Below are 56,313 nucleotides of genomic sequence, written 5' to 3'. Positions count from 1 at the left end.
AATCTTACCTTCACAGCCGTGCTGTCGGAGGCGCATTCGGCACGATACCGGCACGGCTTCGTGACCCGCGCCGTCGCCGAGGACTTTTCCAACCTTGATGGCTGGAAGACCTATGTCGCAGGCCCGCCGCCGATGGTCGATGCCGCAATGGCGGTGGCGTTTGCCCGCGGACTGCGCCGCGAAGATATGCATGCCGACGTATTCTTTACGCCGGAAGCGCAGATGGACGCGGTGCTCCAGCCGGGAAAATGAGATAAACCGCCGTCACATGTCATTCATGACACGTGACGGCGGTTCGACGATGTTCCGATCACTTGCCGCGCGCGGCAAGCCATGCCTTCATCATGGCGATTTCGCCTTCCTGGGCCTTGATGACCTCCTCGGCGAGTTTGCGGACCTCGGGATCCTTGCCGTATTCGAGCGCGACCTTCGCCATATCGATCGCACCCTGGTGGTGCGGGATCATGCCGCGCATGAAGTCAACATCGGCATCACCGGTGTAGTCCGCCATCATACCCTTCATCATGGCGTCCATGGCCATCGTATAGGCCTTCGTCGACGGACTGTCCGCGGCCGGCATCTCCATGCCGGACATATCGTGCCCCTGCATGGCATCGCCCGTCTTCATCTGGCTCTGGGCGATCGCAAGGCCTGCACTGATGGCAAGGGCGCCTGCGATGAAGATCGGCGTGAGCTTGTTCATGATACTGCTCCTGTTCAGCCCGCAGTTGCCGGATATCCGGCCTCTTCGAGAACCTGCTGAAGGGTCGCGAGGTTTGCACTCGTCTGGATCTTGACGCTGCGCGCAGCAGGGTCGGTCTCGACCCTGGCATTCGGATCGACGGACTGGATTGCCCGGGTGACGGATTTGGCGCAACCGCCGCAGGTCATGCTCTCGATCTTGAGTTCCATGAGAAATCTCCTTTGTTGGGTCTCATGCCACTCAAGGTGGGGCTTCCAACGATAGGAAGGTCAAGGGCGTCGATCTGAAAAATCTGCTATTGACCTTCCCATCGCTGGAAGCCCCATCTTCCATCCGAACCTGATTTTCGGAACGAGAAAGGAGGCGGCTATGAATGCCCCCGTTCGAACAACAGATCTGTCCGGGACGCTATCGATACCGATCGAGGGGATGACCTGCGCGTCCTGCGTCGGCCGGGTCGAAAAGGCCCTCAAGGCGGTCCCCGGGGTTGCCGACGCGGTTGTCAATCTGGCGACCGAAAAGGCGAGCGTCACCACCAGCCTGCCGGTCGATCATGCCAGGCTGGTCGGCGCAGTCGAGAAAGCCGGCTATACGGTTCCGGCGAGCTTCTCCACGCCGGCCACAGCATCACTTGAGGTGGCGATCGAGGGCATGACCTGCGCATCCTGCGTGGGGCGGGTCGAAAAGGCAATCAAGGCCATTCCCGGCGTCACCAATGCCGTCGTCAACCTTGCGACCGAGAAGGCGACCGTTCAGGGAACAGCCGCTGCAACGGCCATCGTGGCAGCAATTGAAAACGCCGGCTACGACGCCAAACTGATCGCGGCGGCAACCGAGGCCGAAACGGAGGACCGTGCCGAAAAAAAAGAAGCGGAACGCCGTGAGCTGGCGCGCGACTTCACCATCGCGGCAATTCTGACGGCACCGGTCTTCATCCTGGAAATGGGGTCGCACCTCATACCGGGCGCCCATGAGCTGATTGCCGCAACGATCGGCATGCAGAACAGCTGGTATCTCCAGTTCGTCCTCACCACACTGGTGCTGTTCGTGCCGGGTATCCGCTTCTATGACAAGGGATTGCCTGCCCTCTGGCGCCTTGCGCCCGACATGAACTCGCTGGTCGCCGTCGGCTCGCTTGCCGCCTATGGCTATTCGCTGGTCGCGACCTTCGCCCCGGCCTTCCTGCCGGCAGAAACGGTCAACGTCTATTTCGAGGCGGCCGCGGTCATCGTGACCCTGATCCTGCTCGGAAGGCTGCTTGAAGCCCGGGCCAAGGGGCGCACATCCGAGGCGATCAAGCGCCTTGTCGGCCTCCAGGCGAAGATGGCGCGCGTGCGCAGGAACGGCAAGACGGTGGAGCTGCCGATCGACACGGTCGCATCCGGCGATATCGTCGAGGTTCGCCCCGGCGAGCGCGTGCCAGTCGATGGCGAGGTCGTCGAGGGGGAAAGCTATGTCGATGAATCGATGATCACCGGCGAACCGATCCCGGTTTTCAAGACGAACGGCAGTCCGGTCGTGGCGGGAACCGTGAACCAGAAGGGCGCCTTCGCAATCCGCGCCACGGCGGTTGGCGGCAACACGGTGCTTTCGCAGATCATCCGCATGGTCGAAGAGGCACAGGGCTCCAAGCTGCCGATCCAGGCGATCGTCGACAAGGTGACCATGTGGTTCGTGCCGGCGGTCTTCGCTGTCGCCGCCCTCACCTTCGCCGCGTGGTTCTATTTCGGCCCGTCGCCCGCCCTCACCTTCGCGCTGGTCAATGCCGTCGCCGTCCTGATCATCGCCTGCCCCTGCGCGATGGGCCTGGCGACGCCGACCTCGATCATGGTGGGGACCGGCCGCGGAGCCGAGCTCGGCGTGCTTTTCCGCAAGGGCGAGGCGCTTCAGTTGCTGAAGGACGCAACCGTTGTCGCCGTCGACAAGACTGGCACGCTGACCGAGGGAAAGCCGGCTCTCACCGATCTGGAACTGGCCGTCGGATTCGAGCGGGCGGATGTTCTCGGACTGGTCGCCGCCGTGGAAGCAAAATCGGAGCATCCGATCGCCCGTGCGATCGTGGATGCAGCTGCGGCGGAAAATATCGTTCTCCCCGTCATGACGGGCTTTGAATCCGTAACGGGTTTCGGCGTGAGGGCCACGGTCGACGGCAGGCCCGTCGAGGTCGGCGCCGACCGGTACATGGTCGAGCTCGGTCATGATGTTGCGGCGTTCTCCGGCATTGCCGAACGTCTCGGCAATGAGGGCAAATCGCCACTCTATGCCGCAATCGACGGCAGGCTTGCGGCAATCATTGCTGTCGCCGACCCGATCAAGGAGACGACACCCGCTGCCATCAAGGCCCTGCACGATCTCGGCCTCAAGGTCGCGATGATCACCGGCGACAACGCGCGCACCGCCAAGGCCATCGCGGCGCGTCTGGGGATCGACGAGGTCGTGGCCGAAGTGCTGCCCGACGGCAAGGTCACCGCGGTTCGCCGTCTCAAGGCCGCGCATGGGAAGGTCGCCTTCGTCGGAGACGGCATCAACGATGCTCCGGCCCTGGCCGAAGCGGATGTCGGCCTTGCCATCGGCACGGGCACGGACATTGCCATCGAGGCGGCCGACGTGGTGCTCATGTCGGGCAGCCTGCAGGGTGTGCCGAACGCCATCGCCCTTTCCAAGGCGACAATCGGCAACATCCGGCAGAACCTGTTCTGGGCTTTCGCCTACAACACGGCCCTGATCCCGGTTGCCGCCGGCCTGCTCTATCCGGCCTACGGCATTCTGCTGTCGCCTGTCTTCGCTGCCGGCGCCATGGCCCTGTCGAGCGTCTTCGTGCTTGGCAACGCCCTCCGGCTCAAGACCTTCACGGCCCCACGCTGACGAAAACCGGCGACCGGTCCCATGTGAAGGATCGGTCGTCGTCGTTTACGGGAGAAAATGCATGAACATTGGACAGGTTTCCAAGGCATCGGGTGTCTCGGCCAAGATGATCCGCTACTACGAGCAGACCGGCCTCATCCCTGCGGCCGGCCGCCGGGCTTCCGGCTACCGCGATTACTCGGACAATGACGTACATATGCTGCGCTTCATCCGACGTTCGCGCGACCTCGGTTTCTCGGTGGCCGAGATCGGCGATCTTCTCGGCCTGTGGCGAGACGAGACACGGCAGAGCGCCGAGGTGAAACGCCTCGCACAAGGCCATATCGACGAATTGGAGAAGAAGATCGCGGACCTGCAGGACATGGCCCAGACGCTCAAGGTGCTGGTCAACGCCTGCCACGGCGACCACCGCCCGCACTGCCCGATCCTCCAGCGCCTCGAAACAGACCGGGAAGGCGAGGACTTTTCCGTTCGCCGGCGTTCGGGCGCCATTGCACGCAACACGCAGTAGGGGCGACAAGGGCCGCTTGCGGAGACCATCTCGAAGCGGCCCTCCTTATGCGAACAAAGTGTTCTCATCCGGATGAAGCGTGGTTGCCGAACCGCTCGATCAGCTGCGCAGCATTCGAGCGACCCGACACGATTGCTTTCGGTAACCGCCGGATGCCAAATCCTGTGATCACTATCGAGACAGGATATCCAATGCCGCCCGGTGGATTTCCTCATTGGCCGCCATCAACACAGTGCTGTATCGAGACGCGTCGGCAAGTGGCCGCCCCTCCCAATCGGTCACGACCCCGCCCGCCGCCTCTATGATGGGCAGCTGCGGAAGGATGTCATAGTCGAAGACGTTGCTTTCGACGAGAAGGTCGATCCCGCCGAGGGCCAGGAGGCCGGCGGCGTAACAATCATGCGAAAAGCGACTGAAGCGGACCCTTGCCGCAAGGGCTTCGAAACGCTCGCGACCCGCACAACCGAACTGCTCGGGGGCAGACGTGTAGAGGATCGCTTCCTCGAGCCGCATTCTGTCGAGGGTGCGGATCGGCTCGCCGTTGAGTGTGGCCACGGCGTCCACACCAAGCCAGCGTTCGCCGGTGATCGGTTGGTTGATCAGGCCGAGAACGGGCTTGCCCCGGTGAAGCAGTGCAATCTGCGTGCCGAAGGCGAACGAGCCGGAGAGGAAAGATTTCGTGCCGTCGATCGGGTCGAGCACCCAAACCCAATCCGCATCGGCCCGGCAGATACCGAATTCCTCGCCTCTTATGCCGTGCTCGGGGCATTCCGCCTCGATCATCCGACGCATGACCGTTTCCGCATCGCGGTCGGCGATGGTGACGGGGCTGGCGTCGGCCTTCGCATCGACGGCGATCCACCTGCGGAACCAGGGACGGATCGCTTCTGCAGCGGCGTCCGCCATCGCATGGGCAAGCGCCAGGAAGGCTGGCGGGCAGGTGGTCTGGGCGTTCATCCCTCGGTCCTTTCGGCTTCCTGCGCGATATCGTCGAGCATGGTACGGATCGTCTTTATCTGCCGATGGGCGGCGGCTGTCTCGCGGACGAGACGCGCCGCAAGATCCCCGGGCCCAAGATCGGTGAAGCTCGCCGTCCGGGCGGGAATGAAGGGGTCCGGCCCATCGGAAGGCCGGCGCAGTGCCGGGGCGAAATACCCCTCCTCCTCCTCCAGGCCGAAGGCGAGGACCTGCGGGCGGTCCTTGCCGAGCAGGAGCAGATCCACGAACATCGCCTGCATCGGCAGATGCCCCGCGCCCGACACGCAGGCCAGATGCGCCCAGCCACCGCGGTCAGGCTTGACCAGGCAATCCTTGACATGAACCTCGGTGATCTCTGGCGCCTGGATTGCGAGCGCCGCCATCGGCAGCTCGAAGGCATTGATCATGTTGCCGAAATCGAAGAGCAGGCTGAGGCGCGGATTGGCGACAGCGCCAATGATTTGGACGAGTTCTTCCGATTTCAGATCCTCATGCTGCTCCAGCGTATAACGCAGCCGGCTTGCCGGATCGAACGCCGCGAGACGCCGGAGATCGGCAATCGTCCAGGCAATGATCTGCGACACCCGTCCCTCGTAGCGCGGATAGCAGCGCAGGGAAGTCGCACCCGTGGCAAGCGCGATACGCACAGCATCGGCAAGGCCGCTCTCCTCTGTCGTGCTGGTCTCGACATGGAGTTCCAGCGCGCGGGCCTTCAGGTGCCTGGCGAAGGCGGCGAGCGCGTCGTCATCCATGCGGGCGAGGCTGGCCTGTTCCCCATCATCGACATGCAGCTTGAGACCAGGAAGGCGATGCGCCGCGGCAAAGTCCGCAAGGTGCAGCGGCGTCATGCCGCCGAAGCGCATGTTGAGGTGAAAGGCATAGGCATGGGCAAAGAGCGGAGCAGAGCGCGCCCGCACGGCAAGCCGGGCGCGACATGCCGATGGCATCGCGGCCACCTTTTTCCGCCAGTCCGGACGTGTTTCGTCGCCCCATGGCATTTCCGTCACGATGACGTTCCCTCCGCAAGGATCGTTGTGCTCCATACCTCAGGCCGCCAGCACCAGAAGATCGCGATCCGAGATGCTGACCTTAACGAGCGCACCCACGGCCGGCGGCGGCCGGTCCGGCTGGTTGAACATATCAAGGGAGACCAGCTGGCCCCCGACGTCCACGCGGACGCGGATCACCGAACCGAGGAAATGCACCTCGGCAATACAGCCGGAAAGCAAGATACCGTGTCCCTCGGCGTGCCCGAGCGCCACTGTCTCCGGCCGCAGCGCCAGACGGATGCGCTCACCGTTACGGGCGGACAACGACCGGTTCAGCACGACGGGCACGTCGCCAATGCGCACCCTGCCGCTCGCAGCCTCGACCACATCGGCATCGACGAGATTGAGCGTGCCGACGAACTCCGCCACGAACCGCGTCGTCGGGCGGCTGTAGATGTCGAAAGGCGTGCCGACCTGATCGGCAATGCCCTGATGCATGACGACGATGCGGTCGGATATGGAGAGCGCTTCCTCCTGGTCATGCGTGACGAAGATGGTGGTGATGCCGAGATCCTGCTGGATACGGCGGATTTCTTCTCGCAGGCTGACACGGATCTTTGCATCAAGCGCCGAGAGCGGCTCGTCGAGCAGCAGCACCTGCGGGCTCGGTGCCAGCGCACGGGCAAGCGCCACGCGTTGCTGCTGGCCACCGGAGAGTTGGTAGGGGTAGCGGTCGCCGAGCCGCGGCAATCCGATCAACTCCAGCATTTCGCCGACGCGCCGTGCGGTCGCCGCCTTGTCTTCTCCCGCCACCTTGAGGCCGAAGCCGATATTGTCGGCAACGGTCAGGTTGGGAAAGAGGGCATAGGCCTGGAAGACCATGCCGATCTTGCGCCGGTTGGCCGGAAGGCCCGTAATGTCGCGCCCGTCGATGCGGATTGCGCCCGATGTCGGCGTCTCGAAGCCGGCGACCATGCGCAGCACCGTCGTCTTGCCGCAGCCGGAAGGGCCGAGGAAGGAGACGAATTCGCCCTTTTCGATGCCGAGGGTGAAGTCTTTCACGACGTGCAGTGCGCCGAAAGACTTTTTCAGGTGGTGAATGTCGAGAAAGGCCATGGTCAGCGCCTCGCGGTGGAAAATTTGGAAAAGCGGGTAACGAGTTGGATCAGCCCCATACAGGCCCAGGTGATGGCGAAGGCGACGACGGCGAGCGCGGAAGGCTCGTAGGCCCGGTTGCCGCCCATCCAGACCATGTAGGGGCCGAAGGTGCTGACGTTCAGCAGCGCCGCGAAGACGTATTCGCCGATGACGATCGCGAAGGTCAGGAAGGCGCCCGACAGCACCGAGACGAAAACGTTCGGCAGGATGACGACGGCAAGGATGCGCGCCCAGCCGGATCCGAGCGACTGCGCCGCCTCGGTGAGGCTGGCGATGTCGATGGTGCGTAGGCCCGTGTCGACCGAGCGGTACATGTAGGGCAGCGCCAGCGTCGCATAGCCGAAGAGCAACAGCAGGTTGGTGCCCCACCAAGTTCCCGTCAACGGCAGGATCGAGGAGGTGTTGTAGATGCGGATGTAGCCAAAGACGATGACGATGGGCGGAATGACCAGCGGCAGGAGCGTGATGAACTCGATGACGGGCCGAAGGCCGGGAAGCCTGAGCCGTACGAAATAGGCCGTTGGCACAACCAGCAGAATGCCGAGCACGATGGTCAGCAGGGCCAGCACGACCGAATAGAGGAAGGTCTGCTGGAACTGTGGGTCGGAAAGCACGATCCGATAGGCTTCCAAGCTGTATTCGCCGCGCTTCATGCGCATCGAGAAATCGACCATGCCGGCGAGCGGCAGCAGGAAATAGACGCCGCCAAGTACAACGGCAATCAAAGACCAGAAGCGTTTTCCCGTCATTTGACCCACCGTTCGGCACGCATGCGCAAGAGGATGTAGATGCCGTTGGCGATCGCGGTGAGCAGGATCATCCCGAAGGCAATGGCATAGCCGAGATGCGGATCGTTGAGCACGTCGCCACGGATCTGCGCAAAGAGCACGATGGGCGCGATGGACAACGAGGAACCGGTGAGCGCGATGGCGGTGGCGACCGCACCGAAGGCATTGGCGAAGAGCAGCGCGAGCGTGCCGAGCAGCGACGGCCACAGCACCGGCAGCGCCACCATCCGCCAGTACTGCGCACCGGTCGCCCCGAGGCTTTCGGCCGCCTCGCGCCATTCGCGGCGCAGGCCCTCCAGCGCGGGCGTGATGATCAGCACCATCAGTGGGATCTGGAAATAGAGATACGTCAGTGCCAGCCCGAGGAACGAAACGATGTTGAAGCCGGAGCCGTAGAGATTGATGCCGAACCAGTTGCGCAGCAGCATCGTCACGAAACCGAGGCGGCCGAGCGTGGCGATGAAGGCGAAGGCAAGCGGCACGCCGGCGAAGTTCGAAGCGACGCCCGAAAAGGTGAGAATGCCGTTGCGAAGCCAGCGCGGCAGGTCACCGAGCGTGATGGCAGCGGCAACAAGGAAGCCGAAAAGGCAACCCAGCGCCGCCGTCAGCAGGCTGAGTTCGATGGAGATCCAGAAGGCTGACCGGATGGAAGGCGACAGGAGCTTGCCGAGATTGTCCAGCGTCACGTGCCCTTCAGGATTGCGGAAGGCGCCGATGACGATGTTGAGCGTCGGCAGGATCAGGAACAGCGTGGCGAAGAGGAAGAACGGGGCAACCCCGAGCCAGTTGAGAAGCTGCCGCGGCCGCAAGGCCGCCGGCAGAGAAGCGGCGCTTGTCGTCATCGGATTGTTTCCTGGGAACAGTGGGTCCGAAGGCTCTGCGGGAAGCCTTCGGACAGGCACGGACTTACTTCACGTTGGCGCCGACCACCTTGTCCCAGCCTTCGACAATGGCGCTCTTGTTGGCATCGAGCGCCTCGACGGTCGGGAAGATCGCCTTTTCATAGGCTTCTGCCGGCGGCAGCTTGTCGAGCAGGTCCTGCGGGAATTTTCCGGCCTTCAGCATGGCGTTGAAGCGTGCCGGGTGGCAATAGCCTTTCAGCCAACCGGTCTGGCCCTCGTCGGAATAAAGATATTCCATCCAGAGCTTTGCCGCATTCGGATGCGGTGCATAGGCCGAGATCGCCTGTACGTAGACACCGGCGACCACACCGGTGGCCGGCACGATGACATCCATCGGCGGATTGCCGTTCAGCGCGTCCCGCCAGGAGAGCAGGTTGTAGTCCCAGGCGGCGATGATCGGCGTCTGGCCCTGGGCGATGGTGCCGGCCTTGCCGAGAACCGGCACGAAATTGCCGGCCTTGTTCAGCTCCGCGAAGAGTTCCAGACCTTTGGCTCCGGAATCGGCGCCCGGCTGCGCACCGCGCGAAATGCCCGCCGACATCAGCGCCAGGATCGCCTGCGCCGAGGAGCGTGGGTCGCCGGTGAGGGCGACGGAGCCGGAATATTCCGGCTTGGTGAGGTCGGCCCAGTCAGCCGGCGGGGTCTGGATCAGGTCCTTGTTGATGCCGAAGGCCATGACGCCGTAGTAGTCGCCATACCAATACCCATCCGCATCCTTGATGTTGTCGGGGATCTCCTCCCAGGTCGCCACCTTGTAGGGCTGCAGCAGGCCTTCCTTCGTAGCGGCGGGCGCAAAGGCAAGGCCGAGATCGACGACATCCGGCGCCTGCGAGCCCGTATTGCCCTTGTTGGAACGGATCGCCTCCAGCTCGTCGGCCGTGCCGGCATCGGGGTTCAGTTCGTTGACGGTGATACCGGGATATTTCGCCTTGAAGCCTTCAATAACCTCGCCGTAGTTGCACCAGTCGTGCGGTAGGGCAATGACCGTCAACATGCCTTCCTTCGTGGCAGCATCGATAAGATCCTGCGGCGCCTCTGCACGGGCAAGGCCCGGCAGCGCGGCGGCAATGGCAAGCGTGGAAACGAAAGCCGAGCGGGCGGCATGGGATAGGCGCGTCGTCATGGAGTCCTCCTGTTTGCCGTCTGCGACGGCTGGTGAGCATTGGCTGCCGGTGGGCATCTGCATCCGGCCGCGATCACGGTCCGGGCATTCCGGTTCCCCCGCACTCTGTCTGCGTCCTTCGGGGCTGCATCGGTGCGTTTCGTGTAGGCAGAGCATGTAACAATTGGATAACAATCAAACGTCCATTATTGTGCATTCAACTGTACCAATTTGGAGGCTAGCCTTGGCCAAGCAGCTCGAAGGTCCGCTCCTGCCCTTCCTTCGTCTGGACACGGGCATCGCCCTGCCGAAATTCCGGCAGGTACAGGACCAGCTGCGCACGGCCATCCTGCAGGGGCACCTGCGTGCCGGCACGCGCCTGCCGGCAAGCCGCATCCTTGCCGAGGAGCTTGGCCTGTCGCGTCAGACCCTCGTGCGGGTGCTGGAGAACCTGAAGGCCGAGGGATATCTGGAGGCGCGACAAGGGGCCGGCACCTTTGTCTCAGCCGCCCTGCCGCACCGACCGGCGAAAGCGCGGTTTGCCGAGACCGGGGACGATGTACCGCCGAGGCTGTCGCGGATCGGCGTCCTGTCGCGCGGGGTTTCAGCAGAGATCGGCCGCGTTGAACCAAAACCGTTCCTGCCCAACCAGCCGGCGCTCGACCGGTTTCCTTTCGCCATCTGGCGTAAATGCTGGAATACGGTTGTCCGCGGCGGCAGGGCGGGCATGGGCTATGGCGATGTCGCGGGAGAACTGGTCCTGCGTCAGCGGATCGCTGAGTATCTCGCCTTGCACCGGCGCGATCCATGTGACCCGGAGCAGATCGTCATCACGCCCGGCGGGCACGCCGCCTTCACGCTCGCCGTACTGGCATTGGCCGATCCCGGCGACGGTATCTGGTTCGAAGACCCCGGCCCCGTCATCACCTCAAACCTGTTGCGCACACTTGGCCTCAACCTCTGCCTTGCCGATGTCGATGCCGACGGCATGGATGTCGCGGACGCCATGGTGCGTTATCCCGACGCACGGCTCGCCTTCGTCATGCCCTCGCGCCATCACCCGCTCGGCGTTACGCTTTCCCTGCCCCGCCGCCTCGCTCTTCTTGAATGGGCACGGGCAAACGAAGCCTGGATCATCGAAGACGATTACGACAGCGAGTTCCGCTACGATGGCGCACCGCTGCCTTCGATGCGCTCCATAGACAGCCACGGAAGGGTGATCTACGCGGGCAGTTTCAGCAAGGCGCTCTATCCCGGTATCCGTGTCGGCTATCTCGTCTTGCCGCCGGCGCTGGTTGGAACCTTCCGCAATCTTTCGGGCCTGATCCATCGCAGCGTGCCTGTCGAGACACAGCTCGCTCTCGCAGAGTTCATCGGTGGCGGCCATTTCGCGAGCCACCTGCGCCGTATGCGCAGCCTCTATGCCGAGCGCCGCAACGCGTTTTTCGATGCCGGACGAACAGCCCTTGCCGGGCTTGCCGCTATCGATTGTTCCGACAGCGGACTGAATGCTCTGGTTTGGCTCGCGAACGGGCGCGAAGACCGGGCCGCGCAGCGCGCCGTACTGGAGGCCGGCCTGCAATGCTACCCGCTTTCAGACTACACTATCGCGACCACGCGCCCCGGCGCCCTGATCCTTGGCTACGCCAACGTGCCGGCGGAACGGATGAAAACCTATTCCCACGTTCTTGCTGAGGCCCTGTCCCGGCCGTGATACCGTGCGATGCTACGAGCGAGTACTATGACGTCGAAGAAGCAAAGGTGGAGGGCATATCGTCTTCGGCCGCTATTGCCGGCCCACTATACGTTGTCTTCGGCCGCATCGAACCCCGGACAGCTCCACCTTGCAAAGGCGAGGCGCACCACGCGCTGAAAGGGGGCATGAGAGATCGGACATGAAGTGAGACTTGCGAATATCGTCAATGGGTTATCCTTCGCAAGGAGGTCGCAGCAAAGCGTGCCTGCTCCCGTATTGCTCTCGACGAGCGACACAAGATCGTACCCTTCGAATGGCCTCCAGCGTGTCAGGCGACACGCGTGTCCCCGCGATATCAGGATGCACCACGAGGCTCGCCTTGCGCTATCAGATCCCTCACCGGAGTTGGAGGCCCGCTCTTCTTGCAAAAAAGAACCGGTGCCAGAGGCACCGGTCAAACCACAGAGGAAGGATCACTCTGCAGGGGAACTTATGCCGAGTTCAGGATATCCAGCCCTGCAGCGTGCAGCCCGGCCGAGGCGGCGGCGATGATGGCGCCACCCTTTTCTGCCGGTCCACCCGTCCAATCGCTCACCACGCCACCGGCCTGCTCGATGATCGGGATGAGGGCGACGATGTCGTAGGGTTGCAGGCCCGCCTCCACCACAAGGTCGATCCCTCCGACGGCGAGCATGCAATAGGCATAACAATCCGTGCCGTAGCGCGACAGGCAGACCTGCCGTTCCAGCCGTTCGAAGGCGGCCCTCTGCCGAGGTTCGAAGATCGCGGGCGTGGTGGTGCAGAGCGTCGCCTCAGCGAGGCTTTTGGTAGCACGCGTGGAAAGCCGGGCCTTGCCGTGCGGTCCCTCATAGTGCGCGCCTTGCCCAGTGGCGTAAAACAGTTCGCCGATGAAGGGTTGCACCATCACGCCGGCGATGGCGTCGCCATGGTCCGTCAGGCCGACAAGCGTGCCCCAGAGCGGGATGCCGGAAATGAAGGAGCGCGTCCCGTCGATCGGATCGATCACCCAGACATGCCGGTTGTCCGCACCCTCCGCGCCAAATTCCTCGCCGAGAATGCCGTGGTCCGGAAATTCGGCACGGATCAGCGCGCGGATCGCCTTTTCCGTTTCGCGGTCAGCCTCCGTCACGGGGTCGAAACCGCCCGCCAGCTTGTTGGCGACGAGGCCCGGCTGGCGGAAGCGCGGCAGGGTTTCCCGCGCGGCGACCGCGGCGATCCGGTGCATGAAATCGGCGGAAATCATCGTGTCCCCTTCCTCAGACGGCCTTCAGCCATTCCGGCCAGCGTGGATCGCTCATCACGAAACGCGCCCGCATATGCTTCCAGGAACCGTATTTGAAGAAATCGAAATCGAGGCGGGAGATCCGGTTCTGCACCATGGCCCAGGTCGACCACTTGAGATCGACCAGCGCCTTGAACAGCGAGACCCGCGCGAAAAGCGCCGGATCGAGGCGACCGTAATAGGCCTCGATCATCTCCGCCTCCACCTCGGGCGAAAAACACATTTCGCCGAACCACAGGGCCAGTTCGGCGGCCCGGTCGTTGGTCGAGGCATATTCGAAATCGACCAGCAGGACGCGCTGGTCGGCATGCAGCAAAAAGTTGCCGGCGAGCGTGTCGTTCATGCAAGGGGCAAGATCGAGGCCGGAAGCCTCCAAAGCCTGCCGCGCCTCGCGATAGCGCGCATTGAGCCAGCCGAAATCGCCGGGGAATTCGCCGCCGAGCGCAAGGGCCTGCTCGAAATGCTCGTCAATCATGTCGAAGGTCGTCTTGCGCTGGGCGAGCGGCGCGCTGTCGTTGAAGGCCTTCAGCGCACGAAGGCCATTCGAGCGCACGACCGGATCGAGGAAATCGGCATTGGTGGAGGTGCGCAGCCCCTCGACGAATTCGCTGACCTCGACGCCGGTTTCCGGAAAGAAATCGATGATGCGCGCGCCGACGCCGGCGGCATGCGCCTTGCGGCCCGCCTCGTTCGCCGTCCGGCGGTCGATGAACATTTCCGTGCCTTCGCCGGGAATCTTGACGAAGAAACTGTGCGGTGCGCCGCTGACAAACACCTGCCAGTTCGGATTGCTGATGCCGCCCGGCACCGGCTCGTAGGAAACCGTCCGGTCCCGCCAGTCCGCGACGGCGAGGATCGCCGTTTCGATCGCCCGTTCCGCCGACGATGTGCCTTCACCCAAGCTGCGCCGCATCGGCTCCCCCCGTCAAACCTGTTTCAGCCATGTTTCGAAGCGCGGTCCCTCGATCACGGTGCGCGCCCGCAAAAGCCGCCATTCGGCATATTTGAAGAACTCCACCTGTTTCCGCGGCGAGCGAGCGGCGCTGATGAAACCCCAGAGCGCCCACATCAGGTCATCCGCCGCGCCATAGAGGCGGGCGCGGGCGAGCACCTGCGCATCCGGCCTTCCGGTCGCGATCTCGATCGCCAGCAGCGCCTCGCCGTCGAAGGGCAGCAGTTCGGCGAGCACGGTGCCAAGATCGTGCGCGGGATCGGCCTGGCGCGCCCATTCGAAATCGACCAGCCGGATGGTATTTCCAGGCCCCACCATGACATTCGACGACACGCCGTCGGCATGGCAGGGCACGGTATCGACACCGGCAGCGGCGATCGCGGCGGCGACACGCTCGACCGCCGCCAAGACGGTGCGGACCGGCGCGGGCAGGATGACACCGCCTGCCAGTTCTCGATAGGCGGCGACGAGATCGAAAACGCTGCGCGTCTCCTCAAGCGGCGCTGCCTTCTGAAAGGCACGTTTTGCGGCGAGCAGGTTTTCGAGAACCGCGGGACGGCGCAGCACATCCATATGCCCCCAGGCCCATTCCTCGCCGAGCGCCTCGAAGACGAGAACGCCGCGAGCGGGATCGGCCTGCAGCAGCCGGGGCGCGATGCCGAGGTCGCCAGCTTTGCGGCTCGCCTCCGCAACATGCTCCAGCGCGATGAAATCGGCCATGTCCGCGTGCCGGTGCTTGACGAAGACCGGCGGCCGGCCCGGCGCCGTGGCAAAGGTGCAGATATTCTCGACCGCCCGGTGAATGGGCGAGACGACGCCGCCGATCGGCGGGGAAAACGTTGCGCCGGAAAGGCCGGCAGCGGCGAGCGCCTCATCGTTCAGCATGAAAATCCCCCTCGGCAAGGCGGCGCAGGACGGCGGTCAGCACAGCGAGGCCGGCCTCGACATCCTCAGGATGGGTCAACTCTTCCGGATGGTGCGCGATACCGTCGACGCTTGGAACGAAGATCAGAGCGGACGGAACGCCGCTGTTTTGCAGCGCCACGGCGTCGTGCCCCGCCACCGAACGCAGGGTCAGCGGCTCGAAACCGCAGGCGCGCGCCGCCTCCCGGGTGATCGCCATCAGCCCGATGTCCATGCCGGCCGGTTCCCGCAGCGTATCGGCAATGATTTCCAGCCGTGTGCCCGTCTCGGCCGCGGCCTTTTCGAAGGCCGCGAGGGCCGCCTGCCCGGCCCTATCAAGTTCGGCGACATCGAGACCGCGCAACTCGAACCAGACGGTGGCGCGCTCCACCACCACGTTCGGCGAGTTCGGCTCGATGACGAGGCGCGCGGCGGAACGGTGGAGATGGGGATGGCTTGCGGCGATGAGCGCTTCGAAGGCGGCAATGCCCTGCGCGGCGGCGAGAAGCGCATCGCGCCGGTCCGCCATCGGCGTCGGGCCGGTATGGGCGGCGCGGCCGATCCAGCGGACCGTCATCTTGCGGGCGGCCCAGGTGCCCTCGATAACACCGATGCGGCGGCCGGCCGCCGTCAGGATGCGGCCCTGTTCGACATGCAGTTCGACATAGGCTTTTGGACGGGGCGGAACGCCTCCCGTTTCGCCGTCGATGCCGATCGCGGCGAGCGCATCGCTGAGCGTGATGCCGACACCATCTGTGAGGGCAAGCGCTTCACGCAGCGGCAGAGCACCGGAGAAGACGCCGCTGCCGGTGAGGCTCGGCTGGTAGCGCGCGCCCTCCTCGTTCGTCCAGTTGACGACGGCGAGGTTGTGGCGCGGGCGGAAACGGTCGGCCTGCACTTCGGTATGGAGATCAAGTGCTGCGCTACCGGCAGCGAGCACGCCGAGCGTGCCGTCGAAGCGGCCACCGCGCGGCTGCGTGTCGAGGTGCGAGCCGGCAAAAATCCACGCGGCGTTTTCGCCCGCCCAGTCGAAACAGGCAAACTGGTTGCCCACCGCATCCTGCGCCAGGCGCGCGCCGCCGCGGGCCATCCAGTCGGCAAAGATCGCGCGGGCCGCGCCATCCTCGGCGCTCGCCGCAAGCCGCGTCACGCCTTCACCCGCGCGTGCACCGACGGCGGATATGTGATCGAAGATCGCCGTCAGGCTGGCGGCGGTTTTTTGCGCGGCGCTATCCATGGATGACCTCCAGCTCTTCCGCCTCCAAAGCGCGGGCAATCGTGTCCGGCGGGCGTCGGTCGGTGACGAGCGTTTGGACACGGGCGAAGGGGGCGGTGATGACGTTGCCGACCTTGCCGAACTTCGAATGGTCCGACAGCATGACGCTGTGCGAGGTTTGCTTCAGCAGCACCTGGCGGATGCGCGCCTCGTCCTCCTCGTAATCCATGAAACCGTAATCCGCATTGATGGCGCCGGCGCCCATGAAGACCATGTCGAAATGGAACTGCTGGATGTAGGAGATGGTGTCGTAGCCGACGAGATCCTGCTCCACCGGGCGCATGCTGCCCGGCGTCATCTGCACATGCACGCCAAAATGCTCGCAGGCCGCCTGCGCGATGCGCAGCGAATTGGTGTAGAGCCGGAGCTTCTTGAAGCCGACGAGGCGGCGGGCGAGCGCCAACGTCGTCGTGCCCGTGTCGAGGAAGATGACGCAATCGTCGTTGATGAGGCTGCGCGCCAGACCCGCCACCTCGTCCTTTTCGAGGGCGTTGAGCTTGATCCGCTCGGTGATCGGCGTATCGGCGGTGCGGCCCGCGGGAATGGCGCCGCCATGCACCCGCCGCACGGCGCCCTCGGCCTCCAGATCCTTCAGGTCGCGCCGGATGGTTTCACCGGAAACGCCAAATTCCGCCGAAAGCTCGAGCACGCTGACGCGCTGGTCGCGGTCCAGGCGCTCCAGGATGACTTCCTTGCGGATCTCACTCGACATGCACGGTTTCCTCCTCATGCAGCGCCTCGTGCCGGTGCAGGCAGGCGGCGTAGTTTTCGCCAGCAAGCGCGAGCAGCGGCGGATCGGTTTTCTGGCAGTCGTTTTGCGCGCGCGGGCAGCGCGAGCGGAACGAACAGCCGAGCGGCAGGTCGATGGGGCTCGGCGGCTCGCCGTCGAGCAGGTAGCGGGGACGCGGGAAACGGTTGTGCTCCAGCGTCGGCATGGCGCTCAGGAGCGCCCGCGTATAGGGGTGGTGCGGGTGTTCGAAGAGGGTCGTATTGTCAGCCAATTCCACGATGCGCCCGAGATACATGACGGCGATACGGTGGCACATCCGGCGTACGAGCGCGAGGTCGTGCGAGATGAACACATAGGAAAATCCGTGGCTCGCCTGGAGCCGGTTGAAGAGGTCGAGAAGCTCGGCCTGCTCCACCTGGTCGAGCGCCGAGAGCGTCTCGTCGAGGATGAGGAGGCGCGGCTTCAAGACCAGCGCGCGGGCGATGTTGATGCGCTGGCGCTGGCCGGCGCTGAGGCCGACCGGCAGCCGCTCGGCAAGCTCGAGGTCGAGCCCCACCTCGGCCATCGCCTCCTGTGCCCGCCGCGCCGCCTCCACCCGGCCGACGCCGTGGATCAGCAGCGGCTCCTCGATCATGCGCTGGAGCGGCATGCCCGATGGCAGCGAGCCATAGGGGTCCTGCAACAGGAGCTGGAAGGAGCGCCGCATCTCCGTCAGCGAGCGGGCGGAGAGATGCGAAAGGTCCTTGCCCAGGAAGGCGATGCGGCCGCTGTCCGGCTGTTCCAGCCAGGCGAGAAGCCGCGTCAGGGTGGATTTGCCGCAGCCGCTTTCGCCGACGATGCCAAAGTTCTCGCCGGCCTTCACGGTGAAGGAGACGTCGCGCACCGCCTTCACCTCGTTATAGGCGTTGAACGAGCCGCGCCGGCGCACGAGATAGGTGCGCATGACGTTGTCGACCGTCAGCACCGCCTCGCCCTGCCGCGCGGCCGGCGCCGCCACATCCTTCCAGATCGGCGGAATGCGCGAGATGAGGGTGCGCGTGTAGGATTGCCGGGGGCTCGCGGCCAGCTCCGCCGTGCGCCCCTCCTCGACGATGCGGCCGCGCTGCATGACCAGCGTGCGCTCGGCGATCTGCGCCACGACAGGCAGCGAAGAGGAGATGAAGAGGAAGGCGGTGTCGAGGTTTTGCCGCAGGCCGTCGATCAGGCGGATGATCTGCGCGGCGACGGTCACGTCGAGCGGCTGGGTGATGTTGTCGGCGATGACGAGCGCGGGATCGGAGATCAGCGCATCGACGATCATGACGCGCTGCATCATGCCGCCGGAGAACTGGAACGGCGCTTCGTGGAACCGCGCCCCCGGCGAGGGGATGCGCACGCGGCCGAAGAGGTCGAGCACCTTTTCGCGCGCCTCCGCCCGGCCGGTCCCGGGCCGCACGGAACGCAGCTTTTCGACGATCTGCTGGCCGATCGGCAGGCGCGGATCGAGCGAGCCCATCGGATTGGCGCCGATGAAGCCGATGCGGTTGCCGCGGATGGCCGAAAGGCTGCGCGGCGGAAGGGCGAGGATATCCTTGCCCTCGAAGACGACCGTGCCGGCGGCAATCTCCAGCGGAGGGGCGACCGCCCGCACCAGCGCCCGGGCGAGCACCGACTTGCCGGAGCCCGCCTCGCCAACGAGGCCGAGCACCTCGCCCGGGTCCAGCGAAAAGCTGACATCGTCGACGATGCGCCGGTTGCGGCCTTCGCGCTGGAGATCGACGCTGAGATGGGAGACGGCGAGAATGGAGTCGGTCATCAGGCCTCTCCTCGCAGAACCGCGTTGCGGGCACGCTCCAGGGCGGAGCCCATCAGGTTGAGGCAGGTGAGCGAGACCAGCATGAAGAGCCCCGGCATGGTGGCGATCCACCAGGCGTTCAGCAGGTATTTTCGCGCGTCGGCGATGACATTGCCGAAGGTCGGCGTCGGCGGCTGCACGCCGAGGCCGAGGAAGCCGAGGATGGATTCGAAGATCATCATGCGGGCGATATCGAGCACCGCGACGAAGGCGATCGGCGGCAGCACGACGGGCGCGACGAAGAGCAGCATGATCCTGAGATCCGAGGCGCCGAGCACCCGTTCGCCGAGCACGTAGCCGCGGTTGCGCTCGCCGAGCGCCACTGAGCGGGCGACGCGGGCATAGAGCGGCCAGCCGGAAAGGCCGAGCACGAGGATGATCGCCGGCACCGTAGGGCGGGAGACGCCCAAAATGGTGATGGCGAGGATGATCATGGGGATCGAGAGCTGCGCATCGGTGAGGCGCATGATGATCGCATCCGCCCAGCCGCCGCGAAAGCCGGCGTAAAGGCCGAGGCTGCACCCGACGACGAACATCAGGACAACGGTGGTGACGCCGATGAGCAGCGAGTAACGCAGGCCGACGAGACAGCGCATCAGCACGTCGCGGCCGAGCTGGTCCGTGCCGAGCACATAGGGCCATTGCCAGCCCTCTGCCGGGAACGGCGGCAGCAGCTTGGAACCATACGCGATTTTCACCGGATCGATCGGGCTCACCAGCGGCAGCAGGATGGCAAGGCCAATCAGCAGGCCGAAGCCGATAAGGCCGATGCGGAAATCCGTGCGCGCGGCGGCGATCTGCAGCATGCGGCGGGTGGGTGTGGCGCCGCGTTTGGCGACGGGACGCGGGGCAGCGCTTTGCTGGACGATATCGGTCACGTCAGTACTCCAGCCTCGGATCGATGGTCATGGCGATGAGGTCGACCAGGATGTTGATGACCACGAACATCACGGAAATGAAAATCGCGATGCCCTGGATCAGCGGAAAATCGCGTTGCAGCACGGCGTTGATCGTCAGGAGGCCGAGGCCCGGATAATCGAAGATGAATTCGATGACGAGCACGCCGCCGAGCAGCATGCCGAGCTGCACGCCGATGAGGTTGATGAGGGGAATGGCGGAATTGCCGAGCGCGTGCGAAAAGATCGTGCGGCTGCGGGAAAGGCCGCGGATCGGCGCGAGCTGGATGAAATCCTCCCGCATCACCTGCGCCACCGAGACGGTGAGCGTGCGCAGGATGAAGGGCACGATCTCCACCGCCAGCACGATGGCCGGCAGGATCGTGTAGCTGAAGCCGCGATAACCGATGGCCGGCAGCAGCTTCAGTTTGACCGAGAGGAACAGCGTCAGCACGATGCCGAGCCAGAAATTCGGCGTCGACACGCAGAGCGAGCCGAGCACCAGCGCCAGCTTGTCCGGCCAGCGTCCGGGATAGAGCCCGCCCGCTGTGCCGAGCGGCACGGCGACCAGCAGCGCGATGGCGAGCGCGACCGCCGCCAATTGGAGCGTCATCGGCAGGGTGGCGAGGATGAGGTCCAGCACCGTGGCGCGCTCTTCGCGCGTCGCATCGTCGAAGGATGCGCCGCCAAGGCTCGCCCCGCTCTTCGGCCGCACGAAGGACGTGCCGAGATCGCCGGTGACGAGGTCGCCGAGATAGGAGACGAACTGCACCGGTATCGGCCGGTCGAGGCCGAGTTCCTTGGCCTTCATGGCCACCACCTCGTCGGGCGCCATGCCGCCGACGATGAGGCGCGCCGGATCGCCCGGCACCACGCGCAGCAGCGTGAAGATGATGAAGGTAACGAGCAGGATGATGAGGCTCCCCTGCAGGAGCCGTCTCAACAGGAACGACAGGACGAACATGCGTCTCCCCTTGCGCCGATCGGGATGGAGCGGCCGCCAAATATTGGCGGCCGCCGCGTGCCATCAGGCGAGGCTGGCCTTGTTGGCGTCCATCATACCATTCGGATAGAAGTACATGCCCTCCACCCCCTCGCGCATGGCGTGGATGAAGACGGAGGTGAACAGCGAGAGCGCTGGCACCTTGTCCGCCAGCATCGGCATCACCTCAGTCTGGATCACCGCCTTGCGCGCGGCCGGATCGAGCGTATTGCGCTCCTTGTCGAGCACCGCATCCAGATCCTTGTCCTCGATGCCGGTAATGCGCTTCGAGGAGGAATGGAAATGGGTGCGCAGCACGAGGTCCGGCTCGGGAGAGCCTGTCGACCAACCGCAGTCGATCATGTGGCCCGGCCCGCCGCCCGGCCGGTCGTAGAGCCGCTCGTTCCAGGCGGCGACCTCCATGACGTTCAGCTTTACCGGAAAGCCCTGTTCCTGAAGCATGGCGGTGATGACCTCGCCATATTCCTTGGTCTTCGGGTAGAAGCCGACCGAGGTGATGTATTCGAGTTCCGGCAGGCCCTCGCCTTTCGGGAAGCCGGCCTCGGCCAGCAGCCGCTGGCACTCTTCCGGATTGTATTCCGGATAGTTCGGCGTATCGACGTAACCGAACTTCACCGGCGAGATCCAGGCCTTGGAGGCATGGCCGGAGACGCCCAAAATGTCGAGCAGCACGGCGCGGTCGATGGCATGGGCGGCGGCCTTGCGCAGGCGCGGATCGTTGAAGGGCGGCTTGGAGCAGCGGAACCAGAGACATTTGTTCTCGACCGAGACCGCCTTGTTCAGCTTGAAACCACCGGTGTCCTCGATGGTCTGGACCTGTTCGGCCTCCAGGCGCTCGATGAGGTCGGCCTCGCCGTTGAGCAATGCCAGCGTGCGGGTGGTCGCATCGCCGACGAAGCTGAAATTGATGCCCGGCAGGGTCGGCTTGCCGAGATAGAAGCCGTCGAAGGCTTCGAGCACCGTCGTGTTGCCCTCCTGGCGCGCGAACTTGAAGGCACCGGTGCCGTTCGGCCGGGCGGACAGCGTTTTCGGATCAGCGACGTCCTTGGCCGACAGGATCGGCAGGAAGGCCGACAGGAACCAGAAGAGGCTTGCCGGATAACCGCCCTTCTCCGTCTTGATACGAGCGACATGATCGCTCACCACCTCGACCTCGCAGGGACCGGGATACCAGGCCGCGGGACGATCCGGCTGGCTGGCATATTCGAAGGTCGCCTTCACGTCCTCGGCGGTGAAGGGTTTGCCGTCATGGAAAGTCACGCCCTCGCGCAGCGTGAATTCCAGCGTGTGCTCGTCGACGAGCTTCATGTCGGTCGCCAGCTCCATCACCAGCTCGTCCGGATTGTCCGGCCGCATCGGCGCGCGGGTGAGGTAGCCGAAGACGAAACTCTCCAGGTTGATCTGGGCAAGCGTCGTGTGGGAGGACGGGTCCCAGTTGCCGGTGAGGTTTTCCGCCGACATGAAATTGAGGACCTTGCCCTCGGCGGCATGCGCCGGGTCGACGAAAAAGGCAGTGTTGAGGACCGGCAGGCCGATGGCAAGGCCAGCGAGCGCCGAGCTTCTTAGGAATGCTCTCCTGTTGAATTCCATGACGATATCTCCGCAGTTGGATTGCTGGCCGTTCCCCGCCCCGCTTTGTCGCCAGCAACGACAAGCGGAGGTATTTTATTATGGAAAAGGTGGTCTTCGGCCTGCTGGCAGAACGCCATGACAAGCGCATCGGCATGCCGCCGGCCGACGACCTGCAGGCCGACCGGCAGGCCGTTTACCGTCAGGCCCGCCGGCAGCGAGGCCGCCGGGTTGCCCGAGAGGTTGAAGGGATAGGTAAAGGGCGTCCAGCCCGTCCAGGCGAGCACCTCGGAGGGGGACGAAAATCCTTCCGGCGCCTCGCGGTCGGCGGCAAACGGCTCGACCGGCACGGTGGGCAGGAGCAGGAGGTCGATGTCCTCGAAAAGCGCATGCACGCTGCCGGCAAAGTCGGCGCGGGCCTTGGCCGCCGAGAGATAGTCGGCGAGATCATAGCGGGCGGAGGCCTCGACGAGGCCGCGGAAACCGCTGCCGAATGCCGAGAGGTCCGCCTCGGCGCCATAGGCAACGCCGCGGCCGGCGACCCACAGCGTCTCGAAAATGCGGATCGGGTCCTGCCAGTCGAGCAAAACGGGGCGGATATCGAGGTCGAGCGCGCCAGAGAGCGTCGCCACCGCCTCCCTGATGACGCGGTCCACCTCGGGCACAACGGCAAAGCCGAACAGGCTCGGCGCAAAACCCACACGCAGCGTGCGGATCGGGCGTGGATCGGTGTAGTCGGTGCCGTCATCCGGCAGGGCCTGATGGTCGCGCGGATCCGGACCCTTGGCGATGTTGAACAGCAACGCGCTGTCCTTGGCCGAAACGCTCATCGGGCCGGCATGGGAGAGCATTTCCGTCGCGCTCCACGGCCAGGTCGGCACGCGTCCCAGCGAGCCCTTCATGGCAAAAACGCCACAGAAGGCCGCCGGGATGCGCACGGAACCGCCGCCGTCCGATCCCAAGGTGAAAGGCACCATGCGGGCGGCGAGCGCGGCGCCAGACCCCGAAGAGGAGCCGCCGCTCGTCAGTTCGGGGTTCCAGGGATTGCGGGTCGGCCCGTAGAATTCGGAATGGCCCGAACCGGACCAGCCCATCTCCGTCGTCGTCGTCTTGCCGATCATGATCGATCCGGCGTCGATCATGCGCTGGACGATCGGCGCCGTCGCCTTGGGAGCGAATCTTTTGTAGGCGGCCGAACCGCGCTGGCAGAGCCGGTCCGCCACGAAGAAGAGGTCTTTCACCCCCATGGGAATGCCATGCAGCGGACCGCGCAGATGGCCTTGCGCCGCTTCGCGGTCGCAGGCCCGCGCTTCCTCCAGCGCCTCCTCCTCGAAGACCTGGCTGAAGGCGTTGACGACAGGGTTCAGCCGCCGGATGCGCGCCAGGCATTCCCGCACCAGCGCCTCGGATGTGAGGCTGCTAGAAGCAATTGCCGACCTGAGCGCAAGAACCGAAAAATCCACGACCTTCATCTCCCGTCATGTGGATTTATGTTGGTTTTGTGGAAATTGTCAATACACACAAAATCAACAAATCACATATTGAGAAGCATGAAGAACCGTAGGACGGTCGTGCATGAGAACCGCTCTCCCAGCACCGTTGGTTGTCGCCTGCCAATGCCCGAGGGGCCAATACCGAGACCCGTCAATGGGTCACATACATGCCCAGCAAGGAGGCAAGCACCAAGCCGCGCTTGTCATTTCTGGACCAAAACAACGAGAACGGCGAAGCAAGTCGCTTCGGCGTAAAAAATAGGGAAAAGAAAGAGATACAACGTTCCTACAGCTTAGGAATCGCAACGTGGAGGATGCTTCCGCTCCCGAGCGTCATACCGGATGAATGGACCACTTCTCGAACCTATGCAACCCGCCCGATTCGCCGTCGTGAATGCGAATCTCACAGCTCCTTCGACCTGTCGACGAGTTCGGCCTGCTGGATGGCCGGCACGGTGCTCGTGCCGTTCTGGTCGAAGGCCATCAGGAAAAATCCCGCTGGGCGAGACGCGCGTTTAACCATTCGATGTTCTCCTCCGGCTCCTCGAACGGCAGGCTGAGATCGAAGAAGCGCACATTCGCCCGATAAGAGACGCTGCTCTAGTCGATCATGACCTCGGTGAAGACCGTATCTATGGTGAGGTCGTCGTCGACGAGGGTGCCGAGGTTTTCAGCGCCCGGAAACGTGCCGGTCGCGCAATGGCCGATCCGGTAGCTTTCCGCATTGCGCGCCGACCAGGCGAAGGACACCTCGCCGTAGGGCCGGTCGATCGTGCGGTACATGCGGAAGAACTCGATGCTGGTCACCGACTCCACCACGGTCAGCGTCGCCTCCCGCGTCCAGGTCATCGGCTGGGGCGTCTGCCAGGTGCCGCTGAGGCGGTAGAAGCCGTTGCCGCACCTCCTCCGGCATCGAGCCGCGCAGCGGCACGTCCGTCGCCGGCTTGGAGATCTTTTGCAGGATGATGCGACCCTCGGTAAGCGTTCCCTTGAAGGCCCATCGGCCGCCAAGCTCCCAGGAGAGATGCGCCCGCTCGCCGAGCGCCGCTGCCTTCGGCGTCATGGTCAGGTCCATCACCGGCATCACCACGGTGATGTCGATCGAATCCTCCTTGACCAGCTTGCCGTCCTTGTAGAGCGAGAGGGTATAGACCATGAGGTCCTCGTAGGGCATCGCGGCCAGCGAGCCCTCGGGCAGGCTGAGGCTCGCATCCCCCCCGTCGCTCGTCAGCGTATGGGTGGTGCCGTATTCGACATAGGACAGCTCGATCCGGTCGCAGCCGAGCACCGACCAGCTCAGCCGGCTCTCCTCGCCGCAAAACAGCGAGGGTGGCTCGGCCATGAAGCTGCGGATCTGCGGCTCGGGGATCTGGCGGTAGAGCGTCAGCGTCTCGTAGCCGGGATCCCAGCCGTCGATGCCTTCATAGAGCACGTAGACCTGCGTGGCGAAGGGCGGCAGGCTGGTGTTGAAGTCGGAAATGTGCAGCATCAGCGCGCCGCCCTTGCCGATCAGCTCCCGGTGGTCGGGTTTCGGCCGTATCGCACTGACGAGGCTGTCGGCGTCGGGGCCGGAAACCGTCCAGCCGTGTTTCGCATCGCTCGCCGGCACCACCTCGATATCTTCGACCAGCGCCACCGCCGTCAGGGCCGTCGTGCCGGTGAACGTCTCCTCCTCGCCGGGTTCGACCCAGACGGCGGGGAAGACCAGCGTGAAGCCCGGCGCGCTGTCCGCCGCCCGCGCCGAAAGCAGCGGCTTGTCCTTGTCCCGGTTGCGAATGGTGACGGTGAGCTCGTTGGGGATGAGATAGTCGCGGCCGACCGAGGTGAGCACCGTGCCCGGCGAAATGGCGAAGGAGAGCGCGTTCGAGAGCTGCCGCTTCGGATCGGGCGACCGGCTTGTCGGCGAGGATCACGTAGCCGTCGACCGTTTTCGAAGCGACGGCACTGGCGCCGCTCCGGAAATCCTTGAACACGGCCTGCATATGTTTCAGGCCGAGGGTCTTCTGAGCCGCTACGGCGGCGATGCCTATCGGGCCTCCTCATCCCGGCTTCCGACAGGCGTCAACCAATTCGGAACCCTTGACGTCTGCTCCATGGGTGCCCAGCAGGCCGCGTTGCGCGAGATTGCGCATCAGATGGGACGCAGCGAAGGTCCAGGGCGCGCATTCGTCGGAAAGCATCACCCGATTGACCAGGGAGCCGAGCCGGTCGTTGGAAATGGTGACCGTATCGCCGATCTTGTGGGTAAACCCTTGACCGGCCACGTCGCGGTCCTCGACGGGTGCAAACAATGTGCCGAGAAAGAGCATGAAGCCATCCGGATATTGATGGTGAGCGCCAATCGTCTGGGCAACGAGATCGAGCGGATCCCGGCTGATCTCGTGCATGGAACTGCGTCCGGTCAGTACGTAACCGTCCTCACCCTCGACCCGCAGATGAAGAACGGCATTGCGCACGTCCTCGATGGAGTAGGTTTCATCGAAAAGACGGATGAACGGTCCGATGGAGCAGGAGGCGTTGTTGTCCTTGGCCTTGCCGAGAAGCAGCGCGGAGCGGCCTTCGACATCGCGCAGGTTGACGTCGTTGCCGAGCGTGGCACCCCGCACCCGGCCCCGGCTGTCGACGGCGAGCACGACCTCCGGCTCCGGGTTGTTCCACGACGATATCGGATGCAGCCCGACCTCCGCACCATGGCCGACCGACGACAGCACCTGTGCCTTGGTGAAGACCTCGGCATCCGGGCCGATGCCCACCTCAAGATATTGCGACCAGAGCCCTTCCTCGACGAGGGCCGCCTTGACTTTCATCGCCTGGTTCGAGCCCGCCTTGAGATCCCGAAGGCTGGCACCGACCAGGGCCGCCACCCGATCTCGGATCGCTGCCGCACGCGCAGGATCCCCGGCAGCCCGTTCCTCGATCACCCGCTCGATCATGGAGCGGGCGAAGGTCACGCAGCAGGCCTTGACCGCTTGCAGGTCGCAGGGCGCGAGAAGTCGTGCCGCATCCTTTTGCCCGGATGCGGCGAGGACCTCTTCCAGGCGGCCGATCCGGGAGCCGGTCTCAGCCCGCACGAAGCCGACGGGGTCGTCCAATTCGAGCAGGTCCCGCATGGTCGGTGCGGTGCTGGAGGTGATGTCGACCAACACTCCCTCCCGCAGCACGACAAGGGAGGGGCCGGCCACGGCGGGAAGCCACACGCGGCCGACGAAGGTGCCTTGCAGATCGAGTTCCATATCGTCACCCGTCAATAATCGACGACCCGACCGTCGTTCGGATCGGCCCAGCGCGTGTTCGGCACGACGGAGAACCAGCCCTCGCGCGAGGGATCGCGATCATAGGGGTAGCCGCCCAGCGTCTTGTAGAGGTCGGCATACTTGCCGAGCTTGTCGCGGTCGATCTCCACGCCGAGCCCCGGCGCCGACGGCACCTTGATCGCGCCGTTCTCATAGCGCATCGGCCCACCGACGATGATGTCGTCCACAAGCTGATGATAATGCGCATCCGCATGGAAGACGAGGTTCGGCACGACCGCGCCGAGATGCAGCATGGTGGCAAGCTGGATACCGAGTTCGCCCGAAGAATGCACGGCGATACCGAGCTGGAAGGTTTCGCAGACGCCCGCGGCCTTCACACAGGGCCGGATGCCACCCCAGAAGGTCGTGTCGAGCAGGATGACATCGACCGCCGGGTTGAGGATGTTGGCGGCGAGCTGCTCGAAATTGACGACGACCGTGTTGGTGGCAAGCGGCATCGTCGTGTTTTCGCGCACGCGGCGCATGCCGTTAAGGCCCCAGGTCGGATCCTCGTAGTAGTCGTTGTTGAGATCCTCGATACCCTTGCCGAAGCGGATCGCCTCCTCCACGCTGAAGGCGGCATTGGGATCGTAGCGCACGCTGTCCGGCCCAAGCGCCTTTGCCCAGGCGCGATAAACCTCCAGCTCGTAGCCAGGTGGGAAGACGCCGCTCTTCAATTTGTGCGAGGTGAAGCCACATTTTTCCTTGAGAGCCAGCGTCTGCTCGATGAGCTGGTCGGCAGTGCGTGTCTCGCCCTCACCGGTCTCCTTGTTGGGCAGGCGGAAGAACATGTAGCTGGCGAAAGGCACCCTCTCGCGCATCTTGCCGCCGAGCAGGTCATAGACCGGCACACCAAGGAATTTGCCCATGATGTCGAGACAGGCGAATTCGATGGCCGCATGCATCTGCGTGCGGTTGTTGTAGAGGCTGGCGGTCGGATTGCAGATCATGAAGCGGAGATTTTCCAGCTCGAACGGATCATGCCCGACGAGATAGGATTTGAGTGCCCGAAAGGCCGCCTCCGCGCTCTCCCCACCCCCGCCCATCTCGCCGAGGCCGACGATGCCCACATCGGTCTCCACCTCGACGATGGTGCGCACAAAGCGCCCCCAATGCGCCCCGTTGGAATGGCGCAGCGGCGCTTCCAGCGGAACAGTGACGGTCGTGGCGCGGATATCGGTGATTTTCGGTCGCTTCATGGAAGGCTCCAATGCGGTCTGTCTGTTGCAAATGGCCGGGCCAAACGCCCGGCTAGCTGATCATCCGGGTCATCTCGTCCACGCTGATATCCCTGGCCGGCAGGTCGGCGATCTTCTCGCCCCGCGCCATCGCGACGATGCGGTCGGAAATCGGGTGGATGTGATGCAGGTTATGGCTGATGAAGATCGAGGTTACGCCGAGGCCCTTCAGTTCCACGACATGGTCCAGCACCTTGTTGGTCTCCTTGACCGAAAGGTGGTTGGTCGGCTCGTCAAGGATCAGCACCTTCGAACGGAAATGCATGGCGCGCGCGATCGCTACCCCCTGGCGCTGGCCGCCTGACAGCGCCTTCACCGGCGTGTCGGCACCGCGCAGATGCAGGCCGACGCCGCGCAGGCCCTCCATGGCTTCCCGCGCCATCTTCTCCCGGTCGACGATGCCGAAGCCGGGCCGCCCGAACTTTAGTGGTTCGCGACCGATGAAAAAGTTCTGCGCGATCGACATTTCCGGCACCATGGCGGTGTACTGGTAGATGGTCTCGATGCCGAGCCCCATCGCCACCTCAGGGCCGGTGATGGAGACGCTGCGGCCTTCGATGAGGATGTCCCCCTTGTCCTGCGTATGCACGCCGGACAGGATCTTGATCAGCGTGGACTTGCCGGCGCCGTTGTCGCCGACGAGGCCGATCACCTCGCCGCGCGCGGCATGGAAATCGACATTCTTCAGGGCATGCACGGCGCCGTACCATTTTTGCAGGCCAACGCATTTAATGATCGGCTCTTCGGCCGGATTGACGGCAGTGCTCATGGCCTTACCCCTTCATGCCTTCGGCCTTCAGCCGGGTCTGCGTGTTGAGGACGACCGCCACCACGATCATGGCGCCGACGGCGAACATGAACCAATTGGCATTGACGCCGCTGAGGATGAGAATGTTCTCGATCATGGCGATGAGCAGCGTGCCAACGACCGCGCCGAGGATGGAGCCGACCCCACCGGTCAGCGCCACACCGCCAATGACGGCCGCGGCGATCGCCTGCATTTCAAGACCGGTGCCGAGGTTCGGCACGATCACCTTGACGCGAAAACTCTGGATGATGCCGGCAAGGCCGGCGAGCGTGGCGCAGAGCATGAAGCAGACCATCTTCACCCGCTCGGTCTTGATGCCCATGTCGCGCGCCGCCTGCGGATGGCCGCCGGTCGCAAAGATCCAGTGGCCGAAATCCATGCGGCGCAGCACGAAGCCGAGAACGAGCGCAATGGCGATCATGTAGAGCAGCGAGACGCGTGGCGTGACAAGCCCGAGGTCGAGCCGCCCGACAAGCCAGGACACGTCGAGTTCGCGCGGGAACACCGGCGGGAAACCGCCAGCCAGCACGATGGCAAGACTGCGGGCCATGAACAGCATGCCGAGCGTCGCGATGAAGGAGGGAATCTTGAGCTTTAGCGTGATCAGGCCGTTGGCAAGGCCGATCAACGCCGCCAGCGCAAGGCCGATCAGGATGGCCGCCGCCGTCGGCCAACCGGCCTGCATCAGGAGCACCGTCACCATCGGCGACAGGCCGAAGACCGAGCCGACGGAGAGGTCGAACTCCCCGGCAATGATCAGGATCGTGATGCCCATCGCGACAATCGCCAGCTCGGGGATCGGCTGCAAGTAGACGGTCATGTTGCCGGTCGTGAGAAACCGGTCGTTGATGATGCTGAAGGTCACGAACAGGGCGAGGAAAATCAGCAGCGCTGCCATTTCCGGCCGCGCCATCAGGCTGCGGATATTGGGTTTCATCGTGTCAGGCCTTTGAAGGGCCCTCCCGCGCCTTGGCGGAAGGGCTGGGAAACGGCGGGCTTAGCGGACACCCATCGACATGAACTTTTCGACCTGCTCCAGATCCTTCGGCTCGACCACCGCCTTGCCCGTATTGACGTCGAACGCGCTGAGACCGAACTTCTTCATCATTGCGAGCTGGAGTATCGGCAGGTAACCCTGGTAGTAAGGTTGCTGGTCGATGGTGATGTCGACATAGCCCTTCTTCATCTCATCAAGCACGACGGGCACCAGATCGAAGGTCGCCATGTGCAGCTGGCCAGGCTTGATGCCGAGATCACGCAGGCATTCGCCGGCGCCCGCGCCCCAGAAGCCGGCATCGACATAGGCATTGGTCTCCGGCTTGCCCTGCACATACTGGCAGATGCGCGAGGCGGTGACCGAGATGTCGTTGGAGCTGTCGATCACCTCATAGCTGATCTGCCGGTTCGGCTCGGCGGCCTTGGCCTCGTCCAGGAATTTCTTGGCGCCGCCGATACGTGCTTCCGCCCAGCTTTCACCGGGCCGCGACAGGCCGAGCAGCGCGTGGATGGGCTGGTCTGCCGGTATCTTCGCGTGGAGCCCCTTCATCAGCACGTAGCCCGCCTCGAAAAGATCCTGCCCCACGAAAGCGTTGCGTGCATTGCCGGCGGCGCCCTGGCTGTCATCGACATTGGCCGTGATGACGGGAGTCCCCTTGTCGACCGCCTTCTTGATCGTCTCGTCGTAGAGGTCGTCGTTGACGATCACGGTGACGATGCCGTCGACACCCTGTTCGACGACGGTGTCGAGGTTCTGCAGGTGTTTTTGCAGGTCGCCGTTCGGCGTGGTGAAGATGAGCTGGCAATCCGCCTCGAACTGCACACAGGCATCGTCCATGCCCTTCTTGATCGATTGCCAGAAACTGTTGTCGATACCGGTCTGTGTCAGATAGACGAACTTCGGCTTCTCTTGGGCCACAGCAGAGCCCGCCACTATGCACGCCACGCCCAAGGCCAGTGCGGCCAGAGATTTCTTCACCATTTCAATTCCCTCCCAGGATTTCCTCACGAAGCGCTCTCAGGGTGATGCCCGCTGCGGAGCGCGTGGCGCGGCGGGCCGTTCCGTAAGCTGATCGCGTGCTACTTCGCCTCCCCCAGCACGCGGAGGATTTCGTAGCAGGCGCCGAAAGGGTGATAGTCGGTCTTGCCCGGCGGGCTTTTGATGTCGCTCTGCTTTTCGCCTTCGGGCGAAAGGATGCGGAACCAGCAGCCGTAATCGTGATCGACGAGGTGCCGCCAGCTGTAGCGCCAGAGGCGTTCGTAATCCTGCCAGTAGCGCTCCGCGCCGGTGCGCGCGGCAAGGCCCGCGGCAGCGGCCACCGTCTCACAATGGACCCAGTGGTACTTGTCGAGATCGTAGAGCATGCTATCCGGGCCGTAGCTGTAGTGCAGGCCACCGAATTCGAGATCGGCGCTTTTGGCCAGCGCCGTCTCGTAGAGCAGGACGGCCTTGGGCAGGATCCAGTCCCGCGGGCGATACCGTTCGAGGATCAGGAGCAGCTTGGTCCATTCCGTCATATGGCCGGGCAGGTAGCCGTAGGGACGGAACAGGTGCTTGGGATCGTCCTTGTTGTAGTCCCAGTCGATCGACCAGTCCTGGCGATAGTGCTCCCAGACGACACCCTGCGCACCTGCGGCAAGCTCGACGCAGATGCGACGGGCGAGCGTCTCGGCACGGTCGAGATAGCGGGTCTCGCCCGTCGCCTCGTAGGCCGCCAGCATGGCCTCGGTCATGTGCATGTTGGCATTCTGGCCGCGATAGGGCGAAACCCTCCGCCAATCGCGGCCGATCTCGTCCCTGTAGAGTTCGCGGTCCGCTTCCCAGAAGCGGCGTTCGAGAAGATCCCAGGTCTGCGAGACCTTCTCCGCCATGCCTGCAACGCCCGCTTTCGCCGCCGCCGCATAGGCAAGCAGCACAAAGGCGTGGCCATAACAATGTTTGGTCGTGTCGACGGCCTCGCGGCCATGCATCAACCAGAAATAGCCGCCGTGGTCGGGGTCGCGATGCACCTCGTCGAGATATTTGATGCCATGAGCGGCAGCCTCGGCGAAATCCGGCCGCTGGAAGAGCACGGCGGCCGTCGCATAGTTGAAGATGAAGCGCGTGGTGGAGACGAGGTGCTGCGTCTTGCGATCGGTGATGAAACCGTCGTCGCGATATTCGTTGTAGTAGCCGCCGTCCTCCCTGTTCAGGCAGATCGGATGGTAGAAATCCATGATCTCGCGCATATGGGCGAGGAGGAATGTCTTCGAGCGGAAATCGGGAAACGGTTTCATGGGCGGGCCTCCGATCAATCTGGAATGATGATGCCGAGCTTGGAGAGCACCCCGCCGTCGATCTTGACATCGGCGCCGGTGATGAAGCGTGCCTTGTCGCTGGCAAGGAAGGCGACGAGATCGGCGACCTCGGCCGGTTTTCCAACACGGCCGAGCGGGTGGCCCCGCCCCCAGGCGTCGAGCGTCGCCTCGGCCGTGCCGTCGCCTTTCCAGATGTCCGCCGCCCAGCGCAGCATCGGCGTGTCGATCGAGGCGGGGCAAACGGCGTTCACCGTGATGTTGTCAGGGGCATGGTCGAGCGCCATGGCGCGCACCAGCGCGTTGATGGCACCCTTGCTCGCCGTATAGGCGGCGACACCCGCCTGCGAGGCGTAGGCCTGCACCGAGGAGATGACGACGATCGCCCCACCGCCGCGCTTCTGCATTTCGGGAATGGCGAACTTCGCAGCAAGGAAGATACCCTTGAGGTTGATGTCGAGCACGTCATCCCAAACGTCCTCGGGCGTATCGACCACCGTGCCGTAGCGCTGGATGCCGGCACAGCAGGCAAGCACGTCGACGCCGCCGTGACGCGCGACCGCGGTCGCGATCGCTGCCGCCATGGCATCCTTGCTGCGCACATCGCCGACGAAACCCGCGGCCCTGTCGCCGATCGCCGCCACGGCCTCGTTGACCGAGGCCTTGTCGTTCGCGACGATCAACACCCTGCCGCCGCCTGCCGCGAAACGATGCGCGCATGCGAGCCCCATGCCGAGGCTACCACCGGTCACGACGATGCTCTTGCCGTCAAATTCACTCATCATGCTTTCTCCGCAACGGACGGGTTTTGGGCAGGCGCCCCGAATTTCGGCTCGGCGAGGCCGCGGCCGACACCCTCGACGGCGAAAAGCCCACCTTCCAGCGGATGCGCCTCGAGATAGTCGGCCGACATGGTAAAACGCGCCGAGGTGACATAGAGGGTGGATAGGTCCGGACCACCGAAGGTGCAGCTCGTCGGCCAGCCTGCGGGCAGTTCCACGAGACCGACGAGGCCGCCTTGCCCGTCGAAACCGGCGACCGCCGCACCGCCTGCAACGCGGCAGTTCCACAGCCGGTCCTCGGCATCCAGGCAGGCCCCATCCGGAAAACCGCGCGAAAATCCGGCTGCAAGGGTTCGCCGGTTGGTGAGGGTCCCCGTCGCGACGTCACAATTGAAGAGGTAGATCTCGTTCGCCAACGTATCGGCGAAGAAGAAGCGGCTATCCTGTGTCCACGCCATCGTGTTGGTGATGCCGTATTCGTTCGGTGTCAGCCGCACGACATGGCCGCCGACATCGATGCGGTAAATAGCACCGGCATTGCGGTCCATATTCTTGAGCGAACCGTCGGGGTGGAGGTTGCTCTGCATGGTCGACACCCAGAAGGCGCCGTCCGGCGCGACACGCCCCTCGTTGAGGCGGTTGTCCGGCAGATCCGGCTCGGGCACCGCGAACTTTTCGAAAGCACCACCGGGCTGCCAAAGGCAAACCGAGCGGCGAAGGCCGACGATGAAACCGCCATCCGCCCGCATACCGATGGAGGTCACGAAATCGGGTGTCGGCCAGATATCATGGCGGCCGCTTGCCGGTTCGAGCCGATGGATGCGCCGGCCAACGATATCGACCCAATACAGGGCGCTCTCCTCGCCCGACCAGATGATGCTCTCGCCGACGATATCTTTTGCATCGAGAAGCAGGCAAGCCGAGGTCTTCATGGCAGCACCACCGATTTGATCGACGATGGATCATCGCTCGCCTTGGCCAGCGCCGCCGCGGTCTCCTCGAGGCCGAAACGGTCCGTGATGACGGATTTCAGATCCACGAGGCCGCTTGAAGCAAGGGCGATTGCTCTCGGATACATGCCGGCATAGCGGAAGACGCCATGGATCGAGAGCTCCCGCTCCATGGCAGGCCAGAAATCCACCGAGGCGACGCCCGTTGGATTGATGCCGACCAATGCAAGCCCGCCGCGTGGACGGATGCGCGGCAAGGCGCGCGTCACCGCCGACGGCGCCCCACTGCATTCGATCACGGCATCGACTTCGGCGATCATCTCATAGGCCGGATCGGCAGCCGCATCATGTGCGGTAAAGCGCGGGAAACGCGAGACAAGGCCGATGCGCGCCGGATTGATATCGGAAAGGACGATGCGCGTCGCTCCGCGCGCGGCCGCCGCCTGTCCCGCCAGCAGGCCGATCGGCCCGGCGCCGATGATCAGGACCGAGCTGCCCGGCTTGAGATCAAGCCGCTCCGTCGCCCATAGCCCGACCGCCAGCGGCTCGATCAGCGCCGCCTCCTCGAAAGACAGACTGTCGGGAATGGCAAAGGTGAAATCGGCCGGATTGACGACCCGCCGCGCAAAGGCACCGTGATAGGGTGGCGTCGCCATGAAGACCACGTCGCGGCAGAGATTGTAGGCGCCGGACCAGCACTGTTCGCAATGGCCGCACGGCCGTTGCGGCTCGAGCGTCACGCGATCGCCGGGCGCAAGATGCGTGACCGCGCCACCCGTCGCAACGACCGTGCCAGCGGCCTCATGTCCAAGCACCATCGGCCGATCGCAGACGAGGTTGCCGATGCGCCCGTGGCGGAAATAGTGCACATCCGACCCGCACACGCCGACGGCTGAGATCTCCACCACGACGTCGTTCGGCCCTGCCGCCGGCTCTGGCCAATCCTGCAACTCGACGTGGTTGGGCGACAGGAGGACGGCCGCACGGTTTGGTCTCGTTAAGATCGCGTTCATGCCCGTCCCCGCATACGCTTGATGCTGATGATGTTGACCATGACGGCAACGAGGATGACCACGCCGCGCACGATGCCCTGTGCAAAGGGATCGACACCCATCAGGACAAGGCCGTTGACAAGGGCGGCGATGAAGATGACGCCGAGCAGCGTGCCGAGCATGGTGCCGCGCCCGCCGAAGAGGCTGGTTCCGCCCACCACGACAGCCGCGATGATGTCGAACTCCAGGCCGGAGGCGGCGCCGCTGTTGCCGGAGCCGAGGCGGCTCGCCATCAGGATTCCCGTCAGTGCGGCCAGCGCGCCGGTAATGGCGAAGACGAGGATGCGCACCCGCGCCACGGGAATGGCGGAAAGGCGCGCAGCCTCCGCATTGCCGCCGACCGCATAGACGCTGCGGCCGAAGACCGTGCGCGTCGCCACGAAGCTGAAGACGGCAAAGAGGACGAGCATGATAACCGCCGGCGTCGGGATGCCGAGAAGCCAGCCCGCACCGAGGCGCTGGAAGCTGAAATCCATGATGACGATCGGCACGGCATCCGACATGACCTGTGCGGTGCCGCGCAAGCCCAGCCACAGTGCCAGCGTGACGATGAAGCTCGGCACGTCCAGAAAGGCGCGCAGCACGCCGGTGAAGCAGCCGATCAGTGCGCCGAGCACGATGACCACCAGCGCTGCGACCGCAAGCGGCACGCCCGATTGCGCCAGCGAGGCGAGAAGTACGCCGGCAAACGCGACGTGCGGACCGACGGAAATGTCGATCTCGCCGCTGATCAGCACCAGTGTCATGCCCCAGGCGATGATAACGACGAAGGCGGCATCACGCAGGATGTTGAGCTGGTTGGGCAGCGTCATGAAATTCGAGGCAAAAGCCGTAAGAAAAGCATAGAGCATGAGGATGGCGACGAGCAGGCCGATCTCGTTGGCGCGCCCGCTCAGGAAGTGACGCAGGTCGAACTTCTGGTAGAGTTCGGATTGAGTATGGGCCATTTTCAATGCACTCCCTGTTCGCCCGTCGTCAGTTCGGTCAGCGTCTCCGTGCGGATCGCCGACCCCTCCACCGCTCCCGTGATGCTGCCGCCCCGCAGGATGAGGACACGGTCGCAGACCTCGCAGAACTCCTCGATCTCGCCGGAGACGAAGACCACCGCGAGGCCATCCGCAGCAGCGTCCCGCATCAACTGGTAGATCTGCCGCTTGGCGCCGATATCGACGCCGCGCGTCGGCTCATCGAGCAGCAGGATGCGCGGCGCGGCATTCAGCGCCTTGCCGATGACGACCTTCTGCTGGTTGCCACCGCTGAGATTGCCGAGCGGTTCACCGGGGTGCGCCAGTTTGATACCAAACGCGCGGATCGACGCGGCGACCTTCGCGCGCATCGCGACGCGGTCGATCACGCCGCCGCGCGAGACCGACCGCCAGCTCGCCATGACGAGGTTCTCGTCGATGCCGAGCATCATCACCGCCCCCTCGCCGCGGCGATCCTCCGGCGTCATGAAGATGCCATTCGCCCGCGCCTCGCGCAGGCTTGCAGGCCGGAAGGAGCTGCCATCAAGCGTCATGGAGCCACCCTGGGTGGCGCGCAGCCCCGCAATCGCCTGCAACAGCTCCGTGCGGCCGGAGCCAAGCACACCGGCAATGCCGAGCACTTCGCCCGCCCGGATCTCGAAGCTTGCATCCTGGATGCGCGGTGCGACGTGGAGGCCCTGGATGGCGAGCAGCGGGCGGCGTACACCAGACGCGCCGGCGAGGCGCGGAGCTCCGCCCTCGCCCTGCGCGCCACCCAGCAGCATTTCGACGATCTGACGGTTCGAAACATCGGCGACCGGCGCGGTCGCGATATGGCGGCCATCGCGCATGATGGTGACGGACTGCGCCACCTTGCGGATCTCATCCATCCGATGAGAGATGTAGACGATGCTCGTGCCCTGTTCGGCAAGCTGCCGCACGACGCGGATCAGCGTCTCCGCCTCCTGGGCGACGAGCGAACTGGTCGGCTCATCGAGGATGAGCAGCCGGGCCCCCTGGCTGAGGGCGCGCGCGATCTCGACGAGCTGGCGCTCTGCAACGGATAGGCGGGCAACCGGCTGGCGTGGATCGAGATAGAGGCCAAGCACCGCCAGCGCATCATGCGCCTCGCGCTGCATCCGGCGCCAATCGATGCGCCCGCCCTGCTTGGGCCACCGGCCGAGAAAGACGTTTTCCGCGATGGAAAGCTCAGGCACCACGCTCAATTCCTGATGCACGGTGGCGATGCCGGCCCGGATACCGTCCATCGGCGTCCGCAGCACAACGGCCTTGCCGTCCATCACAATCGCCCCCTCGTCCGGTCGCTCGACACCCGCCAGGATCTTCACGAGTGTCGATTTGCCCGCCCCGTTCTTGCCGAGCAGGGCGCGGACCTCGCCACGCGCCATGGCAAAGTCCACATCCCGCAAGGCAACGACGCCGGGATACGCCTTGGATATGCCGCGCATATGAACAAGCGGTTCGACCATGGGGACAATGCCACTGACTGTGTTGATGAAAAGGGAAGGCCGCAGCAAGCCGCGCCCCTCCCGGGAGGAAACCGGCTGGTTTCAGGGGATGCCGTCGGGCCGCGCTTCCAGCCAGGCTTTCACCTTGTCCGGATCGGCGGACAGGAACATCTCCGTCGGCACGATGGTGAGATAGGTGTCGATCGCCTCGCCCTTGATGGCCTTCAGCGCCATGAGCACGGAATCCTTACCCATCTGCTGCGGCTGCTGGCCATTGGTGGCAATCAGTGTTTCAGGAGCGTTGACGAGATACTGCGCGAGCTGGACGCTGATATCGTTGCCGAACACCACGGCCTGCCCCTGGCGGCCGGAGGCCATGATGCCCTGGACGGCGCCGATCGTGCCGTTGTCAGTGGTCGCAAACATGGCATTGATCGCCGTGTCGCCGGTCAACATGGTCGTCGCCGTCTCGGTCGACTTGCCTGGTTCGAAGCCCGCCTGGTCGGCCGCCCATTCGACACCCGGCACCTTCTCCTCGACCGCCTTCTTGAAGCCGGCCTTGCGCTGAACGCAGGCCTCGTAGACGTCGCAGTTCAGGATGCCGAAGCGCGGCTTGTCGACGCCCTTGCCCTTGAAATAGTCGCCGGCGACGAGGCCGACATCATAGCCGAGCTTGTACTGGTCGGTCGTCACCAGCGCCTTGACATACTTCTTCGCATCCTCGTCGTTCACGCAGGTGTTGTAGCAGATTACCGGAATACCGGCCTCCGCCGCTTGTTTCACGACAGGCACGGAGGCCGTGGCCGACACCGGAGACATGATGATGGCCTTGACCTTCGAGGCGATCAGCGTGGAAGCGAACTGTGCCTCCTTGGCCGCATCCCCTTGGGAATTCTGGCCAAGCAGACGCACGCTCTCATCGCCGGCGCCCGCTTCGATGCCCTTCTTGATGCCGCCATAGAAACCTTGCGCATCGAGATAGAGCGCGCCGATCGTCACCTCCTCGGCACTCGCCGCTCCCGCCATGAAGACCGCCAGCGCGGTCGATGCAATGACCCACAAAGCAGCGGGCCGCAGCCTGTCACGAATTGTCATCGATATCCTCCCAGATGTCTTTGCATTCTTGTATGCAAGATTCTAAACCTGGTCAAGCTTCGACGTTTGGATGAGTAGAAAATGATTATTTTTCAGGCTATCCTGCAATCAAGGGAGAGTTGCATGCAAAAAAACAAAAGGCCTTTCACCCATGGCGCGTGATACGAAAATCTCGGCGGCGGAGCATTGTTACCGCACGCTTTCGCGCAAGATCATCGGACTGGAGCTGAAGCCGAACGAGCCGATCGGTGAACACGCGATGGCCGAGTTGCTGGGCGTCAGCCGGACGCCCGTCCGCGAGGCCCTGTCCCGGCTTTCCGCGGAAGGACTGGTCGATCTCAGATCCCGGGCCGGCGTCGTGGTCGCACCGATCCGCATGGACGCAGTACGGACGGCGCAATTCGTCCGCGAGCAGCTCGAACTTGCGATCGTGGCGGAAGCAGCCCGGCAATCGAACCGGCGCATCCTGCTCGGCATCCGCCAGGCGATCGAGGAACAGGAGCTTGCCATTCAGGAAGACAATCCGGATCTGTTCTTCGAATGCGACGAGCGCATGCATGCGCTCTACTGCAGCCTGGCCGGGCGCGACGGCGTCTGGGGGTTCATTTCTGATGCGAAGAAGCACATGGATCGCGTCCGCCGCCTGTCGGTGCAGGCCGGACAGCTCGACCAGCTCGTGCAGGACCATCAGGATGTGCTGGAGGCCGTGACGGGCGGCGACATGGATCGTGCCCAGGAGGTGATGAAACTCCACCTGCGGCGGGTCATGCTGGATCTCGGCGAGCTCTCCCGTCGGTTCTCATCCTACTTCGAGCCGGAAACTGTACGCATGACGGAATAGGCGGGAAAAAGCGAACGCCCGTATCCATCCCGCCAGGGCGACGATCACCGCCTTGACAGAATGGTCCGGGGAGGCCGTGTCAGGCGATGCCGCCGTGAACCACACGATGGATGTTCGACAGGATGTGCGCGGGATCCACGGCCTGGAAGATGCTGCGCCCGTAGACGATGCCCCTTGCACCGGCCTGCATATAGGCGTCGACATCGGCAAGGGTATCAACCTCCTTGTCGCGCGGCGTCCCGCCGCGGATGCAGACCAGTACATTCACCGATCCAACGACGACTTCGAGATCAGCAATCTCCAGCGGGGAATCGATCTTGAGAACGCTGACGCCAAGTTCGGCCGCAAGCCGCGCGGCGTGCAATATATCCCGCGTCTTTCGAACCGTGTGCCCCTGATCATCGACCACAAGCGCCTCGACGATCACCGGATAGCCAATCTGGCGGCAGATACGGGTGATCTCGGCCAGGTGCGCACGGTGATCCGCGACCCGCGCCGCATCCGGCTCGTTCACGAGGAAGAAACACGTCACCGCATCCGCACCGGAGCGGGCGATCTCATCGGCATTGCAGTTGCATATTTATCTATGGTCTCAATCTATGGGTCTCAATGATTCGGAGGTCGTGGATGGCAGGTGCATCGATCGAGACGACGCTTGAGCTTTGGGCATCATTGTTGCGTGACGTGAAGGCTCGTATGCGCGGACTGTTTACGTAGGAGCGAGTTGCAGCATCTGCGAACCTTTTCCTGGACGGTTTGCTGAGTGTCGAGCGGCGTAAGACAGGTTGGATGCGCGCTGAGGCGGCCGGTGATCCCGGTCCATGGCGGCAATAAGCCGTTCTGGGTCGCGGGCGTTGGGACGCGGACGCACTTCGCGGCATCGTGCGTTGGTGCACGTCAATATCCAGGTTCGGCAGGCAAGATAACGAACTGCCAGATCGGAGCGTTCGCCGCCTGTGTGTCCGTTCGCGGTCATGCCTTTATCGATCGAGCCCTGTACTTGCCCAAGAGCTGGACTGGCGATCCGGCAAGGCTTGCAGCAACTCACGTTCCTGAGGCTATAGCCTTCGCTACCAAGCCAGGCCTGGCTGTCGATATGATACGGCGTGCGATGGCAGCCGATGTGCCGTTTTCATGGGTGGCCGAAGATGCGGTGTATGGCGTCGGGGACGTCGAAGGGACCCTGCGCCGAGCCTGCAAAAGCTACGTTCTTGGGGTTAAATCGGACCACTATTTCGACTCATGGTCGGGCAAGCCTCCGGTGGCCGGCACAGCGCAGGAGATCGCCCGTGATCTCGATCCAAGTGCATCGCAGCGTCTCTCCGCCGGTGAGGGCACCAAAGGCGCGCGGCTTCATGACTGGGCCTATTGCGAACTCGCTGATCTCGATGCCGACGAATATACCGAGACGAAATCGGGGCTTTGGGCCCGTGGGCTCCTGATCCGGCGCAATACTAGCGACGGTGATCTCGCATTCATTACCACCTGGTGCCTGGACGGGACCGGCATCCAGACACTCGTTTCCGTTAAAGGCCATCGCCGGGCGATCGAAGACAGCTTCGAGACCGCCAAGAACGAGCTCGGCCCCGATCACAACGAAACCCGGTCATGTCACGGCTGGCATCATCACGCCTCCCTCGTCATGCTCGCCTTCGCCATAATGGCGGTGATCCGATGCCGCACCAATGACGTGACGCCCCCAAAAAGACTGCGGATGCCGACCATCAGGATTTGATCCGCTGGTCAATCCAGGAAGTCCGGCGCATCGCCATCAGACTCGCCCAGCGTCGTATACCCCCCCCGCCTACGTCATCGCATGGTCATGCTGGAGACGCGCTCATCAGGCGGTCGCGCGACGAGCGCATCTGAACACTAAAATGCAACTGTAATGCATCTAGACCTATCAGCTTGGTGATGCTTGCAAATAAAGCATGCTGCCAAAATATAGCTCGGTGGCTCGGAACGCCCCGCCAAAACGCTTGCATTGAACAACGACGTCGATCGATGCTCTCAGCAAGTTCAAGATTTCGGTGCGCTCAATATCTCGACCTGCATCTGACTCTTTTATCAGGAGCGTCAGCTGTTCGAAGGCGAGCGCGACGGAATCGGCATGGACAGTCGTAATGGAACCAGGATGGCCGGAGTTGACGTTTCGAACATAATAGAAGGCGGTTCCGTCGCGAAGTTCCTGCAAGAGGATGCGGTCGGGACGCATGCGGAGGCTGGATTCCAAAAGTTCTTTAGGCCCTGCATGGGACAGTCCTTGTTGGTCTTTCGAATAGAATAGTCGCACATGATTGGGTTGTGGGATGAGGAGTTCCGGTGTGTCCTCTATCGAAATGATCCGCTCATCGTCCGGAATGTGTTTTATCAAGGCCTTAGAGAGCGTTGTCTTCGCGGATCCCGTCGCTCCCGAAATTATGATGTTCTTCCGGGAAACCACCGCCTGTCGCAAGAACTCCTTGACCTGACCATTGCGGTAGAGACTGCGCAATTCACTATCGTCACTTGGCGCATCCGCCTCGGCGGTTCGGGTACCTGCGAAGAATTGTCTTTTCTCCAGATCGTCGAGTGTAAAGTCGACGGAGGACGGCTTGCGGATCGTGAGGCTGACCGTGCCTTTCGACGTTGCAGGAGGGATGACAATCTGGATGCGCTCATCTCCCGGAAGAGTCGCGGACAGGATCGGCCGGCGTTCGTCGATGGACTGGTGGGAAAAGCTGGCGACGGCCCGGGCAAGGCGCATGAGTTTGTCGAAGGTAAGCTCCTGAAGATCATGGGTCCGCCAACCACCGGGTCCTTCCGTCAGCACCTGCCCGGGCCGATTGACGATCACCTCATAGAGTGAGGTATCCTGCAGGAACACCGAAATCGGTTTCAGCAACTCACGAACAACCGCCGCATCCTGAGCTTCCGTCATCGCCCTGCCTACTTCGTTACTAGCTTCGAGTCGGGCGCGAAATTCCCCAGCACCGCTCGATCGAGAATGCGGTTCCTCGGCTCTGTCACACGCAGGCGATAGATCCCGGAGAAGTCCAGATCGCGAGCGACAAAAATGGAGACGAGCTCGCCCTGGTGCTTGTTCAGCGTTGGCGCGATGTTGATGGATTGCTCGACGGCGATCGCGGCAGCCTGCTGCCCCGCGCTGGTCGTGTTTTGCGCATCGACGTCACTATCCTGAACCCGGCTGTTCGCGTAGGTCGTCGCATCGCCGACGATGGAGAGAAGCAGGGCACTGCCGAACCGTTCCCACCAATGGGTGTCGACATAGCCGTCGATGCCGGCGCGGCCGAGCGCATCGGTCGCGGGAGACGCAAGCGTGACGATCACCCCCTTCGGCGTTTTGGCGCGGTTCCATAGGACGAACAGTCGCTTCTGCCCCCGTTGCAGCCCGCCTCGATATTCACCCACGACCTGGGTGCCCTTCTCCATGAGGACGACCCTGCCGTTGTCAGAGAGAACGTCTCGATTGATCACGCAGCTGCTGAATCCGGGTTGGTCAGACGCGAGCGCGGTTTCGAGCACGCAGGGGATCGACGTCCCCATTGCGACGATGAAGTCACGATTGCCAAGCGTCCCAGCGCGTGATCCTTCGAGTTTCGTCGGCCGCAGCAGTCCGTCGAAGCGCTGCTGATCGCTATTTTCTTGGTTCTGGCTCATCATGTTGCCGTCGAGGGGCAGGAAATTGCTGTTCGCGCTCGTCTCCGAGCTATCCCCCTCCCGGCGTTGCGTGGCATTCTTCTGGCTGCCGCTGAAGGCCATGACCGGCGCGCGACGGGCGGAGTCGAGCAATTCATCCTTCGCCTCGGCAACAGGTTCCACAACCGGCGTCGGGAGCTTCACTTCCGGGACCGTCTGCTCCGGCTCGGCCTTCTCCTTCGCTGCCTCGAATGGTGTTGTTTGACGGATGACAATGCGTTCCGGCTGTGCGCTGTCGTCTTTGGCCTTTTTCCCGCTTGTCGACCAGAGGGCGAATCCGACGAATGCCACGACCGCGAGCGCCACCGCACCTCGCTTCAGGACGGGACTGTTGTCGATGCGCCGGCCTGTGACCGTTTCGGCCCGCTCACCGGGAATGCGGGTTTCATCTTCCTGGGCCATAGCCTCCCCTTCCCTACTGATCGGCGCCATCGGTCTTCACGATGCGTTCGACCGACGGCGAGGTCGTGTTGGTGTCCGGATTGATGCCGACGCGGTCGTAGGCCTCGTTGAAGACGCACAGCACGTCCTTGCCCCGACGCAGGATGAACTTGCGGCTGATTGCGTGCACCATCACAAGGTTGCCATCGACGGATTTCGGAACCAGGCTCTCGGAGCCATCGGAGTTTTCCATGTAGATGGCGGGCATTTCCTGATTGCCGACGAAAGCAAAGGTCGTGACCTTGCCGTTGTCATAAACGCTCTGCGGTTCAAGGGCCTGGGCACCCTGTGCCGAATAGCGCCAGTTGCGCGGCCCATAGGCTTCATGAAGCGCAAGCACATTGTCGGCTTCCTTCGCCTGGTTCGCGAGCGCGCGGGCCGAGGCCTGCCGCCGGCGCTGTTCGGCCTCGTCACCGGGATAGCGGAACTTGACATAGAAGTAGGTGTTCTGCCCGACCTCAACGGAGCCGTCGCGGACCGTGAGCTCCATCTGATAGCTGCGCGTCGAGCCGTCCCGGCGCGTCGTCACCACGGAAATGTTCGTGACCGGCTGATGCTCGCGTGGCTTCAGGAACAGGATGTTGCCGGCCGGCGCCACCTCCCAGGCGACGCTGTTGCCGAGCGCAACATGGGCGATCTCCTCATCGGCTGCGAACTCGACCTGCACGGAAGAGCGCAGTGTGCCGACAATCCTGATGATATTGTAGGGCTGGTAGTTCACGAACCTGACACGACTATCCTGGGATGCGCCGCGTGGGATATCGAGTGCAAAAGACGTGGAGGCGGACCCCATAAGGAGAGCCGCGGCGACGATGATCTTGCAATTCAATTGATAGCCTCCGGATCGGCGCGGTATTCGCTAACCGCGAAACCAAGTGGGTTCACCAGCCGGTCCGTCGATGACATCGGGGCATTGGCATAGGAATAGGTGAGGGTCGCGACCCAATGGGACGTGCGAACCTCGTCTCCTCGGGTGACGGTCCGCATGTAGCGAACCGAGATCACGTTTTGATTGATCAGTGAGATCGAGGCGATGTTGATCCTTGCCGTTGCGGCGCGGCTGTACGTGTTCTGCGGGGATTCCGGATTGCTCCCGCGATAGATGGCGGAGAACCGGGCCTGCTCGGCTTGCGTTGACAGCAGCGCGATCGTGCGGAAGTTCTCCTTTGCCTCGCTCCAGACGTAGCCTTCGCGCGCGCGAACATATTTAGCCGCGAAATATTTGGTCACGGCCTCGTCATAGGTTCCGGCCGTGGAAGTCAGCGCCGACACCACATCGACGATGCCCGTCGAATTATCAACGCGCACGACGAAGGGCTCTACGGTCTTCAACGGCGTAAGGCCAGCGACCGCGAAGACGGAAACGCCTGCGATGACGCCGGCGGCGATGGCAATCGACCAGGCGATCCGGTTCGACCGCTCGATCTGCATCATTCGATCCTGATCGAACCGCCGGGCCTTTTCGAAGTAGCTCTTGAGGTTATCTGTCGAAACCATGCCGTCACCCCGCGCAACGGCGTTGGGAGCCGTCGATATCAAGGTGGGCGAATGCGGTCGGTTCCGTGCCCTCCTCAGCATAAGGCGTGGCCGAGGTTGACGGTCGCCGATCCGACTGCTGTGACTTCAACTTGCTGTCACCTTCCCATTCCCACATCGCCCGATTCAACGGCCGGCGAGAATAGCCGTCGCATTTGGGGAGCGAATAGGTCAGCGAAGCGCACCCTCCGAGTGCAACAAGTATGGCAAGAAGTACGGTGGTCTTGATCATATGACGGGCCTTTTCTTATTATTGAGCGGCGCTCATGCACCGACGCTTCTCGAGCCGAACGCACTGCCGGCGAGGCGCGCGGCGCGGCCAACCATCCGACCTGCGGAGCGAGTCCCCTTGGCGAGCACGCCCTCATGCGCATCGCGTGCGGCGCCGTGGCCGTAGGCCAGCGACGCGCCGCCGGACGCCAGCGCGGAAGCGATCGTCGGCAGCTGGTAGAACACATACAGGGCAGCAATGCCGATGGCGCAAAGTGCGATCGGCCGCATAAGGACGTCAGTATAGGCATCGATCGCCGTGAAGGTGGAATCGAGGCAGGAGATCAGCAACGCGCCGACAGCCACGACGAGGACCTGAAGGATCGCGAAGTTGGCGAGCTGGCCAATCCAGGCCTCGGTGAAGCGCCGCGTCGACTGGAACATAGCCAGTGCGATGAAAATCGGCCCGATGGCCAGCACGATGGCAAGGGCCAGCCGAGCATAGAGCGAGACGACGTAGCCGATACCGGCGACCAGAAAACTGACACCGATCACCATCATGCCGCCGACACCCGTGACGATGTCGACCGGCCATGACGCGCGTGACCAGATGTCGGTTGCCGAAGCCTGGCCCTTGTCGAGCAGACTATCGAATGTGCTGGCGCTGGGCGTCGTGCCGGTGTTCAAAGCCTGTGCGATCTCACGCGGCAGGATATCGAAGAAGACGTTCGTGACATAGGTCTGGTACTCGCCGCCGTTTTTTACGAGCAGGACAATGATCGCGAGCTTGATCGCCCGGAAAGCAAATTCCAGAACCGGTTCCTGCACGGAGCCGCGCAGCACAAGATAACCGTACAGAATGACGTAAAGCGTCACGGCTGCCGTTAGCGGGCCGGTCACCCATTCGGCAATGTTCGACGTCCCCTCGGAGACAAACATTTCCAACGGGCGCTTGAACTGTCCGTCGACGAACTCGAACACCTGATACATGGGTTTCAGCCTCCCAACGCCTTGCGCATCTTTTCAAGGCGGAGCTTCCCGTCGGCCGCTTCCGCGTTCTGGCAATTGGCAGAGCCGCGCAGTTCGCCCGGATTGTTACGGCACTCCGCCATGATCCGGGACAGCAGTGCTTCGTCGGCGGTCAGTTGGTCGACGGAATAGGACTGCTCGGAGCAGGCCGCGAGGAGAAGGAGCACGGCAAGAAAGGGAGATCGCCTCATTGCAGCGCCGCCTTCATCGCATCCATGCGCTGGCGCCAGTCCTCGGCCTTGCGCTGTTCATCGACCTGGTTCTGCGCCTGCTGCACCATGCGCAGACCTTCCATCCGCAGCACGTCGGTCTGGAGAAACGCCTGCTCGGCCTGCAACCGCGCCTGCAGGTCGGCGATGTCCTTGGCATCGCTTGCCGTCGAAATCTTTTCACGAAGCTGGTCGATCCCGTCGATGCGCTTGGTGGCAGCGTCGTAAATCTGCTGTCCGAGGCTCATCTGACCCGCGTTTTTGTTCTGTACGCGCGCGAGTTCCTTGGCGTAGAAATCGTCGGCGTCGGTACGATAGGTGGAGTTCCCTTCCAGGAACTTCGAGGCGGAGTCCTTGAACACGCCTGTTCCATCGCCCTTGAGCAGCCCCTCGATGGCGGCGAAATCCGATGGAAGCGCCTTGCGGATCGCCGGGTCGTTGAGCACGCTCGCGACGTCAGCCATGTCGGTCAGCTTGTTGAGGGAACCGTAGAGCTCTTGGGCCTGCTCGATCTGCTTGTGCAAGGCCTCCAACTGGTCATTCAAGCGCGCGATGCTCTCGATGTGTTTTAGGATTGCCGTCTGGTCAATGACCGGAATCCCCTGCCCCGACGCGCCGCCGGCGGAAAGGACAAGCACTGCCGCGAGCGCCGCGCCATGAAGTCTATAGGATGCCATCAGCTTGCGCTCCTTCTTGCCTGGAAAACGGGAAGCCAGTCTTTTGGATCGTTACCGACTTCACCGCGGATCGCGTCGAGCAGCTCGACATTGGCCGTACGGCCGGAGAGGATCGCGAGTTCGTCGTCGAAGCCGTTGAGATTCAGTTCGGCGACGACGCTGTTATGTCCCTGCTTCAACACAAACCGCCGGCTCTCGACGGAGAGTTCGCGGGCGATCAATTCGTATTCGCGTTCCGTGAGCTTGAACCCCTCCACATAGTCGGCACGGTTGCCGCGGGAGTTTGGCAGAAAGATCTGCGTCGGGCATTGCTCGATGATCGTGTGCGCGATCGGCGATATCAGTGCGTCGCGCAGGCTCTGCGTGGCGAACAGCATAAGCCCGTTCTGCTTGCGGATCGTCTTCAGCTTGTTCTGTGCGAGGTCGCGGAAGCCCTCGTCCTGCAATGCTTTCCAGAATTCGTCGATGACGATGATGATCCGGCGACCGTCGATCAGCTGCTCCACGCGATGAAAGAGGTACGCCATCAGCGGGGTGCGAATTTCCTCATTGTCGAGGAAGTCCGTCATGTCGTAGCCGATGAACTTACCGTTGCCTCCCAAATCGCCGAAACCGATATTCTCGATGACATTGTCGAAGACCCAGCCGAGCGGCCCGCCCCTTTCCCAGCGCCGCAGCCTCGCCGCAATCCCCTCCAGGTCCGTGTTGTTGAGGAAGGTCCGCAGGGCGCCGATCGTCCGTTGCTCTGTCGGCAGATCGGCAAGTCCGTCGACGGCGCCGGCGATATCGCGAAGTTCGGTGACGCTCAGCTCCCTCGTGCCGGACCCGACAAGCTTTCCGACCCAACGGGTCAGAAAGACCTTGTTCTCCGGTGTGAGGTCGAGGGCCTTGAGGGGAGCGCAGCCAGTGGGAGTGCCATTCTTGAGGGGGAGATAGGTGCCACCGGCGGCGCGGACATAAAGGTCCGCGCCGCGGTCCTTGTCGAAGAACACGACGTGCGGATCGTGTTTTTCGAGCTGCGACAGCATGAAGTTGACGATCACGGTTTTGCCGGCGCCGGACGGGCCGCACATTAAGGTGTTGCCGAGATCACCGTGGTGGAGGTTGAAGTAGTAGGGCGAGCCTGACGCCGTCTTGAGCAACGCGACAGCCGGTCCCCATTCGTTGCCGTCCTTCTGCCCGATGGGATAGGAGTGGAAGGGTGAAAGGGCCGCGAAGTTGCGGGAGGTTATCGCGCCGGATCGGGCGCGGTAGCGGAAGTTGCCCGGCAACTGTGCCCACCAGGCGGACTCGAGACCGAGATCCTCGCGCGCCACGACCGCCCCGCCGTTGGTCAGGCTGGCACGGGCCTTGGCTAGATTGTCCGTCAATTCCTTGACCGAGGCGGCGAAGACGGCGAGCGTCAGGTGATGCTCGCCGAGCACGAACCGGTTCGATTCCAGATCGTCCATGGCGTCATCGAGCTCGCCGATCTGCGAAGCCGCCTTGTCGCCGCTGCTGACCAACTGGTTCTGCTTGCGGCCCATGATGACCCGAGCGTCCGCCTTCGAAGCGAAGCAGAAGGATTGCGAGAGGATCAGTTCGAAGGGACTGGTCAGTACGCCATCCAGCATTCCCGTCCTGGTGCGGGCGGGATATTCCTTGATGCTCAACATGCCGGCAAAACGGCTTTCCGCCTCATGGCGGATTTCGATCGTCTCGCGTCCGATGATGACGCGGTCGGAGTAGATGGCCGAGGAAATCCGCCCCTCGGTTAACGGGACCGGCTCGCGCCGGCCGCCGACCAATTGGTGAAGCACCTCGCTCGGCTCGGAAAATAGCAGTCCATCATGATTGTAGAGAGAGAGCACGCGTGGCTCGAAGCGATTCAAGCCGGCAGTAACGTCGACGAGTTTGTCCTGAAGCTGCTTCAGCGCCTCCTCGTCCAATTCGATGCCGGCACGGCTTCGCTGCCGCAGTCGAGATAGCAGCTTCGCGGCCTTGTCCGCCGGATCGCGCGCCGGCGACCAGAGGACGGTCAGGTACAGATCGTTGCGGAACAGATCCTCGCGGACCATACGCTCGCGGTACTTTTCGTTGAGCGCGGCCGAAAAAGATGTTGCGAACGTTCCGTCCGGATAATCACGATCGCGACGCCGAATGAGATGAGTCCACAAGGCAAGCCGTTCATCCGCGATGTTGCGATAGAGCGTGTTCAGATCGCGATGCAGCGCGTTGAGGTCGAGGACATCGGCAGTCTCGAAGGACACGCCTTCCAGCGCCACCATGACCATCAGCGTACGGGAGTCGAGTGCGATCGTCGTTTCGTCGACATGTCGCACATAGGGAATAAAGGTTTCCGGCGTGAGTTCGCGCGACTTGAGCGTGGCGACGCTAGGCATATCCGAGATCCCTTTCGTCAAAGCGGCGGACGAGCTTCAGCGGCGAAAGCGTAGCTCCGCCCCAATAGCCGCCGTTCCGGGTCCGGCCGCGCGTCTCCACCCAGGCCACCAGGATCCGGAACATGTTGTGGTCGTGTTTGACCAGAGCCCGAAAGACGAAATGGAAGACGACGCCGACGAGCGCATAGGCGACCGAGCCGGCCGCGAGGTAGAAGATCGTGGTCGCCATGACGTTGATGCCCATGGCCTCCATCGTGACGCCCGCGATCATCGCCGGGCGTGTGCAAGCGATGAACAGAGTGTCTTCCTCGAGTTCGGGTCGCGGGGCGGCCATCTGGTCAGTTCCCGATGATCGTGCTGACGAGTTCTGAGGAGCCGGCGATCACGCCGATGCCGACGATCCAGTAGCCGGCGCGGCGCAGGTCCATGTAACCGAACATCCAGGCGAGCGCGATCAGGATAACGGCGATGGTGGCGAACAACCTGAAGATGTTGCCCTGCAAAAGGTCGACGACGTTCTGTAGGATCGTCTCGATGCCGGCGGCCTGCGCAAAAGCCGGTTCGACCAGCATCGCCACCACAGCGAGTGCCATCGAAGACGAGGCCGCAAATGCGCGGATACGGGAACTGAAAGTCATTCACTCTGCTCCAATTGATTGTTCTGAAACACCAGGACGGAAGAACCGCGCCGGCAGTTGAAAACGTCCCATGTGGGCGTTGAAGCGATGGCAGTAGTCTTCTGCTCGGAGTTCTCCGACGCCACTTCTGCGACCACATCGGCGGGGCTGGAGCCGACAGGATCGTCATTCCCCCTCCCTTCCCCCGTATCCGTGATCGTCAGCCGGGCGATGGTAGGACCAAGCCGTTTGATTTCGCGGCGAACCTGATCGTCGTAGTTCACCATTGCGCCCACCGATGGATCGGCACGGCCATAGTAGGACTGGAGCATCACCTGCTCCGCCCTGGCAGGATCTGCGCCGGCCTTGACGGCCAGACGGTAATACCCGTCCAGCAGCGTGGCCGTGGCTTGCAGGTTCAGGCAAGGATCGAAGGCGTCGGAAATGGAGAGCTTCAGCTTTTGAAGCTCTTCGACCCCGATGCCGCCGAGACCGAGTTGAATATCGTGATGTTCGGCCACCAGCGATGTGGCGATCTCGATCGCCTTAGCCTTCGATGCCGGCTGTGTCTTGAGCGGTTGGCCGCTGTTGATGCGAATGTTGAACGGCGCGAACCGACTTTCGAGACTGACGACGCCAGCCAGTGTTTCGGACGCAACAAAGGGTGCACAGGTCTGCGCAAAGTCGACGAAAACGATGGGCATGTTTAGAACCAGACCCTCTGCTTGCCGACGCCGTCGATCGTCACATCGATGTATCGCGGTTTCTCACGGACCAGTGGGCGGTTCAGGGTGTAGGCCATGCACTGGTAGCGGCCATCAATTTGCTGCCAGCGTGGCGAGATCGCGGAGCCATTGCTCCCGCCGGCATTGTCCGGGTCCCGGCGGCAAAGACTGTCGCTCACCGGCTGCATCGACGTCGACACGCAGGTTCCGTCACGCCCGCTCGGGCCATAGCCCGCTGACAGACGGTAGCCGTCGTTGCAATAGTAGGGTTCGTATCGAGGGCGGGAACTTTCGAAGCCAATGCCGCTGCAGGTCGGGAAGGAACGGCCCTTTGCGAGCCATCTCCAGAGCTTCTGGATAGGCGGCCGGCACTCGGCGTATTGTGTCGGGCCACCGGGATTGGATAGGCACAGGATAACCTGGCAACCCCATTCATCGGCACGCGCACTTCGTTCGGAACTCAGATATATTGATCCGAACCCTAACGCCGCTATGACCGTTCGAAAGAAAAGGCTCTTCATGCCCCCTACCCTCCGATTGAAATTTCGTTGAACTGGATGCGAAGAATCGTCTCGCCCTAACGTTCATACTGAACATTTATTGGATAGTTAAATCGATGGCAAGCAAATTGAGTGACCGATGGCAAACACAAGCATTGTCTGTCTTCGCGGTGCGTGAAATCCTCGACAAACCGCTAGAAGATGAGAGCGCGCAATCGCGCATCAAACAAATCGGAATGATCAACATCCTCTATATGATGCACCAGGCACATGAGAGACTAACCCTCTCAAAGATCATACAATTTACAGGAATGACGCGCGGCGGCGTCATTGAAACCATTGACTTTCTGGTCAAGCGTGGGGTCCTGACAGAGACGCTCGGGAAAAACTCCATGGGTCGAGGGACAGCCCGGCAATTTGAGTTCGCTGCTCAGGTGTTTGAGGCGATGCGTTCTGCCGCGGTGACTGAAAATGGCTGATTTTACTTATCATGTTTTTTAAGATACGGCGGCTGGGGTTGACGACCCCGACTTCGGACCGAGTAACTAATTCCTGAATGGAAACCCGGTGTACGTTCCGAAATATCCGACTCAGACATTTTGCAAGCTGAAGCGCGTCTCTGTTGATTGTCAGCAGATTTCGAGCCAGGCCTTCATTTCGCTGCAACCCGCTATCAGGCCGAAATAACGCATTGTGCGCAACCGTTTAGGCGGTGAAAAATGGAGCGGTGCCAAGTGGAAATACGGATCAAACCCTGCCGAAAATCAACAACTACGGGCAAGTTTTTCCAGTCGCTGGAGTTTATCCGTCGCGATGGAAGGCGGGGTTTTCAGGTTGAGGTCGAGGGGTTCGTTTTTGGGGCGTCAGCGCCCCGTCGGCTATGTCGCGAGCCGCGGGATGCGATCCAGGACGATGCGCAGGATGCGCTGATCGGGGCAGGATGTCGGCAAGTGCAGGCGGATCTGGGTTTTCATCTCGACCACCCGCGCGGCAATCTTGATGACCCGGGCAGCGCGGATCGTCGATGCAGCGCGCCAGACGGTCGGCCACATGTAGCCGCTTGCCCACCGCAGCCAGGGCCAGAACACCACTGTCGCACGACAGCACGCCGCCATCAAAACGCGCGACGACGGGCTTGCCGCCGACTGATGACAAACCGGGCAGCGCTAGCGTAGGATCATTCATGGCGGATGTGGTCTCCGGAAACGACACGGATCGGCTTAAGCAACCAAATCCTACGTCATTTCAACGGTTTGAACCACAGCCGCCAACCCCTCATGAATTCTTCGGGTTAGGTTTACTTCTCCAGCTAGCTTCTCCAAAAAGTGTGGGCATGGATCAGTGTGTGGATAGCAGACAGAACGACCGCCTACCCTGGTTCGCCATGGCTAGGCGGCCACAGAAACAGCGATTGCGAACTATCGCGTGACCAAGTCCGCGCCAAACCATTTCAGACTGATCGCCTTCAGCGTGCCGTCCCCCGCAATAGCCTGAATGGCACCGTTGAACTTATCCGCCAAAGCCGCGTCGTCTTTTCTAAGGCCTATCCCGACCCCCGGTCCGAACAGTCCGCCCGAGATGCGCGGTCCGTAAAGATGAGCCGACCTTCCATCATTGGATTCCAAGAATGCCTTCCAAACGGAAAAATCCGCTAAGCCACCATCGATCCGACCAGCTACGAGGTCAAGATTGAGGTTGTCCTGTTTGTCGTAGGTGCGTAGCTCGACAGTATCGCCAAAATAATCTCTGACGAATGCTTCAGCGTTTGTGGAGCCTTGTACACCGATTGAACGCCCTTTCAGGTTTGCTTTCAGGTCCGCCAAGACGCGCTTGCTTGCGTCTGTCTCTGTCGTCAGATCAAGCTTCGACGTGCTCTCCACCGCCGGCAGGTCGAGGGATTTTGAAACAACGAAGTAGTTGGAGGTCAACGCATAGGGCTGCGAGAAGGAAATGACCCGCTTGCGCTTTTCGGTTATCGACATTCCTGCCATGATGGCGTCGTATTTTCCTACCGTTAGAGCGGGAATAATCCCATCCCAGGCTTGGGTCACAAACTCGCATTTGAGATTTGCCCTTGCGCACAACGCTAGGCCGACATCAACGTCATAGCCAACTGGCTGCCCGGACGCATCGACCGAGTTCCAGGGCGGGAAAGCCCCCTCCGTGGCAATTCTGATCGTCCTCACCTCCTCAGCCCGGGCCATTCCGGCCAAAAGGCCTAGAATTACAACAGCAGTTGTGAATTTCAGGATATTCATATGGCTCCCCCTTCTGGGATTTCGATGCGGTCTCAGGTGTAGATTCTCGGTATGTGATCGCGCAGGCCCGCATAGATGCCGACGACATCTGTCCCCCAAAGCGCGGCAATTTCTTCATGCGTGATGACTTCGTCGCCCTGCCTGCCGAGCAGTACGACCTTGTCACCGAAGCGGGCATCGGGAGCGTTTGAGAGATCTATTCGCACATGTTCGAGATGAGCCGGCGGCAAGAGACGGGCTCGCGTTCCGCCCACGAGCGCTTCGGCACCAGGCGGAACTTGCCTAGGCAGGCCGTCCCCCCAGCCCATGCCGAGAACACCGAGCTTCATCCCCGACCGAAAACCTGGAAGGTCCGGGATCGGGCCAAGGGACGCATCGAGGTGTTTAACGGCGACGATGGTGGTGCAAATCGTTTTTAGGGCTGGTTGCAACACGGCACGGCGAACAGGTGCATGACTTTCCGGTAGTCCAACAAAAAGTGCACCCGGATCGACAGCGTCCATGTCCATTTCCGGATAGGCGAGGACGCCCTCCGTGCTCGACATCATGGCGACGACGGGTCGCTCTCCACACACCTCAGCCTCGGCGAGGATCGCCCGCATCCGGTGAAGTTGTATCCTCGCATCGGATGGTATTGAGGTTGGAAGTTCGCTCATGTGCGCATAGATTCCATCGACCTGCACGTCGGAATACGCGTTCGCCGCGGCAAGCAGTCGGCCCGCCTCCTGTGGCGATGCGCCCGCGCGGAAAAAGCCCAAGTCGGCCTTGATGAACACATGGGTTTTTGTCATCGCCGCGCGCCAACGCTCCAGTTCATCGATACTGGAGACGCTTACCGTGAGGTCGAGCTCTTCGATCATCATCCCTGCCGCTGGCAAGGCTCCGGGGTATAGAAGGATGCGCTGATCAGCCCCCATCCTTCGGATCGCCATGGCGTCGAGAAGCGACGCTACCGCGAACCCGTCAACCCCCTCCGCCGCCAGCGTACGCGCGACCGGGCCGGCACCACATCCGTATGCATTCCGCTTCAGACAAGCGTAAATGCTGACATTCTTAGGCAGGACCGATCGAAGTTCGCGATAATTGTGCCTGATTGCCCCCAGGTCGATTTCGTACCAGCTTCCTCGCAGGAGGGCCGCCTCTGCACAACCGAGGTCATAACTTTCATTGAAAGGCGACAGGAGAGCGGTCATCGCGCCACCTTCTCGATTGCGTAACCCTCCGAAGGCGGGATGTTCTTACGGTTGTCGTTCTCTGCACGAGCGCGACTTTGGTGACTGGCGATACCTCGCTCCAACCGCCCAAAAAGATGCACGACCACGAATGTGATCCCCAGATAGATCAACGCCGCCGAAATAAAGACCTCATAGGGCGAGAAGGTCTGCGCAACGATCCTTCGCGCTGTGCCCGTCAGCTCCATCATCGTGATGGTGCTGGCGAGCGAACTCGCCTTCAGCATCAACACCACTTCGTTTGCATAGGCCGGCAACGAGATACGAAAGGCGACAGGTAAAACAATCCGCCTGGTCCGAAGCTCGTAAGACATCCCCAGCGCCTTCGCCGCTTCGACCTCACCTCGCGGCACGGCACGTATGCCACCGCGCAGGATTTCGGTCGTATATGCTGCATGGTTAAGGGAAAACGCGATCAGCGCGCACCACCAAGGCTCCCGCAAGACCGGCCAGACAAAACTCGCGCGGATCCACTCGATTTGGCTCGCGCCGTAGTAGATGAGAAAAATCTGAACGAGGAGCGGTGTTCCTCGAAATGCAAACGTATAGAGCAGGACGGGGCGCGATAGCCCGGTAGACCCTGACGCGCGCATTAGCGAAAGCGGAAGTGCGATGACGAGACCAAGCAGAACGGAAGCTGCTGTGAGCTGGACGGTCAGGAGCGCCCCGTCGAGCAGAAGGGGCAGAACGTCGAGAATAAGGTACCATTCCATGTCGATTTCTCAATCTGCAACGCGGACGCCGCGATTTGCGCGCCGCTCAAGTAAAGTCAGCCCAGCCAGCGATACGGAGGTGAATGAGAGGTAGAGGCCGGCAGCGACGGTGTAGAAGGTGAGTGGATCGTGGGTTGCGCCCGCTGCAACACCGGTCTTGCGCATTAAGTCCTCAAGCCCCACTACGGAGATGAGAGCAGTGTCCTTCAGCAGCGTGAGCCAAAGGTTTCCTATGCCTGGCAATGCGTACCGCCACATCTGGGGGAAGATCACCAATCGCCACGTATGCATCTTTGACAAGCCGAGCGCATGCGCCGCTTCGATCTGACCGGTCGGCACCGCACGGATTGCTGCCCTGAAGACTTCGGTCGCGTAGGCGCCGAAGACGATAGTCAGTGCAAAGACGCCGGCAGCGAAAGCATCGACTTCGACGTAGCGGCCGAACACCGCGGTCATCGCAACCGTACCGCCAAAGTATAGAATAAGGATGATGAGGAGTTCGGGGACACCGCGAATGATCGTGGTGTAGACGTCCGCCAATCGCCTGAGGGTCTGGGAGCGGCCGAGTTTTGCCTGTCCGTCGTCAAATGAACTGAGACTTTTCGGGCTTTGGAAGAGCGGAGTTTCCGGCTCGGTTTGCGGGTTGATTTA

Annotated in this window: 57 protein-coding genes and 2 pseudogenes (1 of these 59 only partly in view); 8 read left to right on the top strand and 51 right to left on the bottom strand. The window is 62.8% G+C overall.

Features of this window, described 5'->3' with window-relative positions; all coding sequences use genetic code 11:
* Positions 1–252: the 3' portion of a 2Fe-2S iron-sulfur cluster-binding protein gene (locus AKG11_RS27570; protein WP_050746216.1), read on the top strand. It extends 780 nt beyond the left edge of the window; 252 of the gene's 1,032 nt are visible here — the last part of the coding sequence; its start codon lies off the left edge, out of view; the stop codon is at positions 250–252.
* A 58-nt stretch (positions 253–310) separates the two neighbouring features.
* Here AKG11_RS27570 and AKG11_RS27565 read toward each other — a convergent pair whose 3' ends face one another.
* Positions 311–703, bottom strand: a complete 393-nt coding sequence (locus AKG11_RS27565) for a CopM family metallochaperone (RefSeq protein WP_024270339.1) — start codon at positions 701–703, stop codon at positions 311–313.
* Between the two features lie 14 nt (positions 704–717).
* Entirely contained in the window at positions 718–912 is a 195-nt protein-coding gene (locus AKG11_RS27560; RefSeq protein WP_050746215.1) for a heavy-metal-associated domain-containing protein, read from the bottom strand.
* 160 nt (positions 913–1,072) lie between these two features.
* On the opposite strand from AKG11_RS27560, the gene AKG11_RS27555 reads away from it, so the two are divergent.
* Positions 1,073–3,568: a heavy metal translocating P-type ATPase gene (locus AKG11_RS27555; protein WP_082342700.1), complete on the top strand. Its 2,496-nt coding sequence runs from the start codon at positions 1,073–1,075 to the stop codon at positions 3,566–3,568.
* Positions 3,569–3,629: 61 nt separating this feature from the next.
* A complete protein-coding gene (gene cueR / locus AKG11_RS27550; protein WP_050746213.1) occupies positions 3,630–4,079 on the top strand; it encodes a Cu(I)-responsive transcriptional regulator in 450 nt (149 codons plus the stop codon).
* A 171-nt stretch (positions 4,080–4,250) separates the two neighbouring features.
* On the opposite strand, the gene AKG11_RS27545 is transcribed toward cueR, so the two are convergent.
* The 6 genes from AKG11_RS27545 to AKG11_RS27520 all read right to left on the bottom strand — a co-directional run bounded on the left by AKG11_RS27545 (position 4,251) and on the right by AKG11_RS27520 (position 10,017).
* A complete protein-coding gene (locus AKG11_RS27545; protein WP_050746212.1) occupies positions 4,251–5,036 on the bottom strand; it encodes an inositol monophosphatase family protein in 786 nt (261 codons plus the stop codon).
* Positions 5,033–6,004 carry a TIM barrel protein gene (locus AKG11_RS27540; RefSeq protein WP_050746211.1) on the bottom strand — a complete coding sequence of 324 codons (972 nt, stop codon included), beginning with the start codon at positions 6,002–6,004 and terminating at the stop codon, positions 5,033–5,035. The genes AKG11_RS27545 and AKG11_RS27540 overlap by 4 nt, the downstream gene beginning before the upstream one ends.
* Positions 6,005–6,103: 99 nt before the next feature.
* On the bottom strand, positions 6,104–7,162 hold the full coding sequence (locus AKG11_RS27535) for an ABC transporter ATP-binding protein (RefSeq protein WP_023512873.1): 1,059 nt from the start codon (positions 7,160–7,162) through the stop codon (positions 6,104–6,106).
* A gap of 2 nt (positions 7,163–7,164) precedes the next feature.
* Positions 7,165–7,953: an ABC transporter permease gene (locus AKG11_RS27530; protein WP_023512874.1), complete on the bottom strand. Its 789-nt coding sequence runs from the start codon at positions 7,951–7,953 to the stop codon at positions 7,165–7,167.
* Positions 7,950–8,834, bottom strand: a complete 885-nt coding sequence (locus tag AKG11_RS27525) for an ABC transporter permease (protein ID WP_024270337.1) — start codon at positions 8,832–8,834, stop codon at positions 7,950–7,952. The genes AKG11_RS27530 and AKG11_RS27525 overlap by 4 nt, the downstream gene beginning before the upstream one ends.
* A 64-nt stretch (positions 8,835–8,898) precedes the next feature.
* Positions 8,899–10,017 (bottom strand): ABC transporter substrate-binding protein, encoded by a 1,119-nt coding sequence (locus AKG11_RS27520; RefSeq protein ID WP_024270336.1) that lies wholly within the window; start codon positions 10,015–10,017, stop codon positions 8,899–8,901.
* 223 nt (positions 10,018–10,240) lie between these two features.
* Between AKG11_RS27520 and AKG11_RS27515 the strand changes: the two genes are divergently transcribed.
* Positions 10,241–11,710 (top strand): MocR-like pyridoxine biosynthesis transcription factor PdxR, encoded by a 1,470-nt coding sequence (locus AKG11_RS27515; RefSeq protein ID WP_050746210.1) that lies wholly within the window; start codon positions 10,241–10,243, stop codon positions 11,708–11,710.
* A 472-nt stretch (positions 11,711–12,182) separates the two neighbouring features.
* On the opposite strand, the gene hisN is transcribed toward AKG11_RS27515, so the two are convergent.
* From hisN to AKG11_RS27400, 23 genes are all read right to left on the bottom strand, one after another.
* The gene (gene hisN, locus AKG11_RS27510; protein WP_050746209.1) at positions 12,183–12,956 is read right to left on the bottom strand and encodes a histidinol-phosphatase; all 774 of its coding nucleotides are present in this window, start codon (positions 12,954–12,956) and stop codon (positions 12,183–12,185) included.
* 13 nt (positions 12,957–12,969) lie between these two features.
* Entirely contained in the window at positions 12,970–13,908 is a 939-nt protein-coding gene (locus AKG11_RS27505) for an LPS biosynthesis choline kinase (protein ID WP_023517017.1), read from the bottom strand.
* A 12-nt stretch (positions 13,909–13,920) separates the two neighbouring features.
* Positions 13,921–14,832 (bottom strand): phosphotransferase, encoded by a 912-nt coding sequence (locus tag AKG11_RS27500; protein ID WP_050746208.1) that lies wholly within the window; start codon positions 14,830–14,832, stop codon positions 13,921–13,923.
* Positions 14,819–16,087, bottom strand: coding sequence for a Zn-dependent hydrolase (locus AKG11_RS27495; RefSeq protein ID WP_023517019.1), 1,269 nt, complete (start codon positions 16,085–16,087; stop codon positions 14,819–14,821). The genes AKG11_RS27500 and AKG11_RS27495 overlap by 14 nt, the downstream gene beginning before the upstream one ends.
* A complete protein-coding gene (locus tag AKG11_RS27490; RefSeq protein ID WP_023517020.1) occupies positions 16,080–16,838 on the bottom strand; it encodes a DeoR/GlpR family DNA-binding transcription regulator in 759 nt (252 codons plus the stop codon). The genes AKG11_RS27495 and AKG11_RS27490 overlap by 8 nt, the downstream gene beginning before the upstream one ends.
* Positions 16,828–18,651, bottom strand: coding sequence for a dipeptide ABC transporter ATP-binding protein (locus tag AKG11_RS27485; RefSeq protein WP_024270333.1), 1,824 nt, complete (start codon positions 18,649–18,651; stop codon positions 16,828–16,830). The genes AKG11_RS27490 and AKG11_RS27485 overlap by 11 nt, the downstream gene beginning before the upstream one ends.
* Positions 18,651–19,568, bottom strand: coding sequence for an ABC transporter permease (locus AKG11_RS27480; RefSeq protein ID WP_023516186.1), 918 nt, complete (start codon positions 19,566–19,568; stop codon positions 18,651–18,653). Before AKG11_RS27480 ends, AKG11_RS27485 begins: the two co-directional genes overlap by 1 nt.
* Position 19,569: 1 nt before the next feature.
* On the bottom strand, positions 19,570–20,550 hold the full coding sequence (locus tag AKG11_RS27475; protein ID WP_050746207.1) for an ABC transporter permease: 981 nt from the start codon (positions 20,548–20,550) through the stop codon (positions 19,570–19,572).
* Between the two features lie 63 nt (positions 20,551–20,613).
* The gene (locus AKG11_RS27470) at positions 20,614–22,179 is read right to left on the bottom strand and encodes an ABC transporter substrate-binding protein (protein WP_050746206.1); all 1,566 of its coding nucleotides are present in this window, start codon (positions 22,177–22,179) and stop codon (positions 20,614–20,616) included.
* The gene (locus AKG11_RS27465; RefSeq protein WP_197284022.1) at positions 22,152–23,621 is read right to left on the bottom strand and encodes an amidase; all 1,470 of its coding nucleotides are present in this window, start codon (positions 23,619–23,621) and stop codon (positions 22,152–22,154) included. The genes AKG11_RS27470 and AKG11_RS27465 overlap by 28 nt, the downstream gene beginning before the upstream one ends.
* A 700-nt stretch (positions 23,622–24,321) precedes the next feature.
* Entirely contained in the window at positions 24,322–25,482 is a 1,161-nt protein-coding gene (locus AKG11_RS27460) for a hypothetical protein (protein ID WP_050746205.1), read from the bottom strand.
* Between the two features lie 208 nt (positions 25,483–25,690).
* Positions 25,691–26,884, bottom strand: a complete 1,194-nt coding sequence (locus AKG11_RS27455) for a fumarylacetoacetate hydrolase family protein (RefSeq protein ID WP_050746204.1) — start codon at positions 26,882–26,884, stop codon at positions 25,691–25,693.
* An 11-nt stretch (positions 26,885–26,895) separates the two neighbouring features.
* Positions 26,896–28,143: an enolase C-terminal domain-like protein gene (locus AKG11_RS27450; protein WP_050746203.1), complete on the bottom strand. Its 1,248-nt coding sequence runs from the start codon at positions 28,141–28,143 to the stop codon at positions 26,896–26,898.
* A gap of 52 nt (positions 28,144–28,195) precedes the next feature.
* Positions 28,196–28,951, bottom strand: coding sequence for an ATP-binding cassette domain-containing protein (locus AKG11_RS27445; protein ID WP_050746202.1), 756 nt, complete (start codon positions 28,949–28,951; stop codon positions 28,196–28,198).
* 4 nt (positions 28,952–28,955) lie between these two features.
* Complete coding sequence (locus AKG11_RS27440) at positions 28,956–29,927, bottom strand: ABC transporter permease (protein WP_050746201.1); 972 nt, start codon at positions 29,925–29,927, stop codon at positions 28,956–28,958.
* Positions 29,928–29,987: 60 nt separating this feature from the next.
* Positions 29,988–30,968, bottom strand: coding sequence for a sugar ABC transporter substrate-binding protein (locus AKG11_RS27435; protein ID WP_050746200.1), 981 nt, complete (start codon positions 30,966–30,968; stop codon positions 29,988–29,990).
* 98 nt (positions 30,969–31,066) lie between these two features.
* Entirely contained in the window at positions 31,067–32,263 is a 1,197-nt protein-coding gene (locus AKG11_RS27430) for an AGE family epimerase/isomerase (protein WP_050746199.1), read from the bottom strand.
* A 14-nt stretch (positions 32,264–32,277) separates the two neighbouring features.
* Positions 32,278–33,063, bottom strand: a complete 786-nt coding sequence (locus AKG11_RS27425; RefSeq protein WP_050746198.1) for an SDR family NAD(P)-dependent oxidoreductase — start codon at positions 33,061–33,063, stop codon at positions 32,278–32,280.
* On the bottom strand, positions 33,063–33,995 hold the full coding sequence (locus AKG11_RS27420) for an SMP-30/gluconolactonase/LRE family protein (protein WP_050746197.1): 933 nt from the start codon (positions 33,993–33,995) through the stop codon (positions 33,063–33,065). Before AKG11_RS27420 ends, AKG11_RS27425 begins: the two co-directional genes overlap by 1 nt.
* Positions 33,992–35,026: an NAD(P)-dependent alcohol dehydrogenase gene (locus AKG11_RS27415; protein WP_050746196.1), complete on the bottom strand. Its 1,035-nt coding sequence runs from the start codon at positions 35,024–35,026 to the stop codon at positions 33,992–33,994. The genes AKG11_RS27420 and AKG11_RS27415 overlap by 4 nt, the downstream gene beginning before the upstream one ends.
* Positions 35,023–36,012, bottom strand: a complete 990-nt coding sequence (locus AKG11_RS27410) for an ABC transporter permease (RefSeq protein ID WP_050746195.1) — start codon at positions 36,010–36,012, stop codon at positions 35,023–35,025. Before AKG11_RS27410 ends, AKG11_RS27415 begins: the two co-directional genes overlap by 4 nt.
* A 2-nt stretch (positions 36,013–36,014) precedes the next feature.
* Positions 36,015–37,520 (bottom strand): sugar ABC transporter ATP-binding protein, encoded by a 1,506-nt coding sequence (locus AKG11_RS27405; RefSeq protein WP_082342703.1) that lies wholly within the window; start codon positions 37,518–37,520, stop codon positions 36,015–36,017.
* An 81-nt stretch (positions 37,521–37,601) separates the two neighbouring features.
* Positions 37,602–38,594, bottom strand: coding sequence for a substrate-binding domain-containing protein (locus AKG11_RS27400; RefSeq protein ID WP_082342694.1), 993 nt, complete (start codon positions 38,592–38,594; stop codon positions 37,602–37,604).
* A 151-nt stretch (positions 38,595–38,745) separates the two neighbouring features.
* Between AKG11_RS27400 and AKG11_RS27395 the strand changes: the two genes are divergently transcribed.
* Positions 38,746–39,435 (top strand): GntR family transcriptional regulator, encoded by a 690-nt coding sequence (locus AKG11_RS27395; RefSeq protein ID WP_050746193.1) that lies wholly within the window; start codon positions 38,746–38,748, stop codon positions 39,433–39,435.
* A gap of 79 nt (positions 39,436–39,514) precedes the next feature.
* On the opposite strand, the gene AKG11_RS27390 is transcribed toward AKG11_RS27395, so the two are convergent.
* Positions 39,515–40,015 carry a beta/alpha barrel domain-containing protein gene (locus AKG11_RS27390; RefSeq protein WP_082342692.1) on the bottom strand — a complete coding sequence of 167 codons (501 nt, stop codon included), beginning with the start codon at positions 40,013–40,015 and terminating at the stop codon, positions 39,515–39,517.
* A gap of 29 nt (positions 40,016–40,044) precedes the next feature.
* Here AKG11_RS27390 and AKG11_RS35870 point away from each other — a divergent pair.
* Both AKG11_RS35870 and AKG11_RS27385 read left to right on the top strand, forming a co-directional pair.
* Positions 40,045–40,266, top strand: a pseudogene (locus AKG11_RS35870) (IS701 family transposase); the annotation flags it as partial.
* The gene (locus tag AKG11_RS27385; protein ID WP_082342690.1) at positions 40,199–41,170 is read left to right on the top strand and encodes an IS701 family transposase; all 972 of its coding nucleotides are present in this window, start codon (positions 40,199–40,201) and stop codon (positions 41,168–41,170) included. The pseudogene AKG11_RS35870 and the gene AKG11_RS27385, both read left to right, overlap by 68 nt.
* Before the next feature lie 168 nt (positions 41,171–41,338).
* Here AKG11_RS27385 and virB11 read toward each other — a convergent pair whose 3' ends face one another.
* From virB11 to AKG11_RS27325, 13 genes are read right to left on the bottom strand one after another with little or no spacing between them, the layout of a single operon-like run.
* Positions 41,339–42,355: a P-type DNA transfer ATPase VirB11 gene (virB11, locus tag AKG11_RS27380; RefSeq protein WP_050746191.1), complete on the bottom strand. Its 1,017-nt coding sequence runs from the start codon at positions 42,353–42,355 to the stop codon at positions 41,339–41,341.
* An 8-nt stretch (positions 42,356–42,363) separates the two neighbouring features.
* Positions 42,364–43,536 (bottom strand): type IV secretion system protein VirB10, encoded by a 1,173-nt coding sequence (gene virB10, locus AKG11_RS27375; RefSeq protein ID WP_050746190.1) that lies wholly within the window; start codon positions 43,534–43,536, stop codon positions 42,364–42,366.
* Positions 43,537–43,549: 13 nt separating this feature from the next.
* Positions 43,550–44,392, bottom strand: a complete 843-nt coding sequence (virB9, locus tag AKG11_RS27370; RefSeq protein ID WP_037406294.1) for a P-type conjugative transfer protein VirB9 — start codon at positions 44,390–44,392, stop codon at positions 43,550–43,552.
* Positions 44,393–44,400: 8 nt separating this feature from the next.
* Positions 44,401–45,072, bottom strand: coding sequence for a VirB8 family type IV secretion system protein (locus AKG11_RS27365; protein WP_050746189.1), 672 nt, complete (start codon positions 45,070–45,072; stop codon positions 44,401–44,403).
* Between the two features lie 4 nt (positions 45,073–45,076).
* On the bottom strand, positions 45,077–45,343 hold the full coding sequence (locus tag AKG11_RS35490) for a hypothetical protein (protein WP_082342688.1): 267 nt from the start codon (positions 45,341–45,343) through the stop codon (positions 45,077–45,079).
* 32 nt (positions 45,344–45,375) lie between these two features.
* Positions 45,376–46,311, bottom strand: coding sequence for a TrbL/VirB6 family protein (locus AKG11_RS27360; protein ID WP_050746188.1), 936 nt, complete (start codon positions 46,309–46,311; stop codon positions 45,376–45,378).
* 5 nt (positions 46,312–46,316) lie between these two features.
* On the bottom strand, positions 46,317–46,541 hold the full coding sequence (locus AKG11_RS27355; RefSeq protein ID WP_023517507.1) for an EexN family lipoprotein: 225 nt from the start codon (positions 46,539–46,541) through the stop codon (positions 46,317–46,319).
* Positions 46,538–47,236: a P-type DNA transfer protein VirB5 gene (gene virB5 / locus AKG11_RS27350; RefSeq protein WP_023517506.1), complete on the bottom strand. Its 699-nt coding sequence runs from the start codon at positions 47,234–47,236 to the stop codon at positions 46,538–46,540. The genes AKG11_RS27355 and virB5 overlap by 4 nt, the downstream gene beginning before the upstream one ends.
* On the bottom strand, positions 47,236–49,617 hold the full coding sequence (locus tag AKG11_RS27345; RefSeq protein WP_050746187.1) for a VirB4 family type IV secretion/conjugal transfer ATPase: 2,382 nt from the start codon (positions 49,615–49,617) through the stop codon (positions 47,236–47,238). Before AKG11_RS27345 ends, virB5 begins: the two co-directional genes overlap by 1 nt.
* The gene (locus AKG11_RS27340; protein WP_050746186.1) at positions 49,610–49,951 is read right to left on the bottom strand and encodes a VirB3 family type IV secretion system protein; all 342 of its coding nucleotides are present in this window, start codon (positions 49,949–49,951) and stop codon (positions 49,610–49,612) included. Before AKG11_RS27340 ends, AKG11_RS27345 begins: the two co-directional genes overlap by 8 nt.
* A gap of 4 nt (positions 49,952–49,955) precedes the next feature.
* Positions 49,956–50,255 (bottom strand): TrbC/VirB2 family protein, encoded by a 300-nt coding sequence (locus AKG11_RS27335; RefSeq protein ID WP_050746185.1) that lies wholly within the window; start codon positions 50,253–50,255, stop codon positions 49,956–49,958.
* Complete coding sequence (locus AKG11_RS27330; RefSeq protein WP_050746184.1) at positions 50,252–50,938, bottom strand: lytic transglycosylase domain-containing protein; 687 nt, start codon at positions 50,936–50,938, stop codon at positions 50,252–50,254. The genes AKG11_RS27335 and AKG11_RS27330 overlap by 4 nt, the downstream gene beginning before the upstream one ends.
* Positions 50,939–50,940: 2 nt before the next feature.
* Entirely contained in the window at positions 50,941–51,480 is a 540-nt protein-coding gene (locus tag AKG11_RS27325) for a hypothetical protein (RefSeq protein ID WP_050746183.1), read from the bottom strand.
* Between the two features lie 95 nt (positions 51,481–51,575).
* Between AKG11_RS27325 and AKG11_RS27320 the strand changes: the two genes are divergently transcribed.
* Complete coding sequence (locus AKG11_RS27320; RefSeq protein WP_050746182.1) at positions 51,576–51,938, top strand: transcriptional regulator; 363 nt, start codon at positions 51,576–51,578, stop codon at positions 51,936–51,938.
* A 399-nt stretch (positions 51,939–52,337) separates the two neighbouring features.
* Here the strand turns inward: AKG11_RS27320 and AKG11_RS35485 are convergent, their stop codons facing one another.
* The 6 genes and pseudogenes from AKG11_RS35485 to AKG11_RS27295 all read right to left on the bottom strand — a co-directional run bounded on the left by AKG11_RS35485 (position 52,338) and on the right by AKG11_RS27295 (position 56,310).
* Positions 52,338–52,433 carry a transposase gene (locus AKG11_RS35485; RefSeq protein ID WP_245290253.1) on the bottom strand — a complete coding sequence of 32 codons (96 nt, stop codon included), beginning with the start codon at positions 52,431–52,433 and terminating at the stop codon, positions 52,338–52,340.
* A 31-nt stretch (positions 52,434–52,464) separates the two neighbouring features.
* A pseudogene (locus AKG11_RS33825) lies at positions 52,465–52,644 on the bottom strand (IS1380 family transposase); the annotation flags it as partial.
* 233 nt (positions 52,645–52,877) lie between these two features.
* Positions 52,878–53,717, bottom strand: a complete 840-nt coding sequence (locus AKG11_RS27310) for a transporter substrate-binding domain-containing protein (protein WP_050746180.1) — start codon at positions 53,715–53,717, stop codon at positions 52,878–52,880.
* A 32-nt stretch (positions 53,718–53,749) separates the two neighbouring features.
* Positions 53,750–54,910, bottom strand: coding sequence for an alanine racemase (locus AKG11_RS27305; RefSeq protein WP_024270316.1), 1,161 nt, complete (start codon positions 54,908–54,910; stop codon positions 53,750–53,752).
* Positions 54,907–55,662, bottom strand: coding sequence for an ABC transporter permease (locus tag AKG11_RS27300; RefSeq protein ID WP_050746179.1), 756 nt, complete (start codon positions 55,660–55,662; stop codon positions 54,907–54,909). The genes AKG11_RS27305 and AKG11_RS27300 overlap by 4 nt, the downstream gene beginning before the upstream one ends.
* 9 nt (positions 55,663–55,671) lie before the next feature.
* A complete protein-coding gene (locus AKG11_RS27295; RefSeq protein ID WP_082342686.1) occupies positions 55,672–56,310 on the bottom strand; it encodes an ABC transporter permease in 639 nt (212 codons plus the stop codon).
* Positions 56,311–56,313 lie beyond the last annotated feature (3 nt).

This window comes from Shinella sp. SUS2 (assembly GCF_001262505.1).
Lineage (GTDB): Bacteria > Pseudomonadota > Alphaproteobacteria > Rhizobiales > Rhizobiaceae > Shinella.
This window is presented reverse-complemented; position numbering and strand designations above follow the sequence as displayed.

Coding starts and splice junctions, on each gene's coding strand:
- cueR (WP_050746213.1), top strand. CDS start 3,630: ATGAACATTGGACAGGTTTCCAAGGCATCGGGTGTCTCGGCCAAGATG.
- AKG11_RS27490 (WP_023517020.1), bottom strand. CDS start 16,838: ATGTCGAGTGAGATCCGCAAGGAAGTCATCCTGGAGCGCCTGGACCGC.
- virB10 (WP_050746190.1), bottom strand. CDS start 43,536: ATGGCCCAGGAAGATGAAACCCGCATTCCCGGTGAGCGGGCCGAAACG.
- AKG11_RS27560 (WP_050746215.1), bottom strand. CDS start 912: ATGGAACTCAAGATCGAGAGCATGACCTGCGGCGGTTGCGCCAAATCC.
- AKG11_RS27325 (WP_050746183.1), bottom strand. CDS start 51,480: ATGAAGAGCCTTTTCTTTCGAACGGTCATAGCGGCGTTAGGGTTCGGA.
- AKG11_RS27470 (WP_050746206.1), bottom strand. CDS start 22,179: ATGGAATTCAACAGGAGAGCATTCCTAAGAAGCTCGGCGCTCGCTGGC.
- AKG11_RS27310 (WP_050746180.1), bottom strand. CDS start 53,717: ATGAATATCCTGAAATTCACAACTGCTGTTGTAATTCTAGGCCTTTTG.
- AKG11_RS27355 (WP_023517507.1), bottom strand. CDS start 46,541: ATGAGGCGATCTCCCTTTCTTGCCGTGCTCCTTCTCCTCGCGGCCTGC.
- AKG11_RS27555 (WP_082342700.1), top strand. CDS start 1,073: ATGAATGCCCCCGTTCGAACAACAGATCTGTCCGGGACGCTATCGATA.
- AKG11_RS27530 (WP_023512874.1), bottom strand. CDS start 7,953: ATGACGGGAAAACGCTTCTGGTCTTTGATTGCCGTTGTACTTGGCGGC.
- AKG11_RS27545 (WP_050746212.1), bottom strand. CDS start 5,036: ATGAACGCCCAGACCACCTGCCCGCCAGCCTTCCTGGCGCTTGCCCAT.
- AKG11_RS27500 (WP_050746208.1), bottom strand. CDS start 14,832: ATGCTGAACGATGAGGCGCTCGCCGCTGCCGGCCTTTCCGGCGCAACG.
- AKG11_RS27445 (WP_050746202.1), bottom strand. CDS start 28,951: ATGAGCACTGCCGTCAATCCGGCCGAAGAGCCGATCATTAAATGCGTT.
- AKG11_RS27485 (WP_024270333.1), bottom strand. CDS start 18,651: ATGACCGACTCCATTCTCGCCGTCTCCCATCTCAGCGTCGATCTCCAG.
- AKG11_RS27345 (WP_050746187.1), bottom strand. CDS start 49,617: ATGCCTAGCGTCGCCACGCTCAAGTCGCGCGAACTCACGCCGGAAACC.
- AKG11_RS27525 (WP_024270337.1), bottom strand. CDS start 8,834: ATGACGACAAGCGCCGCTTCTCTGCCGGCGGCCTTGCGGCCGCGGCAG.
- AKG11_RS27455 (WP_050746204.1), bottom strand. CDS start 26,884: ATGGAACTCGATCTGCAAGGCACCTTCGTCGGCCGCGTGTGGCTTCCC.
- AKG11_RS27365 (WP_050746189.1), bottom strand. CDS start 45,072: ATGGTTTCGACAGATAACCTCAAGAGCTACTTCGAAAAGGCCCGGCGG.
- AKG11_RS27330 (WP_050746184.1), bottom strand. CDS start 50,938: ATGCCCATCGTTTTCGTCGACTTTGCGCAGACCTGTGCACCCTTTGTT.
- AKG11_RS27495 (WP_023517019.1), bottom strand. CDS start 16,087: ATGGATAGCGCCGCGCAAAAAACCGCCGCCAGCCTGACGGCGATCTTC.
- AKG11_RS27535 (WP_023512873.1), bottom strand. CDS start 7,162: ATGGCCTTTCTCGACATTCACCACCTGAAAAAGTCTTTCGGCGCACTG.
- AKG11_RS27475 (WP_050746207.1), bottom strand. CDS start 20,550: ATGTTCGTCCTGTCGTTCCTGTTGAGACGGCTCCTGCAGGGGAGCCTC.
- AKG11_RS27420 (WP_050746197.1), bottom strand. CDS start 33,995: ATGAAGACCTCGGCTTGCCTGCTTCTCGATGCAAAAGATATCGTCGGC.
- virB11 (WP_050746191.1), bottom strand. CDS start 42,355: ATGACGGAAGCTCAGGATGCGGCGGTTGTTCGTGAGTTGCTGAAACCG.
- AKG11_RS27335 (WP_050746185.1), bottom strand. CDS start 50,255: ATGACTTTCAGTTCCCGTATCCGCGCATTTGCGGCCTCGTCTTCGATG.
- AKG11_RS27300 (WP_050746179.1), bottom strand. CDS start 55,662: ATGGAATGGTACCTTATTCTCGACGTTCTGCCCCTTCTGCTCGACGGG.
- AKG11_RS27415 (WP_050746196.1), bottom strand. CDS start 35,026: ATGAACGCGATCTTAACGAGACCAAACCGTGCGGCCGTCCTCCTGTCG.
- AKG11_RS27450 (WP_050746203.1), bottom strand. CDS start 28,143: ATGAAGCGACCGAAAATCACCGATATCCGCGCCACGACCGTCACTGTT.
- virB5 (WP_023517506.1), bottom strand. CDS start 47,236: ATGGCATCCTATAGACTTCATGGCGCGGCGCTCGCGGCAGTGCTTGTC.
- AKG11_RS27305 (WP_024270316.1), bottom strand. CDS start 54,910: ATGACCGCTCTCCTGTCGCCTTTCAATGAAAGTTATGACCTCGGTTGT.
- AKG11_RS27320 (WP_050746182.1), top strand. CDS start 51,576: ATGGCAAGCAAATTGAGTGACCGATGGCAAACACAAGCATTGTCTGTC.
- AKG11_RS27425 (WP_050746198.1), bottom strand. CDS start 33,063: ATGAGTGAATTTGACGGCAAGAGCATCGTCGTGACCGGTGGTAGCCTC.
- hisN (WP_050746209.1), bottom strand. CDS start 12,956: ATGATTTCCGCCGATTTCATGCACCGGATCGCCGCGGTCGCCGCGCGG.
- AKG11_RS27565 (WP_024270339.1), bottom strand. CDS start 703: ATGAACAAGCTCACGCCGATCTTCATCGCAGGCGCCCTTGCCATCAGT.
- AKG11_RS35490 (WP_082342688.1), bottom strand. CDS start 45,343: ATGATCAAGACCACCGTACTTCTTGCCATACTTGTTGCACTCGGAGGG.
- AKG11_RS27340 (WP_050746186.1), bottom strand. CDS start 49,951: ATGGCCGCCCCGCGACCCGAACTCGAGGAAGACACTCTGTTCATCGCT.
- AKG11_RS27440 (WP_050746201.1), bottom strand. CDS start 29,927: ATGAAACCCAATATCCGCAGCCTGATGGCGCGGCCGGAAATGGCAGCG.
- AKG11_RS27540 (WP_050746211.1), bottom strand. CDS start 6,004: ATGCCATCGGCATGTCGCGCCCGGCTTGCCGTGCGGGCGCGCTCTGCT.
- AKG11_RS27435 (WP_050746200.1), bottom strand. CDS start 30,968: ATGGTGAAGAAATCTCTGGCCGCACTGGCCTTGGGCGTGGCGTGCATA.
- AKG11_RS35485 (WP_245290253.1), bottom strand. CDS start 52,433: ATGAAAACCCAGATCCGCCTGCACTTGCCGACATCCTGCCCCGATCAG.
- AKG11_RS27520 (WP_024270336.1), bottom strand. CDS start 10,017: ATGACGACGCGCCTATCCCATGCCGCCCGCTCGGCTTTCGTTTCCACG.
- AKG11_RS27405 (WP_082342703.1), bottom strand. CDS start 37,520: ATGGTCGAACCGCTTGTTCATATGCGCGGCATATCCAAGGCGTATCCC.
- AKG11_RS27395 (WP_050746193.1), top strand. CDS start 38,746: ATGGCGCGTGATACGAAAATCTCGGCGGCGGAGCATTGTTACCGCACG.
- AKG11_RS27505 (WP_023517017.1), bottom strand. CDS start 13,908: ATGCGGCGCAGCTTGGGTGAAGGCACATCGTCGGCGGAACGGGCGATC.
- AKG11_RS27430 (WP_050746199.1), bottom strand. CDS start 32,263: ATGAAACCGTTTCCCGATTTCCGCTCGAAGACATTCCTCCTCGCCCAT.
- AKG11_RS27360 (WP_050746188.1), bottom strand. CDS start 46,311: ATGTATCAGGTGTTCGAGTTCGTCGACGGACAGTTCAAGCGCCCGTTG.
- AKG11_RS27410 (WP_050746195.1), bottom strand. CDS start 36,012: ATGGCCCATACTCAATCCGAACTCTACCAGAAGTTCGACCTGCGTCAC.
- AKG11_RS27400 (WP_082342694.1), bottom strand. CDS start 38,594: ATGACAATTCGTGACAGGCTGCGGCCCGCTGCTTTGTGGGTCATTGCA.